Here is a 55,887-nt window from a genome sequence, read left to right as displayed (position 1 = left end):
CTCATCGCGTTCTTCCTTGAGTCGACGTTCCTGGGCCTGTGGATCTTCGGTTGGGACCGCCTCTCTAAGAAGGTGCACCTGACGGTGGTGTGGCTCTTCGCCATCGGCACCAACCTCTCCGCATACTTCATCCTCGCCGCCAACTCGTGGATGCAACACCCGGTTGGCACCGCCTTCAACCCCAAGACCGGCCGCGCGGAGATGAAGAACATCTGGGAGGTTCTCGGCAACAACACGACGCTGCTGGCCTTCCCCCACGTCATCACGACGGCATTCCTCGTCGCCGGAGGATTCGTTGCCGGCATCGGCGCCTTCTGGCTCGTCAAGAAGAACCGCGCCAACAAGGACGACGCGGACATCCCCCTGTATCGCACGGCGGTGCGCATGGGCGCGGTTGTGATGATCATCGCCGGGGTCGGCGTGATCTACACCGGAGACCTGCAGGCCAAGCTCATGTTCAAGCAGCAGCCCATCAAGATGGCCGCAGCCGAGGGTCTCATCAACACGGAGACGGGCGCCGACTTCTCGCTGTTGGCGATCGGAAACCTCGCGGGCGACAACCCCGCGTCGGTGAAGCACCTCATCGCAATCCCCGGCCTCACGTCTTACCTCGCCACGGGTGACTTCAACGCCACGGTCAAAGGCACGAACGCGTTGCAAGCCGAGTACGCGACGAAGTACCCGGGCTACAAGGCAACGCCTGATTACCTGCCGAACCTAGCGGTGACCTACTGGTCGTTCCGCCTCATGATCGGCTTCGCGGCCTTTGCGGCCGCTACCGCTCTCGCGGGACTCTGGCTGACGCGCAAGGGCAAGATCACCAACCAGACGTGGTTCTCCAAGTTGGCAGTGTGGTCGATCGGCGCGCCGTTCATCGGCGCCTCTTTCGGGTGGATCTTCACCGAAATGGGCCGCCAACCCTTCGTAGTGGCGCCCAATCCGTCAGCCTTCGTCGACGGCGTTGATTCCGTCTTCCTGCTGACCCAACACGGCGTCTCCAAGGCCGTGAGCGCGTTCGAGGTGGGCCTCTCAATGGTCGTTTTCACGCTCATCTACGCCATCCTCGGCGTCTTCTGGTTCCGCCTGATCAGGCGTTATGCCCAGGAGGGCGCCCCGGAGTTCGCCGAACCGATCGTCAACGACGACGACGACCACCCCCTGTCGTTCGGCTACTAGGCCCGAAAGGATCACATCATGGATCTCGCAGTCTTCTGGTTCATCCTCATCGGTGTTCTCTGGACCGGTTACCTGGTTCTCGAGGGCTTCGACTTCGGCGTCGGCATGCTCATGCCCATCGTCGGAAAGACGCCCAAGGGCAAGCGCGTGCTTCTCAACTCCATCGGCCCCGTGTGGGACGGCAACGAGGTATGGCTCCTCACGGCGGGAGGCGCGATGTTCGCCGCCTTCCCCGAGTGGTACGCGACGCTGTTTTCGGGCTTCTACCTGCCGCTGTTCCTCATCCTGCTCGCGCTCATCGTGCGCGCAGTAGCGATCGAGTATCGCTCCAAGATCAATGACGAGACCTGGCGCAACCGCTGGGACCTCGCCATCACCATCTCGTCGTGGATCCCCTCGATCCTGTGGGGCGTCGCTTTCGCCAACATCGTGCGCGGCGTGCCGATCGACAGCACGGGCACCTACACGGGCGGATTCTTCAACCTGCTCAACCCGTTCGCGCTGGTGGGAGGGCTCACGACGCTTGCGATCTTCCTGAGCCACGGCTCGATCTTCCTGGCGCTCAAGACCAAGGGCGAGGTCATGGACCGCGCCGCGGCCTGGGCCAAGAAGTTCTCCATCGGCGCGGTTGTTGTAGGTGCGGTGTGGGCCCTGTGGCTCCAGCTCGCATACTCCAACAACGCCTGGACGTGGGGTGCACTCGTGGTCGCCGCGGCCGGGCTCATCGGCGCCGCATGGTTCAGCTGGACAGGCAAGTTTGGCTGGGCGTTCATCGCGAACGTCGTCGCGGTCATCGGCGCGGTGACGCTCATCTTCGGCGCCCTGTTCCCCAACGTGATGCCGTCCAGCACGGACCCCGCCTACAACCTCATCGTTCACGGCGCACCAGGACTCGTAGCCTCTTCGTCGCACACGACGCTCGTCGTCATGACATGGGTTGCCGGAATCTTCACGCCGATGGTCCTGGCCTACCAGGCGTGGTCGTACTGGGTGTTCAAGCGTCGTCTCTCGGAAGAACTGATCCCCGAGCACAACGAGCTCAAGTTCTTCACCAAGAGCGCCTAAGGACCCTATGAAACCGATCGACCCGCGCCTCTTGGCGCGGATCGGGCCAGCCCGCCGTTACGTCACCGTAACGGCGGTGCTTGGCTTTCTGACCGCTTTCACCATCCTGGTTCAGGCGCTGCTCGTGGCGCGCATGCTCGCCGTGGTGCTTGCCCCGTCGGCCCTGGCCAAGGATGGTTTGGGCCCGCTTGGCCGGATTGTGCCGGTCGATGCACGCGACCTGGCTAAGGGGCTTCCCTTGCTTGCGGCCGTCGTCTTGGCCCGCGTCGTGATCGTGTGGGTCCAGGAGCGGCTCGCGCACCGTGCGGGCACCAGGGTGATCTCTGAGCTGCGCGAGGCGGTCGTCGACCACGCCGCATCGATGGGGCCCAGGTGGCTCGCCACAGGCAAGGGCACCGAGGTGGTCACGACGGTCACGCGCGGCCTCGACGGCCTGCTCCCCTACTTCGTGCGCTACCTTCCGCAATTGATGCTCGCGGCGACGGTGACGCCGCTCATGCTCGTCGTCGTGCTCGGTCTTGACTGGATCTCCGCCCTCATTGCCGCGCTCACCCTGCCCCTCGTTCCGCTGTTCATGATCCTGGTGGGCCTGGTCACCAGGGATCACTCGCAGAAGCACCTGGAGGCCATGGAACGGCTCGGCGCGCGCACCCTCGACCTCATCTCGGGCGTGCCAACGCTGCGCGCCTTGGGCCGGGAGCGCGGCCCCGCAACCCGGGTTCGCGACCTTGGCAACGCGGCGCGCAAGGCGACCATGGGGTCCCTCCGCATCGCCTTCATGTCCGGATTTGTGCTCGAGCTGCTCACCACGCTGTCGGTCGCCATCGTCGCCGTGACTCTCGGCTTCCGCCTGATCGACGGGAACGTGTCGATCGAGACCGCGCTCGCGGTCCTCATCCTCGCCCCGGAGGTCTACTTGCCGCTGCGGAACGTGGGCACCCACTTCCACGCCTCGGCCGATGGTATGGCGGCGGCCGATGGCGCCTTGAGCCTCCTCGAACAGGAACCTGTCCGCGTGGGCACTCCCGGAGGGCTTTCCGTATCCCTCGAGGCGCTCCCCTTGGTCGTCGATTCCATGTCGGTTGCTACCCCCGACGGCTCGCGCCTTGCACCTTCCGGCCTGACGTTCACGGCGGCACCAGGATCACTCACTGTGCTGCGTGGGCCCAATGGCGAGGGCAAGTCCACGGCCCTGCTCGCCATTGCCGGACTCCTCCCTCCGGACTCGGGGAGCGTGCTCGCGGGTCACGGTGACACCGCCCGCGATCTCGCCGATGCGGACGCCGACGCTTGGACAGCTCAGTGTGCCTGGGTGCCCCAACGCCCGGAACTGGGTATCGAGGGGCGGTCACTCAGCCTCGGCCAACGTCAGCTGCTTGCCTATGACCACGCGCTCACCTCGGGGCGTTCCGTGTTCCTGCTCGATGAACCCACCGCACACCTCGACGGCGCCGCACGCGAGCGGCTCATCGCCCGCCTCGCGACAGCGGCCCGCGCGGGCGTCACCGTCATCGCGGCCACTCATGATCCGCTCCTGATCGCGGCCGCCGACCTCGTCGTCGATGTTCGCGCCACACGCACCGCCGTCGCGCCGGGAGCATCGTCATGAACACGGCCCCACACGCGGCCCGCGGCGCCAAGCGAGACGGGTCCGCAGCATCGACCGCAGTGCCGACCGCAGCGTCGGCCGCACCGCCTCGGCTGAACGTCAGGAGCCTGCTGCGCGAGGCAGAGGTCCGACCGCTACGGATCGCAACGTCGGTCGGCGCCGGAACGATGGCGCTCGGCTCGGCAATCGGATTGGCTGCCGTGGCGGCGTGGCTCATCGCCGAGGCGGCCCAGATGCCCTCCCCCGCCGCGCTGGCTGTCGCGGCCGTCTCGGTGCGCTTCTTCGGCATCGCGAGGGGCGTGTTCCGCTACCTTGAGCGCCTCGCCAGCCATGAGACGGCGCTGAGCGGAGTCGTCGCGCTCAGGACGCGCACCTACGACAGGGTCGCGCAATCCGACGCCTCACGCGTTCTGAGCCTCAAACGCGGCGACATCGTGGCGCGCATGGGCGGCGACATCGACGCGATGGGCGATGCGGTGGTGCGCTCAATCGTCCCCTTGGGGGTGGCGGCAACGGTCAGCCTGATCGCCGTGGCGATCACGACCGCGTGCCTCCCCCTCGCGGGCCTCGCGCTCGCCTTGTGTCTAGCCGCCGCCGCGGTGCTCGGCGGTGCGCTCACGTGGCGCTCGGCGAAGCTTGCGGCCGAGGCCGGCACGGTGGCCGCCGCTCGAGTCTCCACAGCGACGCTGGAGGCTATCGAAGGCGCGATCGAAAACAGGGTGTGGGGCAGACGCGACGACGCCCTTGCCGAGCTCCGCGCGGCGGACCGCGATGCCGAAGACGCCTCCGAGCTCGCGGCACGACCCGCCGCATGGGCCGCGGCCGTCATCCAGGCGTCCCAAGGTGTTGCGCTCGTTGTCGCACTGTGGCTCGCGGTCACCGCCGCGCACCACGCGGGCCTGCCGCCTACCACCGCAGCCATTGTTGCGCTCTTGCCCCTGAGTGCGTTCGAGGCGGTCAGCGCGGTGCCAGGGGCTGTGGTTCAAGCGTTCCGCTCGGCCGCCGCCGCGCGCAGGGTGCTTGCGATCACGCCCGAGGGCGAGAGCGGCCAAGTCAATGGTGACGAGGGCAAGAGCGCCGACGACGGCGAGCACGCCCGCGAAGAGGCCGCGTCAGCGCCCGCAATGGCCGCCCCTGCGACCGATGACCTCACCCTTGCCCTCAACGGTCTCAGCGCGGCATGGCCCGCAATGAGGCCCACGAGGCCGGTGACGACAACCCTGCGGCCCGGGGGCGCGCTAGGAATCGTCGGTCGCTCGGGCATCGGCAAGACGACGTTGTTGCTGACCATCGCCGGGGTGCTGCGCCCCGCGGCGGGTTCTGTAACGGTCGGCGGTGCACCCGTCACGGCAGCGACACTGGGACACACGATCGCGATCACCCCCGAGGACGCGCACGTCTTCGGCACCACCATCCTGGAAAACCTGCGTGTCGCCCGGGGCGACGTCACGCCGGAACAGGCCGCCGATGCTCTCCGTGCGGTGGGGTTGGAACCATGGCTCGCGTCTCAGCCACCAGGTCTCGACACGATCCTCGGCGCGGGAGCGCTCACCGTGTCTGGCGGGGAACGGCGTCGACTTCTGCTTGCTCGGGCGCTTCTCAGCCCCGCGCCCTTGCACCTCATCGATGAGCCCGCCGAGCATCTCGACGCCGATGGGATCGACGCTTTGCGTTCCCTCGTTCTGGCCATGAAGGCCGCAGGAAGGTCCGTCGTGATCGTCACTCATGACCTCGGGATTCTTGACGTCGTTGATGAGGTGGTTAGTCTCGATGTCGACTAGACCTCTCGGCGGAAGGGATGGACCCATGTCCGACAAAGTGACAGAGGCGATCCTCGCTCTCAATCGCCAGCTCGACCTGCCGTCGGTGATCAACAAGATGCTCGACGCCGCCATGGAGACCACCGGTGCGCCCATGGCGGCGATCAATGTGCTCGACGACAACGGCATTTCGATCGACTTCCACTACCGAGGCGTCGACCCGGCCATCATGAAGATGCTGGGGAGGGGACCCAACGCCGTGGGAACCCTCTCGCAGATCCCCTTCGAGGGCGCGCTGGTAATCGATGAGCTCACCGAGCACCCCGCCTTCAGCGGGCTGCCAAAGGGGCACCCGAAAATGGGGTCGTTCCTGGGCTGTGCTCTCCGCGCGCGCGGCGCGGCGTTTGGCAACCTGTACCTTGCGTCCAAGCCGGGCGGCTTCACCAAGGTTGACGAGGAAACCGTGGCCGCCCTCGCCGCCGCCGTATCCGTAGCCATCGACAACGCGCAGCTCTTCGAGGAGTCTCTCGAACGCGAGAATTGGTTGGCCGCGTCCCAGGCGATCACCACCGCCCTGCTCGCCAATCCAGGAGATGAGACCGCCATCGCCCGCATCGTCGCGTCGGCTCGGGATCTTTCCGGTGCCGCCGCCGCGGCGCTCGTCCTCCCCGGTCTCGGCGACGAATGGATCATGGAGTTCACCGACGGCACCAACGCGGAGGAACTACTGGGCCTCGTCCTGCCTTCCGACGGGTTCGCGATGTCGGTCATCAGGGCTGGCACGGGAACCATCTCGAATCAGCCTCCAGGGACCACCATCCTGGAGCCCGTGCGCGGATTCGGCCCGACGCTTTATGCGCCGTTGCTCGCGGGCGCGCGCACCCTTGGCCTGCTGATGCTGTGGAGGGAAAAGGCGAATCGCAACTTTGACGACCACGACCTCGCGACGGCCCAGCGCTTTTCGAACCAGGCCGCGCTGGCTCTGCAATTCGCGGAGCTCGCGCACGTGCGCAACGTGTCCAACCTGCTTGAGGAGCGCGAACGCATCGCCGACGACCTTCATGACTTCGTGTCTCAAGAGCTGTTTGCGACCGCGATGCAAATCGAGACGATCTCCGATGACGTTCCTCCGGCGGAACGCGACCGCCTGCTCGCCACCCTCGAACACGTCAAGCGCGCTCAACGCGAGGTGCGCGGCGTGATGGGTCAGCTCCAGGGAGATCGGACGTCCGAACCGCTGGGCGAGAGGGTGCGGCGCGAACTCGTGCTCGCTCAAGAGTCGCTCGGGTTTGTCGCATCGCTCACGGTGGACGACTGGGCGGCGGCATCCGCCGCAGTGGAACAGGACCCGACGCTCTCGGACGACATCATCGCGGTCGTGAGGGAGTCGCTGTCAAACACCGCGCGTCACGCGGACGCGACGTCGGCCTCGCTGTCTATCTCTGCCAAGGACGGCAGGCTCTCTGTCACGATCATGGACGACGGCATCGGCCCTTCGGGCGCGTTCTCGCGTCACTCCGGAACGTCGAACCTCGCCAATAGGGCGCTCCGGCGAAGGGGATCCTTCTCGCTCGAGCCCATCAACGAGGACGCGGAACGGCCAGGTACCCGCGCGGTATGGAACGTGGCCGCAGCGACCTAGCCGCGGAAGGATGCCGCGTGGCGGCGGGTGGCCCATGCGACGACCTGCGTGCGGCGCTGGAGTCCCATCTTGGACAGAACACTCGTGACGTGGTTCTTGACGGTCTTTTCGGCGATGCCGAGCTCGTCGCCGATCTCACGGTTGGCAAGGCCCTGGCCGACGAGTTCGACGACGCGGCGCTCCATGGGAGTCAGCCTGCCAAGGACTTCGTCGTCACGCACGCGAATGTGCTGACCGTGTTCCTTGCCGGTCGCGGCCAAACGAACGGCCTCGACGACCTGCTGGGAGCCGGCGGTCTTGGGAAGGAACATGTCGGCGCCCGCGGTGCGAGCGGCGGAGCGTGCCTCGTCGTCGTCGTAGCTCGTAAGCACGACGATGTGGGCATCGGGCAGCGTCCGGCGCACGTGAGCGATGAGCTCGAGTCCGGTGCCGTCGGGGAGGCGAAGGTCGGAGAGAACGACGTCGGGGCGCACGGCATCGGCGCGACGCACTGCCTGCGCGACGGTGCCTGCCTCGGCGACAACCTCGATGCCATCGGCACGGTCAAGGATGTCGCAGATGCCGCGGCGTACTACCTCGTGGTCATCCAGCACCAAAACTCTGACGTTATTCATGGCAATAGGCTAACCCGAGGTCCCGGCCTTGCTCAGGGCCAAGGTCCCGGGTCCCATGACGTGTTGCGCGGGTTAGCGGGCCTTCTGGAGTTGACGAGTAGGTCGCACGTCCGGTGGTCCTAGTCCCGGTCCGGCCCGGGATTTTCGACCCACTGACACCGCGGGCACCAATGGCTCGAGCGACCGCCAATCGTGGCCTTGATGATCAGCGTTCCGCACCGCGAGCACGGCTCCCCGCCACGGCCGTACGCGGCGAGATCCCTCGAAAAGTAGCCGGACTCGCCATTGACATTGACGTAGAGCGCATCGAAGCTCGTGCCGCCTTGAGCGAGCGCCCGCGACATCACCTCCCGCGCCGACGCGAGGAGGCGCGAGGCCTCCGCACGAGTGAGAGATTCTGCCGTGCGCAACGGATGGATGGCCGCCAGCCACAACGCCTCATCCGCGTAGATATTGCCGATGCCGCTGACGGCCCGCTGGTCGAGAAGGACGTTCTTGATCGCTCGAGTGCCCTTGCGCAGGGCGGCCTCGGCGAGCGCGTCGTCCGCGACCGGATCGAGGGCATCCCGCGCGATGTGCGCCACGCTGCGCGGGAGCAAGGGCGCCGGGCTTCCCTGACCTCCTGGTAGGCCGTCGGCGGTGGGCACCAGGGGCTCGACGTGGAGGTACCCAAAAGTGCGTTGATCGAGAAAGTCGAGCGTCAGTGGGCCGCGCGGTGTGGAGAGCGTCAGGCGCGCCCTGCAGTGCGAATGCGGAGCGGGCGGTTCGCCCTCGAAGGAGCGGAATTGCCCCGACATCCCCAGATGGGCGCTGAGGGCGTTCACGGGGGGACCCTCGCAATCATCGAGCAACAGCCACAGGAACTTCCCTCGTCTCACCACGGCCTCCACACGTGCGTCGGCGAGTGCCAACGAGAACTCGGGCGCTCCTCCGCCGTGAAGGCGCACACACGAGTCCCTGTAGACGGTCACGGCTTGGATCATGGCGCCGGTCACGAGGGGCTCAAGGCCAGCTCGCACCGTCTCTACCTCGGGAAGTTCAGGCAATGGCCCGTTCCGTTGCTAGGGCGCCGCGAGTGCGGAGAGTGCCGCGTGCGCCGCCTCGGCGGCCTCTTGCTCGGCCACCTTCTTGGCCGAGCCCGTTCCGATGCCGCGCGCGATGCCATCCACCACGACGGTCGCGGTGAAGACGCGCGCGTGGTCGGGGCCGATGCCGTCCACCTCGTAGACGGGCGGCGAGAAGCCAAGGGACGAGCACACCTCTTGAAGCGACGTCTTCCAGTCGAGCGCGTCGCCGAGAGTCGCGGAGCGTACGAGCGAGGGGCCCACGAGCTTGAGGATGACCTCGGTCGCCACGTCGACGCCGTGGGCGAGGTAGATCGCGCCGAAGAGGGCCTCGAGAGTGTCGCAAAGGATCGAGTCCTTGTCGGAGCCTCCCGTCGAGATCTCGCCCTTGCCAAGCAAGACGTACGCGCCAAGGCCCAGGTCCCGAGCAACGATCGCGAGAGCGCGCTGCGAGACGCAAGACGCTCGCATCTTGGCGAGGTCGCCCTCGGCGAGATCGGGATGGTCGCGATAGAGACGATCCGTGACCACGATCCCAAGAACGGAGTCGCCAAGAAACTCGAGGCGCTCGTTCGTTGGCAGCCCACCGTTTTCGTACGCGAAAGAGCGGTGAGTGAGCGCAAGCACCAGCATTTCTGGGTCGACTGCAACACCAAGGCGGCCCGTAAGGACCGCAACGGCGTCGATGCCCGGCGCGCTCACGAGGTGCGGCTCACAAGAGGCGAGAAGGCCGCTTAGGCCTCGCGCTCGGTGCGCACCGCTGCCGCGAACTGACGGCCGTTGTAGGCACCACAGGTCGGGCATGCCACGTGCTGCAACTTGTCAGCCTTGCAGGTGGGGCACGTCGTGAGGTCGGCAGCGGTCGTCTTCCACTGCGAACGACGCGAGCGGGTGTTGCTGCGCGACATCTTGCGCTTAGGAACGGCCACGGCTAACTCTCTTCCTTGTCGGACGGCACGAGGTCGTCCTTCACACTTGCTAGTAACGACCAACGAGGGTCGAGTATCTCATGCGCGTGACCCGCATTGTCTGCAAGCCTCACGCCACATTGATCGCACAGTCCCGGACAATCCGGATCGCACAAAGGAGTGAACGGGAGCGTGGTCACCACCGCGTCCGTCACAACACCTTCGAGATCGAGGCTATCGCCATCGAAATCGTAGACGTCTTCCTGCACGTCACCCGCACTGTAGCCCGCATCGGGGTAGAGGAACAGTCCCTGCAAAGGCACCTCAACATCAAGCGAGATGTCCTCCAAACAGCGACCGCACTCCCCCTCCGCAACCGCGGTGAAGGTGCCGTTGACCCAGATCCCATCGGTGACCACCTCGCACTGCACGTGCAACGAGGCGTTCGAACCCTGTGGAACCCCAATCAATTCAGTGCCGAGGCGCTCCGGAATCGCAAAGTCATGGTCGTACTCGCGATGAGTACCAGGACGACGCACGATGTCCCGCAGAGAAATGCGGAACGGCGATGCGTTGAACGGAGTGTGTGCCACACGCTCCTCCATGTCTTGACGGTCCGGGGACCTCGGCCCAGTTTTGATCGGCGGGCCAGCGGACCATCCTACGGGATAAACCGCGGTGAACTCAAGCCGTGGCGCTGTTGTCGGCCGCCGATGCGCAAGGCATCGTGCCGTCTGGCCCCCAGCCAGCCTACTTCCGCACGCGCAGCGCCGCGAGAACCGCGCTCTCGACCCCTGGCGGAACGTATGCGGACACGTCGCCACCGTGACGGGCGACGTCGCGCACAAGGGACGACGCGATGTGGGAAAGGGCGCTGTCTCCCGTAATGAAGACGGTCTCGATGCCGGTGAGGGAACGGTTCATGAGCGCCATCGGTCGCTCGACGTCGTAGTCGGCTCCTCCCCGAAGCCCCTTGACGATCGCGACCGCTCCGCGCGCCTCACAGAAGTCGACGAGCAGGCCATCCACGACCGCAACCTCGATGCCCTCGACGTGGCCGATGGCCGATTGCGCGAGCTCCACCCGCACCCCAAGGTCGAGCAGCGGCGCCTTCTGCGAGTTGTGGGCGACGGCGATGATCACCGTGTCGAAGAGCTGACGCGCCCGCACGGCGATATCGACATGACCCAGGGTGAATGGATCGAAGGAACCCGGAAAGACAACGGTGGCCATAAACCGCAACCTAGCGCACTCGCTCGGCGAAGTGCACCGTCGTCTCGCCGTATGCCTTGGACTGCATCAGCTGCAGGCCCCGCGGCCATTCGGGCAGGCGCTTGCGGGTCGAGACCTCGAGAACGACGGGAACGCCCGGGTCGAGTCGCGGAGCGAGGGCCGCCAAGGCGGCAACTAGGTCGCCGTCCGCGATGTCATACGGCGGATCGAGGAACGCGAGGGTAAACGTCTTGGTGGTGCGCTCAAGGAACGGCAGCACGTGCTCTCGCACCACCGCGGCGCGCGTCCCCAGGCCGAGTTCCTTGATGTTGCCCTCCACGATGCGCACGGCGGGTGTCGCGGACTCGACGAACGTCGCCTCGGCCGCACCCCTGCTGAGCGACTCGAGGCCCAAGGCGCCAGAACCCGCATACAGGTCGAGCACATGAGAGCCGCGAAGCGCGTCGGCGTGGTCGAGCCTCGAGAAGATTGCCTCCCTCACCCTGTCGGTGGTCGGCCGCGTGCCGACCTTGGGCACGGCAAGCTTTCGCCCCCCGAACTCTCCAGCGATGATGCGCGTCATAGCGCTAAGCGTAGAGCCCGGGTGCGCGCTGACCCGCTGCCGCGGGTTGGCGGCCCGCGCGGCGCGGTCGCGTCATGCGAGCGTGCGCCTGGTCCAATCGACGCCTGCCGCCGCAGCGGGCCTGCCAAGGTAGTAACCCTGACCGATGTCGCACCCAAGGTCACGCAATGCCCGCAATTGTCCGGGCCGCTCAACTCCCTCGGCGATGGTCGCGGCTCCGAGCGACGAGGCCATGCTCACGATCGCGCTCACGATCGCGTGGGCCGTCTCGTCGACATCCACTGCGGCCACGAATGAAAGGTCGATCTTGACAATGTCGATGGGAAAACCCCCGAGATACGCGAGCGACGATTCGCCGGTACCAAAGTCGTCGAGCGCGACGAGGACGCCCATCTCGCGTGCCGCGCTGAGCACCAGGAGGGCCTCGTCGGTGCGAGCGATGATCGCCGTCTCTGTCACTTCGATGCAGAGCCGATAGCCACTCTCGGCGGCGCCAGCGGCCAGTCGGGTGAGGTCGACGAGGAACGCGGGCTTGCACAGCTCGACGGCCGAGACGTTGATGCTCATCGTGAGCCCCGCGCCGTGCTGGGTCGCCCACTCGCCGAACTGCGCAGCGGACTGCCGGAAGACAGCGCGGCTCACGGCCGCGATGGCGCCGGTGTGTTCGGCCGCGGGGATAAAGACGTCGGGAGCCATGGGTCTTCCGCGGAGGCTCTTCCAGCGACACAGCGCCTCGACCCCAAGAACCCGACCGTCAGTCAGGTCAATGAACGGTTGGTAGTGCACGCGGATGCGACGTTGCCTGACCGCCGCCCTGAGCGCCTGCCCCAACCAGGCGTCGCGCGCAATCACGGCGAACGGCCTCGAAATTTGGCTCGCGAGCCATGCCGTCACAAACCCCACTAGGACGAACACGAGGAGGCGCAAACCCCAATCTCGGAACCCCTGGTGGCCAGACGGCGCGTTCGACGAGGGCATCCACGGGCCCACGGCCAGTCCCGCAACCACGGCCATGACGAGGGCCCCAAGGCGGCCGTGCCTCACCGCGACATACAGGATGGGGACGTAGAGGAGCTGAGTGAGAGGGTTCGGCGCCCCACCCGCAGCCGCCACGGCTGCGGTCACCAGGCCCGTTGCAACGAGGACGAGGATGACGCTCGCCGCGAATCCAGCCCGTGCCCAACTGCGGCCCGCGTCGGTCGCTTCCGTCCCGTCAAGCCACGCGCCCGGTGCTGACCCGCGGGCGCGAACGAGCCTGCGGAGCACGGTCACGATGGGCCCGTAAGGTGCCTGGTGGCTCGCGCCAGACACGTTCTTGCCCCCGGCGTGTGGAGAGCGACTTTGGGCTCTATGTGCCGGTTCGGCCACGGTGTGAGGCTATCCATGATGTGCCGATCGAAGGGTGCTGGAGATCTGTAGTCGAAGCGACACGCGTGGCGCGGGGCCCCCTTGAGCAAAAACGGCCCCCGAAGGGGTCTCCCTATGTTGTGGAGTCTTGGACTAACAAAATCCCATTTGTTATCGAACAGGGCCAATTCCCTGAGCAATAGCCAATCCACTCATAGTGACTCGCGTTTCATACCATGTCAATATGTTGCGGAGTGGCAACAAACCCCGAGTCGCCGTCGACCGCCTCGCCCACACGTTCTGGTGCATCAACCCGAACTCTGGCGACACGGGCGACACGGGCGGCGCGCGGCACCAGCAGGGTCATGCCAAGGTGCGGACAGCCCAATTGACGTCGGCGGCCTCGGCCGGGCGACCGAGGAAGTAGCCCTGGCCGATGTCACAACCGAGTTCCTTGAGCACGCGCAATTGGCTTGGCCTCTCGATGCCCTCGGCGATGGTCGTCGCGCCAAGCGCAGACGCGATGCGCACCACCGCGTTCACGAGCGCACGAGAAGTCGGGTCGGTGTCGACGGTGGCGACGAATGACTGGTCGATCTTGATGATGTCGATGGGAAGACCCGCCAGATATGCCAAGGACGAGTGGCCTGTGCCGAAGTCGTCCAGAGCGATCAGCGCTCCCATTTCTCGCAGGGCGCTCAGCGTCACCAGGGCCCCATGTGGATCCGAAATGATCGCGGTTTCCGTGATCTCAACACACAAGGTGTAGCGACGTAGCTTGGCTTCACCCACGAGGGCCTTCAGACCGTCGAGAAAGTCCGGGTGGCTCAGTTCCAAGGGCGAAACATTGACGCTCATCGTCATGCCGTCGCCGTGGTCGTTCGCCCACTGCTCGGACTGCTCGGTCGCGATGCGCAGCACCTCGCGGCCCACCATCGAGATGGCGCCGGTGCGTTCGGCGGCCGGAATGAAAACGTCCGGAGCCACGGGCCGTTGGCGGCTATCGTTCCAGCGACACAGCGCCTCGACGCCGATGACGCGGCCGTCGGCAAGGTCGACCAACGGTTGATAGTGGACTCGAAGCCGCCGATGCCTTACAGCCGCCCTCAGTCCCCGACCGAGCACCATGTCACGAATGAGCAGTTCCAGAGGCTGGGGACGCTGGTGTGCCAGCCACGAGGCGACCAAGGCAACCACCACAAAGAGCGCAAGGCGCACACCCCAGTCGAGGACGTTCTCATTTCCCGTCGCGGTCTTGGGCGCGGGCATCCAAACTCCGACAACCAGGCCCGACGCGATCGCTGCCGACAGGCCGCCCTTCCAACCGTGACGCGCGGCTGCGTAGAGAATCGGAATGTAGTACAGGTGCGCCAACGGGTTGGGCACCCCCCCAGTGACGAGGACGGCCAAGCTCGCGAGAGCGATGAGCACCAGGATGATTCCGCAACTCACCGCCAGTCCAAAGCGGGCGCCCTTGTTGCCCATCCGTGCAAGGTCGACTCCCCTGCGAGACGCGCCTGGTAGCGCCGCCACGGCAAGGAGGTTCCTTCGCAGGGCCGTCAAAGCGATCCCTTGCGTTCCTGAGTGACACGCAAGAGTGCGGGAAGGACCTCGTGTGGGGCAAGCGCAGCCATGCTGCACCGAGCCCCGCTAAGCACGCCGCGGCAACCGTCCATACTGTTTCTATCGAACGGCACTTGAGCGTTGTGAGTAAGTACGACAAGCGTTTCGGCCGGTCGACGCGAGATGTGGCGCGCTTTCTGCCGAGGCGGATTACGTTCTCTCGAGGAATTCCTCGCGCTCGCCGAGCCACATCGCGATGGCGTCCGCGAGCGCGGGCGAGGAGGCCAAGGTGGGGTCGGAATCGATCAGCGACCGCGCATCGTCTCGGGCCACCGCGAGGAGGTCCGCATCGCGCACCACGCGCAGCAGCCTCAGCGAGTTGCGCCCTCCCGATTGGGCGGCACCGAGCACGTCGCCCTCGCGACGCAACTCCAGGTCCTTCTCGGCAAGGGCGAAGCCATCGCTCGTTTCGGCCACCGCGGTGAGCCTCTCGTAAGACAGGGTTCCGTCCTCGGCGTGGCTCACGAGCAGGCACAAGCCAGGCTTGGTGCTGCGCCCCACGCGTCCCCTGAGTTGGTGCAGTTGCGACAATCCAAAGTGCTCGGCATCGAGGACCACCATGACGGTCGCCTCGGGCACGTCGACACCCACCTCGATCACGGTGGTGGATACGAGCACCGGCGTGCGGCCGTGAGCGAAGGCCTCCATCGCGGCATCCTTTTCGTCCCCGCTCAGCCTGCCGTGCATCACGCCGACGGCAATTCCGGCGAGCGCGGGCAGGCCACGAAGGCGCTCGGCGACCTCGGAGACGGCCTCCAGTGGGCGCTTGGTCGGCTTTGCACCCAGGGTGTCCGCCACGTCGGGAGCGGGCTCCTCGCCCGACGCAGGGTCGTCGCTGGCAGGGTCGTCGCTGGCAGGGTCGTCGCCCGCGTCGTCCTCGGGAACGTCGCCGTCGATGCGCGGGCACACGACGTACGCCCGCCCCCCTGCGTCAACCTCCTCGCGGACCCTGTCCCAGATCCGCGTCATCCACGCCGCGTTGTCGGCGGGCACCACGTGGGTGACCGTGTCGGCCCTTCCCGCGGGCCTCTCGGTGAGTTGGGACGTCTCGAGGTCCCCAAAGACGGTCATCGCGACCGTGCGGGGAATCGGCGTCGCGGTCATCACGAGGGTGTGCGGCACCCGCTCACCGCGAGTCCTCAGGGCATCGCGCTGCTCCACACCAAAGCGGTGCTGCTCGTCGACTACGACGAGCCCCAGCTCGGCAAACTGGACGGTCTCGCTCAGCAGCGCGTGGGTGCCGACGACGATTCCGGCACCGCCCGATGCGGCCTCGCCGAGCGCCTTCCTGCGTGCAAGCGACCCCTGCGAGCCGGTGAGCAGCGTGACCCTCGTCGCGACATCGGCGCCACCCAGCATCCCGCCTTGTGCGAGCGGGCCAAGGAGGTCCCGCAGCGTGCGCTCGTGCTGTGCGGCAAGCACCTCCGTGGGCGCGAGGAGCGCGGCCTGGCCGCCAGCGTCGACCACCCTGAGCATCGCCCTGAGCGCCACGATCGTCTTTCCAGCGCCCACATCACCCTGGAGCAACCGCAACATCGGGGTCTCGCGAGCGAGGTCGACGGCGATCTCCTCCCCCACTCGCAACTGGCCCGCGGTGAGGGGGAAGGGCAGTCGCGTGTCGAAGGCATCGAGCAGCCGTCCGGCCACCCCCACCCGCGATGTCGCCGCATGGGACTGCCTGTCCGCCCTGCGACGAGCAAGGGCGGTCTGCAGCACGAGCGCCTCTTCGTAGCGAAGGCGATGCGTTGCGGCGTCAATCGCGGCTTGGTCGGTGGGAACGTGAACGCCCCTCAGCGCCTCAAGAAGCGTGGGCAACCCGTGAGCCAGCCGCAGGGATTCCGGGATCGGATCTGGAACGTCGGCCTCGGTGAGCGGGTCGAGCACGGTGCGGACGGAGCGCCCGATGCGCCACGTGGGAACCGCTGCAGCCGCGGGGTAGATCGGAATGGGGCGCGAGGCCTCGATCGTCGCCTCGTCGGCGTCTGCGGCATCGACTCCCACGATCAGGTAGTCGGGGTGCACCAGCTGACGCTTGCCCTTGTAAGAACCGACGGTCCCCGTGAACAGGCCCACCCTGCCGGGGCGGAGCTTGTCCTCGTGCATGCGGAGCACCCCGGCGCGCTTTGCGAAAAACGTCAGGGAGAGGCTTTGGCGGCCGTCGGTCACGAGGACCTCGAGCATCGCGCCTCCCCGGGAGCGCATTTGCCGAATCGTTGCGGTGCGGACCTCGGCCATGACCGTGACATGCTCGCCGTCCCGCAACGCGGCCATGTCCGTCAACTCGCCCGGAGCCGAGTGGCGACGCGGATAGTGCCTCACGAGGTCCTCGACGGTCTCGAGTCCCAACTTGTGAAGGGCGCCCGAGGTGCGGGTCCCTAGAACTTTGGCCAGCGACTGACCAAGCGCACCAGTCATGACCTCTCGACGCCGATCAGGACGTCAGGACTTCCATGTCCCCCCTGGTAAATAGCGATATCCGCCGAGGGGCACACGGTCGCTGCGCGTCGCCTGACAACGTCGAGAACCCCGGGAGGGGCATCGTTGCCAAGAACGAGGGTGATCACCTCGACATCGGCGCGCAGGAGCCGGGCAACGTCATCGACAAGCGTGGCGGATGTTGACGACGCGACGTCGCATCGCGCCACGGCAGATCTCATCACCGCCTCGAGTGGCTCTCCAGGCGTCACGGTCGCGCCGGCCGCGACGGCCGCAATCACTTGAGCCTCGTGCTCGGCGGGCAACACCGTCACTCCCACCCCCGACCGATGATTGGCGAGTCCGACTGCGGCGGCACGAAGTTGCGGGTTCCCCGCCGCGATCACGACACCCCTTCCGGTCGCGTCGCGCACGGCCCTACGCAATTCTCGCCTCTTGAGGCGTGCCGGATCGGGGACCACCAGCACGATCGCTCCAGCGTCCGCGAGCGGGGCCGCAAGACCCGGGCTCGATGTGAGCGCGACGACGCCCGTCGCGGCCCTGTCGTGGTCGCGCGAGCCTTCACGGGCATCGCCCAACGAGAGGGAGCTGACCAGGATTTGCCTGGCGTTCCGCTCGATGCCCGCCGTGACGGCGTCGTCTGGCCGGTTCGTGTGAACGTGGGCGTTAACCAGTCCGTGGGCCCCAGTGACGGCGACCGAGTCGCCCAAGTCGGCCAGAGCGGCCGTGAGTTCAGTGAGTGCGCTGCCGCGCGGTGAGCCCTTGACTGGCCGCCTCTGCTCATCCTTAGCGCCGGGGGAACGATCCTCAAGCCTCGCTACGAACATCACTTCATACGCGCCGCCGACGTCCAACTGCTCGTGGTGGACGGGAACGGCGACCACGCCAGCCCCTGTCGAGGCGAGTTCCCACTCGACATAGGCGATCCCCGCGAGCGCGCCTGAGCCGGCAAGCGTCTCGGCCAGCATCTCGAGCTGTAACACCAGACCGGCCGCCCCCGCATCGACCACTCCCGCCTTGCGAGCCGCGGGAAGGTCATCGAGCGTGGCGCGCAGTGCCGAACGAGCGGCGACGACCGCCGCCACGATCACGTCGTTGCGTCCGCCCTTGGCCGCAGCCGCGTCCGCCGCACCGAGCGACGCCGCTTGGGCCACGGACAGCATCGTGCCCTCGACGGGAGCACCGACGGCGGCGTAGGCGGCGTCGGCGGCACTTTGAAGCGCCGACGCGATGGCCGCCGGCTTGGCATCGGTCAGGCCTCCAGCGCTATCGATGGCGGTGAGAAAGGCACTCAGGTATTGCGACACGATGACCCCGGAATTGCCGCGCGCTCCCACCAAAGCCCCACGAGCGAAGGCAGCCACGACCTCACGGTGACTTGCCGTCTGCGGCAACTTGGCCACCGCCCTGTTGCCCTCTTGGAGCGTGAGGTACATATTGGTACCGGTGTCAGCATCGGGCACCGGGAAGACGTTGATCGCGTCGAGCCGCTTCCTCGCACGTTTCACGGCCTGAGCGCCGGAAGCGAGCCAGCGCCGCAGGTCTCGCGATTCGGCGTCGGCCATGAGTCTCCTGTGTTCGCGGCGTACACCCGTGCGGCGCTCGCCTGATTGGCATTCTTGGTTCTAGTCAGATACCCTAATGCGGTTGTCCGGACGCGGACAGGAATCGTGGCGCGACCCCTCAAGGTAACGCGCGCATCAACTCAAGGAGATCTATCGTGGCAGCCAACTGCGACGTTTGCGGCAAGCACCCGTCTTTCGGTAACTCAATCTCGCACTCGCACCGCCGCACGTCGCGACGCTGGAACCCGAACATCCAGCGCGTCCGCGCGGTGGTTGCCGGCACTCCCAAGCGCCTCAACGTGTGCACCTCGTGCCTCAAGGCCGGCAAGGTCACCAGGCACGCGTAAGTCTTTCGGACTCGGCATCGACCGAGTCCCCCGCCTCACGGGCGTCTTCCTTCGGGAGGGCGTCCGTTTGTGCTTTCGAGGGCCGATGCTGGGCGGGCTCGGGAACAGCCCTAGCGCCCCTCCCACCGCGTCCCGTACCGTCCCGGCGCGTACGAGTCCCATCGTGTGGCCCGGCAGTCAGCCGTTGGTTCTGCGCTGCTTCGTCGCCGTGCCAAGCGCGGCCGGTTGTCGGGCAATCTCCGCCGCAAGATGCGCCTCCAACGCAGCAGCCCACCGACTGACCCTCGCCAGAGCGTCGAGCGCCTCCATCAGGTCGCTATCCGACAATTCCGACGGATCCAGGCGCGCAAGATCACTCACCAGGGCACTCGCCCTCGCAATATCCGCGGCTGCGATTTCCATGTCACGAGTCAATCAGGACGTTTCGAAGTCCACCGAGCAGGAACAACACCCTGTGGATAGCCCGCAACGACCCGACCAGAGGACGACACGGGCCGGGACCCGCACCATCAACGCGGCCGAGACGGCGTCAACCGGTACGGATTGAGCCACCACAGACCCAAACCCGGCGAAATCCGGTACGGATTGAGCCACTACGGCTAGAGAACGAGTGGCTCTCCAGCTTCCCAGGCATCGAACGCGCGAACGGCACGGTCCCGACCCACCTCGATCAGGTCCTTGGCGCGGTGGAAGTCGAGCGTTCCGCACGAGTCGAGCGGCACGTTGACGAGCACATCCGGGGGGTAGCCAGCGAGCCGGTATCGCCTGATCGCCTCTTGCATGAGATTGAGCGAGCGGTCGACGACGTCAAGGGTGTTCATCCGGAGCTCATGATGCTCATCCGGCTTGCCGTCTTCACCGCGACCGAAGGCGGGCACCAAGGCTCGCAACGCCGGCTCGATCACCTGCGGGAAGCTGGGGAACTTGATCTTGGGAAACTTGATCCCCGTGAAGACCTCTTCGCGCCCATGGGCGGTCGTCACCGAAGGGCCCGACAAGTTGACGGCGATCAAGGCATCCGCGTGGACGGAGGCGAGCGGCGCGACGGGAACCGGGTTGAGGAGCCCGCCGTCCGCGAGCACCATGCCGTCCTTGGCCAGCGGAGTGAAGACGGTGGGAATCGCGATCGATGCGCGCATCGCGTCGATCATCGGGCCAGACGTGAACCACACCTCACGCTGAGCCACCAGGTCCACCGCCACGGCCGTATAGGGCATGCGCGCGTCCTCGATCGCCATGTCGCCCAGGTGTTCCTTGACCTTCGACATCACCCTTGACGCACGCAACACGCCCGCGCCGCCCAGGCCCGGATCCATGAGGCGCATCACGTCGCGCCTGCCGAGTCCCACCGCCCAGTCTCGATAACTCTCCATCGCGCCGCCCACATAGAGGCCGCCGACGACAGCGCCCATCGACGTTCCGGACACACCGACTATTTCCCAGCCGCGCGCCTGAATCTCCTCGATGACACCGATGTGCGCGTAGCCTCGCGCGCCTCCCGATCCAAGAGCGAGGGCGATGGTCTTGGGCTTGCCCCTGAGGTTGTTGCTCACGCTTCTTCTTCCATGGGGGTCATCTGCATCCGCCAGCCAACGCTCTGGAAACGGCGCCACTCGACAACGGCCGACGTCGGGGCTGGGGCGTCGCGAAGCCACACCGTCTCATCGGGACCCCATCCCGCGATTGCCGACGCCCGGCCGTCCGACACGTCGATGCGCGTCGTCGCCGCCGCGAGGTAACCGGCGATCGTCAGGTGCACGGCGTCCCAATCCGCGGCCATCGCCTGCCAATCGGGAATCACCCATACGTCACTGTGGCCCACCGAGTGATTCCACAAGACTTCCCTGGTAGCGGTGACGTCGAGCGGATACTCCCTGCACAATCGCGCCCAAGCCACGGCGCCGGTGATCTCGTAGGTCTTCTCAGGAGGCGCGCCAACCGGGGTCGCGTCCGCCGCCATCGGCCCGAACGAGTCCTCTTCGAGGTAGAGCCCCACTGGCCCAAACTCCCTCCACGCAGAGGTCGAGTGCGTGAGATACCCGGGCGGATTCGACCACCATGGGCCTCCATACGATTGGCCCTTCTCGCGACGCTTCACCGCCGCGCGTTCCTCGGCCTCGACCGCCTCTCGCCACGCCGCAAGGGCAGCGGCGGGTGCGGGTATCGGTTCCGACCCCAGGCGGTCGTCCTTCCTGTCGAGTACCCACTGTTCTGGCTGGGCGGGCGCCGCCCAAGCTCTCGCGAACGCCGTCTCCGCGACCCGTTCAGCCAGCGCCGTGAGCGCCGCGCGCACCTCTGCGGATGCGAGGACGGCCTCGTTCCCGTCGGAAGGTTGCCACGGCTTTGCATCGTCGACCGTGCGCCCGAGCGCCTCGACCAACGCTGCCGGGCTGACGCTGGGAAGCGGCGCCGCAACAATCGCCTGGGCCATCTCCGCGGGGACAACCGGCCGACGCATCTCACGCTCGGCGTGAACTCTGTGGCGACCGGTACGCACGCGATCGACGAGCCCTCTCACGCCCGGGGTGACGGACGCACTCATGTAGAGCATCGACGATGCCCCCAAGCCCGCGGCTGAGTCGGCACGCATCCTGAGGGTGCGTATTGCGACATCGTCGAACAGGTGCACCAACAGCCCGCGGCCTCGCGGTCCAGCAAGCAGTACGTCGGGATCGAGGGTCACGATTTCGATCCTACGCTCGCCGCGTCACGCCCCGAAGTGATCCCAGCCGAGCGCCTCAGGAACCGCGCCGTCGACCCGAATTCCCTGGTATCCATCCACAACGTCGCCAACAACGGTCCAGCCGTCCGGCAAGAGGGTCCCCGAGGGGAACGTCGCCAACAGGCAGTGGTCCTCTCCCCCGGTCAGCGCCCACGGCAGGGGGTCAACGCCCAAGGCATCGGCCGCCTCTTGAGCGGCGGGGTGCACAGGCACGGCGGCGCTCTCGATCTCGATCCCGACGTCAGAGGCTCGCGCGATGCGCGAGGCGTCACGCAGCAGACCGTCGGACACGTCCATCATCGCCGTGGCTCCGCGCAGCGCGGCCTCAAGGCCCGCCCCAATGACGGGCCGAGGGCGCCGGAACAGGTCAACAGCATCGAGGTCCAATCCCACACCCGCCGTCAGCAGTGCGAACCCGGCAACGGCCGCACCCAGCGGGCCCGACACGGCCACGACATCCCCGGGAGCGGCGGCGCCGCGAGTGACCACCTCAAGCCCGTGTGTCTCGCCCAAGACCGTCACGGAGATGGCGATCTCCGATGCGCCCGACAGATCGCCGCCCACCACTCCCACTCCGTGGGGCTCGCACGCCTCGCGCAGCCCGTCGGCGAAGCCGAGCACCCAGTCGACCTCGGTGTCGCTTGGTGCCGCGAGCGTCACCTGCAGCGCGGTCGGCACGGCACCCATCGCGTCGATATCGACCAGGTTCTGCATTGCCGCCCGCCAGCCAATGTCGGCGGCGGTCGACCAGTCGGTACGGAAGTGCCTGCCCTCGATGAGGACGTCGGAGGAGACCACCAGGTCGCCGTCGATGGACAGCACCGCGGCGTCATCGCCTGGCCCGAGGAGGGTCGCGTCAGACTCGGGAAGCCTGGGGACGAAGAGGGCGAGAATCGCGTCTTCTCCCAACTCACCGATCGTGGTCACGGGCAAAGCCTACGGGGACTGGAGACCTCTGATCGCGCCGCGCGCGTCACCCACCTCACGAGCCGCAACCCTAGGCTGTTGTCATGCCCTCTCTCGGCCGTACGGCGCGCAGCCTGTCTACCGCCGTGCTCTTCTCTGGCGTCGTACTCGTCAGCGTGTCGGCATGCACCGCGCCCGTCGTGATCAACCCTGCGCCCTACGCGGCCGATCCGCAATGCGCATCCGTCATGCTCGGCATCCCCGAGGTGGTCGGTGGACTGTCGCTCAGGCCCACCTCATCTCAAGCGACGGCCGCCTACGGCACGACCGCGATGATCACCGTGCGCTGCGGGGTCGAGCCTCCCGGTCCCTCTACAGATCGCTGCGTGGCAATCGATACCCCTTCGGCGTCTCAAGACTGGCTCGTGACCGAGACCGACACGTCGTGGATCGCGGTGGCGTTTGGCCGCTCCCCCGCCACCGAGGTCGTCATCCCCAAGATCAGGGCCGACAAGGCGGTGAGCGAGGTGCTGGCGCAACTCAGCCCTGCCGCCTCTCTGGCGAAGCCGAATGGGCTGCAGTGCCTCTAGACGCCTCCCGGCGCTAGCGAAGCCCCAGGGGCCTGTGCAGGGCCGCTTGAAGCAACTCGTCAACCAGGTCGGGGTACGTCAGGCCCGCGGAGGCCCACATGCGCGGGTACATGCTCGTGGGCGTGAAGCCGGGCATGGTGTTGATCTCGTTCACGGTGATGGTGCCGTCTTCCGCATAGAACACGTCGACGCGGGCGATTCCCTCGGCCGACACCGCCGCGAAGGCACGCGCCGCGAGGTCCCTGATGCGCGAGGCATCGGCGACCGGGATCTGCGCGGGGCAATCGAGCCGGACGGCGCCGGCGTCAAAGTATTTCGCCTCAAAGTCGTAGAAGTCGTGGTCTCCGCCGGTGACAATCTCGCCAGGAGGCGAGGTGCGCACGCCGTCGCGCGCACCGAGGACCGCGGTCTCGATCTCGCGTCCCACGATTGCGGACTCGATGAGCACCTTGGGATCGTGCTTCACGGCATCCGCTAGCGCGGCATCCAGCTCGTCCCATGATTCGACGCGGGAGATGCCCATGCTTGAGCCCGCGCGCGCCGGCTTGACGAAAACCGGTAGCCCGAGCGCCTCGATCTGCGCGCGGCGCGACTCGGCGGTCTCGCCGGGGCCAAGCACGACGTCGGGCGCCACGGGAAGCCCCGCGGCCCTGAACGCGGCCTTCATGAATTGCTTATCCATGCCCACGGCCGACGCGAGAACTCCCGCGCCCACATAGCGGACGTCGAGCAGCTCAAGGGCGCCCTGAATGGTTCCGTCCTCGCCCCACGGACCGTGGAGCACAGGGAAGGCCACATCTACGAGGGCCAACGGAGTGACGGTGCCGCCCGTCTCGACGCTCCACTGGCGGTCCCCCGCGACCGCGGGAAGCAAGACGCGCCTCTCCGTGGGCTCGACGTGACGCATCTGACCGTCGCTCAGCGCCCATTCCGCAGGGTTGTCACTCTGGACAGTCCACGAACCATCGCGGCCGATGCCCACGGCAAGGACGTCCCAGCGGTCGCGATCGATCGCGCCAAGCACTCCTCCCGCGGTGGTGCACGAGACCTCATGCTCCGACGACCTGCCACCAAAGAGCACCGCGACGGTGCCGCGCGTCGTCATTCGCCCTCCGCCTTGCGTGGCCTCGCCAAAAGCGCGCCGAGAACCGCCTCTTTGGGCTCACCCGCGTGAAGCATCGCCACGACCGCATCGCAAATGGGAACGTCGACGCCGTGCGCCCTGGCAAGCTCCTGGATTGATTGAGAGGTAGTGACGCCCTCGGCCGTTCCACCCGTGGTCGCAATGGCGTCGACGAGGGAGGAGCCACGACCAATGTGGGCGCCAAGGGTGTGGTTGCGGGATAGCGGAGACGCGCACGTCGCGATCAGATCGCCCATGCCCGCCAGCCCCGAGAAGGTGTCCGGCTTCGCGTCGAGGGCGAGACCGAGTCGAGTAATTTCGGCAAGACCCCTCGTCATGACCGTCGCCGTCGTGTTGTGCCCAAAACCCATTCCGTCTGCGATTCCAACGGCCACGGCGATGATGTTCTTGTACGCACCGCTCAACTCGACGCCCATGACGTCGGTGTTCGTGTAGGGGCGGAAGTAACCGGAAGCCGTGGCGCGGGCGACGACCTCGGCCGTGGCCTCGAACTCGGAAGCGACAACCGTGGCGGTGGGCTGCTTGCGCGCGATTTCTTTGGCCAGGTTGGGCCCGGACACCACGGCGATGCGCGCGGTGTCCACGAGCCACGCCTCGCCAAGAACCTGGCTCATGCGCTGGTGGCTCCCACGCTCGATGCCCTTCATGAGGGACACCACGACCGCATCGGGCGCCAGCGCGCCTGCAAATGGCGACACGATCGAGCGCACGTACTGAGAGGGCAGCGCGACCGCGACGAGTTGCGCGCCGTCGAGCGCCGATGCCGCGTCCACCGTCGCCCGCACGGAGTCGGGGAGGCTGATGCCGGGCAGGAAGCGGGAATTCTGACCCGTCCCGTTGACCTCTTCCGCAACGCCCTCGTCACGCCCCCACAGCGACACCTCGCAACCGGCATCGGCAAGCACTGCCGCGAATGTCGTTCCCCACGCTCCCGAACCGAAGACCGCCGCGCGCATCAGGCCTTGTGCTTTCGCATGTCGTAGCGCTCGGCGGGAGCCTGCTCGCCGCGCATCTCCTCGACCATCACGGTGAGGGTGTCCATGATGCGCTTGCTGGCCTCGCGCAACTTTTCGTTGTCGAGCGGCTTCTCGCGCAGGTCATCGAGGTAGATCGCGGGACCCGCCTTGATCGTCACCATCTTGCGAGGAAAGGGGTGCACGCGCTTGCTGTAGTGGCCGAGCAGTTTGTGGGCGCCCCACTGCGCCACGGGGACCACGGGAACTCCCGTTTCCAGCGCCATGCGCGCGGCGCCCGTGCGTGCCATCATCGGCCACAGGTCGGGGTCCCTCGTCAGCGTCCCCTCAGGGAAGATCGCGATGACGTCGCCCGCGCGCAGCACCTTCATGCCCGTGTCGACCGCGTCCTTCGCCCGCACCGTGCCGCGGTGCACGGGGATCTGGTCCGTCTTGGTCAAAATCCAGCCGATGACCGGCAACGAAAACAGGGGGGACTTGCCCAAGAAGTGCGGGGGGTAGCCGGAGTTGTATAGGAAGTGCGCGAGAGTGAGCGGGTCCGCATACGTCACGTGGTTCGATACGGCGATGAATCCGCCCTCGGCCGGCATGTCGTCCTGCCCGTGCCAGTCCTTGCGAGTGACGCACCATAAGACGCCGCGAATGAGGCCCGCAACGGCGCGGTAGATCAGTGAGCTCGTCGAGCGTAAAGGAATGCGACGCGCCACGATTACGAGCCCTCGACGCGCGCGCCGAGCGCGGTCAGCTTGTTTCGGAAGCCCTCGTAGCCACGATCGATGATGCCGATTCCGGAGACCGTGGAGGTTCCCTCCGCCGTCAGCGCGGCAATAAGGTGCGAGAAGCCGCCGCGCAGGTCGGGGACATCGATGTCGGCGGCCTGCAGTGGGGTCGGCCCGCTGATGACGGCAGAGTGCTTGAAGTTGCGCTGACCAAACCGGCACTTCTTGTCGCCCAGGCACTCCCTGTAGAGCTGGACGTTGGCACCCATCTTGACGAGGGCATCGGTAAAGCCAAAGCGGTTCTCGTACACCGTCTCATGAACGATGCTGAGGCCCTTGGCCTGCGTGAGCGCCACGACGAGAGGCTGCTGCCAGTCCGTCATGAAGCCGGGGTGCACGTCCGTCTGCAGCGCGATCGACCTGAGGTCCTTGCCAGGGTGGAAGAAGCGAATGCCATCGTTCACCACCTCAAACTCGCCGCCGACCTTGCGAAACACGTTGAGGAACATGCCCATGTGACGCTGCTGGGCGCCGTGGACAAAGATGTCGCCCTTCGTCGCGAGCGCGGCGGCCGCCCATGAACCCACCTCGATGCGGTCGGTCAGCGAGCGGTGGTCGTAACCGCGCAGCTCCTTGACGCCCTCGATTGTCAGGGAACGATCGGTGTCCACCGAGATGATCGCGCCCATCTTTTGGAGCGTATCGATGAGGTCCTTGATCTCTGGCTCGACTGCGGCATTGTGAAGGGTGGTCACTCCCTCCGCGAGGACGGCGGTGAGAAGCAACTGCTCGGTGGCGCCCACCGAGGGGTACGGCAACTCGTATTTGATGCCCTTGAGCCCGTTCTTGGCGGTGAGGTACAGGCCGTCGGGCCCCTCGGAAACCGTCGCTCCGAACTTGGTTAGGATGTCGAGGTGGAAATCGATGGGCCTGTCGCCGATGCGGCAACCACCCAGGTCGGGGATGACCGCCTCGCCGAGTCGGTGCAGCAACGGGCCGCACAGGAGGATCGGGATGCGAGAGGAGCCCGCGTGCTCGGCGATCTGGACGGCATCGGCCGACGTCAGGGTGCTCGTGTCCATCGCCAGATCGCCGGACTCGACGTTGTAATCGACCGCGACGCCGTGCAGGCGCAATAGTGCAGACACGACATTGACGTCACGAATCTCAGGAACATTGCGCAGAGTCGAGGGAGTGGAGCCGAGAAGTGCGGCCACCATGGCCTTTGACACGAAGTTCTTGGCGCCTCGAACGGCAATCTCGCCGGTGAGGGGCTTCCCGCCCGTGATGCGGATGTTGTCGCTCATGGCTCTATCGTGCCCTATCCGGGCCCGCTAACCCGTCGCGGGCCTGCGGGAGCGGCGCCAGAACGTGATGCCATCTCTAAACTCACGCTATGACCCCACGCGCAGTGTTCGCAGGACTGGCAACGCTCGACATCGTCCAGCTCGTCGAACGGTTGCCGCACCCCGACGAGAAGGTGGCGGCGCTCGACTTCCTGGTCGCCGCGGGCGGGCCTGCGGCAAACGCCGCAGTGGCGTTCGCTCACTGCGGCGGCGAGGCCCTGCTCGTCACCGCGCTCCCGGCACACACGATGTCCCCGTTGATTGAGCAGGACCTGAACACCCACGGCGTCGACGTGTCGGTGGCGGCCGCCTACGACGGCGCCCCGATTACCGCGTCGATCATGGTGACCCGGGCGACGGGCGAGCGCGCCGTCGTGTCGCCGACGGGCACCGCCACGAACGCCAACCCCGGGCCGACTGCGCTGCCCGACCTCGACGGCGTCGGTGCAAGTCAAGTCGGTGCAAGTCAAGTCGGAGCGGTCATGCTCGACGGCTACTTTCGCGCAATCGGCCTGCCCCTGGCGAGTGCGGCCCGCGAGCGCGGGATCCCCGTGATTCTCGATGCCGGTAGCCACAAGCACTACACCGACGAGGTCGTGGCCGCCGTCGATGTCGCCGTCGTCTCCCAAGACTTTGCCCCGCCTGGCACTGACGGCGCCCCCGGTGCCGTCTTCACCTACCTACGCGGCCTCGGAGTCACGCACGCGGCCATCACCAGGGGCGGGCGCGAGATCCTCTACGTCACGCCGTCGGGCACCGGCTCGGTCCCCGTCGGTCGCGTCGAGGTCGTTGACACCCTGGGCGCGGGCGACTTCTTCCACGGAGCGCTCACGTATCGCATCGCGTCCTTGGGACTAGACGACGCGAGATTCGCCGAGGACCTCGCGTACGCCGCGCGCGTGGCGGGCGAGTCGCTGGGCTCCTTTGGTACGAGGGCTTGGCTCGCGGGCGGCAACCTCGACGACCGTAGCGGCGTCTAGGTCAGTCGCCACTGTCCGCCGGCGTCGCTGAGAAGCCCGTCCGCGCGGGCCGCCGTCTGCTCGATGAGGGCCGCATTAGCCGCGTCGACCCTGTCGGTCCATGCCTCGGCATCGGCCCTCGTCCTGCCGCCCGTCATGTGGCGGTCGACGAGGCGCGGCCGCACCGTGTCCCACGCCGCATCGATGAACCACAGCGCGTCGAGTTGTCCTCGCACGCGAAACCACTCGGGGCCGGGAAGGCCCAGGTAGTTGCCCTCCGTGACCACGACGGCACACGTGGCCGGCACCACGATGCGACCGGGGACTGCCTCGTGGAGCGACCGGTCGTATCCGGGGGCCTCGACCACACCCACACCCTCGCGAAGCCGCGCGAGCAGCGCCGTATAACCCACGGCATCGAAGGTCTCCGGGGCACCCTTGACCTCGGTCAGGCCGCGCCGGTCCAGCTCGGCGTTGCTCAGGTGGAATCCATCCATCGGGATGTACGCCGCGTCGATGGGCGAGGGACCGGAGCCGAGCTGCTCCACCAAGGCGTGGGCCAGCGTCGACTTTCCCGATCCGGGGAGCCCCGCCAGCCCCACGATCACCCGGCCTGGGGCGCGCATGCCGTGTGACGACCGGCTGCGCGCCGCCATGAGGCGAAGAACGCCAGCGGGATCGGACGGACGGTCGACGGAGGCGGGCACCCTCGCATCCTAGGAGGCGTGCGCCAACCACCGTCCGCGTCGCGTCAGGCTCGCGTACCGCCCAAGGTGCGCTCCGAACCCATTCTGGAGTCGAAACGCCGAATCTGTCCCCGCTGAGCATTCCTCAGCCGGCGCGTCTCGCCCCATTTTGGTTCGTAGCGTCGTGTGCGCGGGCTGCGGAGCGGCGGAAGGCGCAGGCGCGCCACCTACCCGTTATGAGGAGTGTGCCAACCACCGTCCGCGTCGCGTCAGGCTCGCGTACCGCCAACCCAGCGTCGCGGCCCTCGCCGCGTTCAGCGCGAGGAACGCGGCCCACAGCCACGCGTTCGCGAAGTGGCCCGTGACGATCGACAGGATCACGATCGGCGCAAAGACGCCGAGCACGCTCAAGGCCATCGACATCAGCATGTCGCGAGCGCGTCCCGTCCCCAGGAACACGCCGTCGAGCATCCATGCCGCGCCCGACACGAGGGGCAGCGCCGCGGCAGCCCACCACGTGTGGCGCGCGGCCTCGGTCACGCCCGGCAGGTTCGTGAGCGCGGCGAGGATCGGGTCTCGCCCCAGCCAGAACACCAGGGTCAGGAGGGTCGCGATCACGCCTCCCGCAATCGACGACGCGGCAAACGCGCGATGGAAGCCGGGCACGTCACTCGCGCCGATACGCTCGGCGCTCATCGACTCGGCCGCCGTCGCGTAACCATCGAGGGCGTAGGACGCGAGGTACATCATTTGCAGCAGTATCGCGTTCGCGGCGAGCACGTCATCGCCGAAGCGGGAGCCCATCGACGCCACGACTGTGATCGCTCCCACGAGCAGCGCGGAGCGGGCCACCAGGCTCGAGTTCATGACCAGGAGTGCGCGCCAACCCGTGCGCAGGTGCCGGCCGCGCCAGTGCAGCAACTGAGCCCAGCGCTCGGGTCCTAGCGCGCGCCGCAGGAGCAGGACCGCCAGGGCCGCGCCCAGCCATTCGGCGCCGAAGGTCGCCCACGCCGCTCCCCTGGCTCCCTCGCCAAGAACGCCGACGGCGACGAGGTCTCCCACCACATTCGCTCCCGCGACGGTCGCCGCGATGTACAACGGCGTGCGCGTGTCTTGGGCGCCGATGAAGTACCCGACGATCGCGAGCGTCACCAGCACGCCCGGAATCGACAGCCCCCGAATGAGCGCATAGTCGGCGGCAACCGGGCCAGCGGCGGCGCCGTGCGAGAGCACCCGCACGATCACGGGGATCAGCAGCCATTGGAGCGCAAGCCAGGCGGCGCCCATGGCCGCCGCCATCGCGAGGGCCCGCTGGAGGTGGCCCACGGCGTCGGTCGGCTTGTCCGCGCCCAGTGCCCTGCCCACTAGGGACGTCGTTCCAGGACGCAGGAATGCGAAGGCCCAGAACACCGTGGAGATCACGGCCGCGCCGAGCCCCACCGCGCCCAGGTTCACGGCATTGGAGAAGTGGCCGAGCATCGCCGTGTCGATGAGCCCGACGACGGGCACGGCGACGTTCGACGCGATAGCGGGCAGGGCGAGCGCGCGGGCACGACGATGCGGAAGTGCGGCCAGATGCTCGCGCGGTGACGAGCCCACCGAACTAGCTGACGGGACGGGCGGCGACGATCTCCTGCTTGGGCTCCGTCTTGGCGGGCAACGTCTTGGGGCGCCACGCCTCGCGCGTGCCCTCGAACGCCGTGATGTCTTCCTCGTGCTTGAGGGTCAGGCCGATGTCGTCGAGCCCCTCCATGAGGCGCCAGCGCACGTAGTCGTCGATCTCGAACGGCACGGTGACCTCGCCGCACATGACGGTCTTGTCCTCGAGCGACACCGTCACCTCGCGGCCGGGCTCGGACTCGAGCACCTTCCACAGGAGTTCGACGTTCTCTTGGGTGACGATGCCGGTGAGTAGGCCCTGCTTGCCCGAGTTGCCACGGAAGATGTCCGCAAAGCGCGAGGCGAGGATCACCTTGAAGCCGTAGTCCTTGAGCGCCCAGACGGCGTGCTCGCGCGAGGAACCGGTGCCGAAGTCGGGACCGGCCACCAGCACGGAACCGTGCGTGTACGCGTCCTGATTGAGGATGAACTCGGGGTCGCCACGCCACGCCGCGAAGAGCGCGTCCTCGAAGCCCGTGCGCGTCACGCGCTTGAGGTAGACGGCGGGGATGATCTGGTCAGTGTCGACGTTGGAGCGGCGCAGCGGGACGCCGACGCCGGTGTGGGTGGTGAACTTCTCCATGGCGTTTTCTCCTTACACCAACGCCGCGGGGGCGTTGTCGAGGTCGTCAAGACTGGACAGGGTCCCGCGGATCGCGGTCGCGGCGGCAACGAGGGGCGACACGAGGTGCGTGCGGCCACCCTTTCCTTGGCGACCCTCAAAGTTGCGGTTCGAGGTCGAGGCGCTGCGCTCTTGAGGCTTGAGCTGGTCTGGGTTCATACCGAGGCACATCGAGCATCCCGCGTTGCGCCACTCGGCGCCGAAGTCGAGAAAGACCTTGTCGAGGCCCTCGGCCTCTGCCTGCAGGCGAACGCGTGCGGAGCCGGGGACCACCAAGAATCTCGTGTTCGGCGCCTTGGTGCGGCCCTTGACGATCTCGGCCGCTGCGCGGAGGTCCTCGATGCGTCCGTTCGTGCACGAGCCAAGGAACACCGTGTCGATCGCGAGGTCACGCAGCGGCGTTCCTGGCGTCAGACCCATGTACACGAGGGCGTTGGCGGCCGCGGTCTTGTCCTGCTCGTCGGCGAAGTCATCGGGGCTGGGCACGTTCGCGCTGAGCGGCAGGCCCTGGCCGGGGTTGGTTCCCCACGTGACGAAGGGCTCGAGGTCGGAGGCGTTGAGTTCAACCTCGGTGTCGAACACGGCGTCATCGTCGGTCACGAGCGTCTTCCAGTACTCGACGGCCGCGTCCCAATCCGCGCCCTCGGGTGCGTGCGGGCGTCCCTTGACGTACGCGAACGTCGTCTCGTCGGGGGCGATCAAGCCGGCACGGGCGCCCGCCTCGATCGACATGTTGCAGATCGTCATGCGCGCTTCCATCGACAGCGCCTTGATCGCGTCGCCGCGGTATTCGAGCACATAGCCCTGGCCGCCGCCGGTGCCGATCTTGGCGATCACGGCAAGGATGATGTCCTTGGCCGTGCTGCCCCTGGGGAGCGTGCCGCCGACGTTGATGGCCATGGTCTTGAACTTGCCGAGCGGCAGCGTCTGCGTGGCGAGAACGTGCTCCACCTCGGAGGTGCCGATGCCGAAGGCGAGGGCACCGAAGGCGCCGTGCGTCGACGTGTGGGAATCGCCGCACACCACCGTCATGCCTGGCATGGTGAGGCCAAGCTGCGGGCCCACGACATGGACGACGCCCTGGTCGGCGTCGCCCAGCGAGTGGATGCGCACGCCGAACTCCTTGGCGTTGTCGCGCAGCGTCTGGATCTGGATCCGGCTCGTCTCGTCCGCGATCGGCAGATCGATGTCGAGCGTCGGCGTGTTGTGGTCCTCGGTCGCGATCGTGAGGTCCGGGCGGCGAACGCCGCGCCCCGCGATGCGGAGACCCTCGAACGCCTGGGCGCTCGTGACCTCGTGACACATGTGGAGGTCGATGTAGATGAGGTCGGGTGCTCCGTCCTGGCCTTCGGTGACCAGGTGGTCATTCCACAACTTCTCGGCGAGGGTTGTTCCCATGTGTTTCTCCTTCGCGGCGGTCTCGACATCTCACGATGCGAGACGGTAGTATCGCTCTATGGATAATCATAGCGGTGTTGGCGTCATTGACAAGGCCTCGGCCATCCTCGACGCGCTCGAACACGGCCCCGCCACGCTGGCCGAACTTGTCGAGACCACTCACCTCGCACGCCCGACGGTTCACCGTATCGCCGTTGCCCTCGAGTACCACCACCTCGTCGGCCGCGACCCCTCGGGCGCCTTCATACTCGGCCGCCGCTTCAGCCAACTTGCGGCCACCGTCGGCGAGGACCGCCTCGTCTCCGCCGCACAACCCGTACTCACCGTCTTGCGAGACCGCACCGGGGAGTCGAGCCAGCTCTACCGAAGGCACGGAGCCGTGCGCATCTGCATGGCGGCCGCGGACAGGCCCGTGGGCCTGCGCGACTCGATCCCCGTGGGCACCACGATGACGATGCAGGCCGGATCGGCCGCGCAGATCCTGATCGCGTGGGCCGAGCCGGACGTGATGCACGCGGCGCTCGCGGGGGCACGTTTCACCGCCGCGGACCTGGCAAAGGTACGCAAGCACGGCTACGCGGAGAGCGCCGGCGAAAGAGAGTCGGGGGTGAGCTCGGTATCGGCTCCCGTATGGGGAACCGCGGGCAGCGTGATCGCGGCGGTATCCATCTCGGGGCCCATCGAGCGGCTCACTCCTCATCCGGCGGCGGCGCATGCGCATGCCGTGGTCGAGGCCGCACAACAACTCTCCGAGGTGCTGCGCCGCTCCGAGCGTTAAAAAAGTGTCGGGGAGGCTCAGGCGCGCAACAATGAGGGGTCACGTCCGCACCACGCGGACTCCTCATACTCGGACGGGTCAATGAACGCTCTTGTCGTCTACGAATCCCTGTGGGGAAACACCGCAGCAATCGCTCATGCCATTGCGGAGGGCATCGGGCCCAATACGAGGGTCGCGCACACGGGCGAGATCGATCCTGCGGAGGCCGCAACGGTCGACCTCCTTGTCGTGGGCGCGCCCGTCCACGCATTCGGGCTGCCCACGAGCGGCACCAAGGCGTCGGTGGCCACGCGCCGCGTCGCGCCAGGCGACCTCGAGCCCGAGCTGGACCAGCCGCCGGTGCGCGATTGGCTCGCACGCATTCAATCGGGCACCGGAATCGCGGCGGCGTTCGACACGCGCGTTCGTGGACCCCTCGGCAGGGGCGGCGCGAGCAAGATCGAGAAGTTGCTGGAGTCAAAGGGCTTCAGAGTTGCTCACGTCTCGCAAGGGTTCCTCATCGCCAACGAGAAGAACCCCAAGTCGGCCGCAAGCATGTTGCGGGAGGGTGAAATCGAGCGCGCCCGCCAATGGGGCGCCGAACTCGCGGTGCTCGCCCTGTAGCCGCGTGCCCCCTGAACGCACACCTCAAGGTGTGCGAGTGCTTTGATATCAGGGTGGATTCCCTCGACTACCTGCGGCTACTTCCAAAGACCGAACTTCACTGCCACTTCGTGTCGACGATGTCGGCCGCACGCCTGATCGCTCTCGCCGAACGCGAGGGCGTCGCGCTGCCACCGACGTCCTCACCACCGGTGCGGACCTTGAGCGGGTCGCCTACGACGGGGTGAGGGCCGCAGTCGCCGATGGCGCCCTCAGATACCGCGAATACGCAATCAACCCCCAGTACTTCGCCCCCAAGGGATTCACCTATCGACAATTGCTCGACCCGATCATCTCCGGGCTGCGCGCGGCCGAGGCCGACCTGGGAGTGGGATTCCGCCTCATCATCGGCATCAATCGCCGTGATAGCGCCGCCGATGCCGTCGAATTGGTCCGCACGATGATCGCCAATCCGTACCCCGAGGTCGCGGCTCTCGGTCAAGACGACCTCACCCCAGAACTCACCGAAGACCCCGGACGATTTGCCGATGCCTACGCGCTCGCCCACCGGGCGGGCTTCAAGACGACGGCACACGCGGGCGAGCGCCCCGTCGACGGCGCGGGAAACGTCAGGGTGGCCATGGACGTGCTGAACGTCGACAGGATCGACCACGGCTACATGATTGTCGAGGACGCGGAACTCACGGCTCGCGCCAGGGACAACCAGATTCCATTCGCATGCACTCCCGTGTCGACGACGATCTGTTCGGGATGGCCCCTCGACCCCTCGCACCGGATCGCGCGCATGGTCCGCGAGGGCCTCAACGTCAGCTTCTCCACCGACGATGCCGTCTTCTTCCGGACCAGCCTGGCGCGCGAGTTCCAAGAGGCGCCGCCCGCACTCGGCCTCGGACTCGACGAGGCGCGCGCCATTGCGCTCGCGGGCGTCACCGGAGCCTTCTGCGACGACGACACAAAGGCGGCGCTTCGAGCCCGCTTCCTCGGCGAGATCACGGCGCTCGACGCGGCGCTTCGCGGCTGAGAGAAGGCGGCCACTGGACCTTGGTCCCGCGCCGATGCGGCACGCTCCGGCTACACCTTGGGTGTGGTCGCAATGGTGGTCTTCGAGTCTCTTTGGGGGAACACTGCCGCCGTGGCGAGAGCCATCGCAGAAAGCATCGGCCCTGGTACTAGGGTGGGAAGCACTCAAGAGATCACACCAGACGTTGCGGCATCCGCCACCCTTCTTGTCGTCGGCGCACCCGTGCATGCGATGACTCTGCCCACCGTGCGTTCACTCGATAGCGTGGGCGCACATCCCATCGGGCCGGGAGAGGTTCCTGCTGAGGTCGGCCATCCGCTCATGAGGGACTGGGTCGCCGAATTGCCATACAGCGACGCGCCGGCAGCCGCATTCGACACCCGAATTTCGGGACTGGTCGGCCGCGGTGGCGTGAGTGCCCTAGAGCGGCTTCTCAAGGCGCGCGGACGCCGGCTCATCGACCGGGGAGCCGGTTTCGTGGTCATCAATCGACGGGAAATCCACCAGACGGCGAGTCTGTTGCGCGAGGGAGAACTTGCCAGAGCGTCGGCGTGGGGCGCCCGCCTAGCGACACTGCGCTAGGGCTCGCCTAGCCTGTCCTGGTGAGCAACCCTTCCCCCATCGTCGTCTTCGATGGCGAGTGCGCCCTGTGCAATGGCTTCGTGGCGTGGCTCATCCGCCACGATGCCCGCGGCCATTTCCTCATTGCCGGTTCGGCGGGCGACGTGGGTGCCGCCGTTGTTGCCGCGGCCGGGCTTGACTCCCGGATCACCGCATCGACCCTGCTCGTGTGGGACGGGACCGCCCACGTGCGTTCGGGAGCGATCATTGCGGTGGCCAGGGGATTGCCGTGGCCGTGGCGCGTGGTCGCGGGCATTCGCGTTGTTCCCCGCTTCCTGCGCGATGCGGCCTATCGATATGTCGCCTCCCGACGCCCCAGAATGCGCGCGGAGGATCCCGCTTGCGGAGTTCCGCCCGCCGACCTCGTGGCGCTGTGGAGATCGCGTCTCGCGTCAATCGGGGACGTGCGAGCCTGACGTTCCCCTCGTGACGCGTCCCGGCCACAGTGGGGCGTCGGCATGCGTGCTGACCCTTGCGTTTCTTGGCAGGCACGAACCCCGCAGCCGACGCCAACCTCTTTGTGACGGGCCCGGCCGCGGGCTTCGTTGGCGCGGCGAAGCCGCGTCAGACACGACCGCGGTGAGTACCGCCTAGGGCTTCCTGCCGTGAGCCGATGCCGTCGGGTTCGCCTCGCTACCGGGCGCAGCAGCCGGGTTCGCCTCGCTACCGGGCGCAGCAGCCGGATTCGCCTCGCTACCGGGCGCAGCAGCCGGGTTCGCGTCGCTACCGAGCGCAGCAGTCGGGTTCGCGTCGCTACCGAGCGCAGCAGTCGGGTTCGCGTCGCTACCGGGCGCAGCAGTCGGGTTAGCGTCCACGTTGGCGTTGGCGTTCGCGCTGCTGTTCGCGCTGCCGTTCGCCTTGGCATTTGCTTTGCCGTTCGCCTTGGCATTCGCTGTGCCGTTCGCCTTCGCGTTCGCGGCGATCTCCTTCGCGTGTTGGCTCACCTGCGCCCCAAAGTCCGCGCCTCGCGTCTGCTGCGACATCCACGCCAGCATGCTGGACACCTGCGCACGAACGTCGTTGCCTGAAGACTGTGATTTCGCTGCAATCACCGCACGCTCGAGGGCCACCGCCGCCGCGTGTTGCCCGTCCGCGTTAAGCGCCTTGGTGCTTAGCGCGACCGCGCCTGCCACATCGCCTCGGCTGGCAAGAACTTTGGACTCCTGCAAACGCTCGCTCGTGCCGCCGTTCAGGATTCCCACCGATTCGAGCGCCTTGTCCACACCATAAAGGGCATCGCCAGGCGCGGCCTGGTTTGCAGCTGCGGCTCCCGCCACGCCAAAGACAGAGACAGCAGCCACCGCGACTGCCGCGACAGCCCGACGACGCCAAGGTGACCCGCGACGCACGTGAGGCGCAGAGGTGGGCGGGGGTACCGCAGCGGCAAACTGAGCGGCGTGTGCGGAAATGACTTCTGTGTTTGGCTCCATGATGAGGGCCTCCTTCATGTGCGAGAGCGCACGTTGAACCGCGACGAGTTCCGGGTCAACTGGAACTCGACCGCTGACTGCGGCATCCGCGTCGCGCTCTGCAAAGGGTGGGTTGTTTTCCATTTCACCCCTGTCATCGCCGTGCGGTCCGAATCCGTTACGCATCCTCGCCCACGACCTTTCTGAGCTCTCGCAACGCTCGGTTCTGGAGCGCCCGCACCGCGCCTTCGGACGTGTCGAGGATCCGCGCGGTCTGTGCGACCGACAGGTCCCCCACGACGCGGAGCAGAATGACGTCGCGTTGCGCCCTGGTGAGGTGGCCCATGAGAGCCTCCGCCTCCACCGCCGACATCGAGTTCATCGCCTCGTCCTCTACGTCACCTCGCCACTTGCGCTCAGCGCGATGCTGAGCATCCTCGCCATCCGCGATAGGCACTCGACGGCCCTGCGACCGCCACGCGTCTAGCATCCTTCGATGCGCGATAGTGAAGACCCAGGAACGGAATGCGGACTCGTCTCCGCAGAACGAGTGAATGTCCCTGGCGACGCTGAGGAACGTTTCGGACACGAGGTCCTCGACCTCCGGGGCGCCGCGTCCACGAAGATAGCCTCCCACCACACCCGCGAGATCTCGGTAGATGGATTCCCAAGCCCACGGCGCGCCAGTGCGCGCCGCAGCAAGCGTCGAAGCGAACTGTTCCTTGAGTGTCACGTCTACCTCGCGGTTAGGCCGATTGGGGCCTCACGTTGACCGTCATTGGGCGACTATCGCCGGTTGAGCACCTAAGAAACCCCTACCGGATGCGAACCCGCGCTACTCAAGTTGAAGGCACCGTGGCCTCGTCGGATACGACCAACGCGATTGTCGCCTAGGACTTCTTGCCGTCGGCGGGAGCGGGCGGGTTCGCCTTGCTACCAGGATCCGCAGGCGGATTGGCCTTGCTACCAGGATCCGCAGGCGGATTGGCCTTGCTACCAGGCTCAGCAGGCGGATTCGCCTTGCTACCAGGCTCAGCAGGCGGATTGGCCTTGCTACCAGGCTCAGCAGGCGGATTCGCCTTGCTACCAGGCTCAGCAGGCGGATTCGCCTTGCTACCAGGCTCAGCAGGCGGATTGGCCTTGCTACCAGGCTCAGCAGGCGGATTCGCCTTGGAGTGCGCGTTCGCGGAGGCAATTTCCTTGGCGTGTTCGCTGACTTGCGCCCCAAAGTCGGCGCCTCGCTTCTGCTGCGACATCCACGCGAGCATGCTCGACACCTGCGCACGAACGTCGCCGCCGGAAGACTGCGATTTCACCGCGACCACCGCACGCTCGAGTGCCACAGCCGCCTCATGTTGCCCGTCCGCGTCAAGCGCCTTCGCGGTGAGCGCGACCGCGCCGTTCACATCACCTCGGCTGGCAAGAACCTGGGACTCCTGCAACCGCTCACTCGTGCCGCCATCCAGGATTCCCACCGATTCAAGCGCCTTATCCACACCGTAGAGAGTGTCGCCAGGCGCGGCCTCGTTCGCCACTGCGGCACCGGCCACGCCGAACGCGGAAATTCCCACTGCGACGCCTATCGCGACAAGCCTCTTGCGCCACGAATTCGACGCCTTGGCCTTCGCCATGGGCGGAGCGTCAATCGCCGCTTGCGCTAGCACGGCAGCAAACGCAGAGACGTGGTCCGCAGGCGGATCGACGACGAGCGTCTCCCTCATGGACGAGAACAGTTCTTGAATCGCGACCAACTCTGGTTCGCGCATAGTCGATCCCGCGAACACCGCCTCGATGTCGCGATCAGTCAAGTGAGAAGTAGTCATGTCAATCCTGTAATCGCTCGCCGGCGCCAAAGTGTGACGGGTCGTCCAGGTTTTTTTTGCGGAGGTCCCGCACGGCGCGTGACTGAAGCGCGCGCACGGCCGCCTCCGACGTGTGGAGCACCTTCGCCGTCTCCGCCACCGAGAGGTCCCCCACCACCCGCAGGAGCACCACGTCACGCTGCGCAGCGGTGAGATGGTCAATCAGCACGTGCACCTCGAGGAGCGACATCGCGGTCATCGCATCGTGTTCGGCGTCGCCGAGCCAGTTGTTTTCTGCAAGCGTCTCCGCGTCCTCGCGGTCGAGCATCGGCACCTGCCTGCCCTTGGCCCGCCACGCGTCCTGCATCCGGCGATGGGCAATCGTGAACACCCAGCTGCGGAAGTCACCCTCTCCGCCTTTGAAGCGGTGAACGTCCTTGGCGACGCTCAGGAAGGTCTCCGACACGAGGTCCTCTACCTCCTCGGCGCCGCGACCCCGCAGATATCCCGCGACCGAGCCAGCGAGGTCTCGGTAGAGCACTTCCCATGCCCAGCCGGCGCCTGCGCGCGCAGCATCGAGAGTCGAGTCGAAGTACGGTTCCAACGTCACAACTGCATGCCTCCCAAGTTCCTTGTCGAACTTATCGGCCCGCCAACCGCAACGGATACCCTTCTCAGCAAAGGCCTCACAAACGACAAAGCCCCCGCCGAAGCAGGGGCTCAGATCGTAGCCCCGACCGGATTCGAACCGGCGCCGCCGCCGTGAGAGGGCGGTGTCCTAGGCCGCTAGACGACGGGGCCCTAGTAGCGGTTCTATCGAACGCGCCGGTTAAGAATAGCGGAAGTACGTCCCCCGAGCGAATCCCGTCCGTGCCGCGTGCGCCTCCATCGATTGCCGCGAGACGAGAAGGTCTTCGAGTGCTCACCACAGCCCCGCCATGGCGGCCATCTCTTGCCATCCTCCTCCCGACTACGTAAACTTGAGCGTGGGCGACTCAAGTTAAAAGTTGTGCCCGAGAGTAGGGAGGACCGTCATGAGTACCCAGATGCCCCAAGCCCCCGCCGAACAGGCGAGCGCCCTCAAGCAATTCGGCCAGGATTTCACCGCGCTTGCCGAGGCAGGGTCGCTCGACCCCGTCATCGGGCGCGACGAGGAGATTCGTCGAGTGATGCAGGTATTGACACGCCGCACCAAGAACAATGCGGTGCTGATCGGTGAACCCGGAGTGGGAAAGACCGCCATCGTCGAGGGCCTCGCCCAGCGCATCGTCACGGGCGACGTCCCCTCCTCCCTCAAGGACCGCAAGGTGATCGAAATCGCGATGAGTTCCGTGGTGGCAGGCGCGGCCTACCGAGGCCAATTCGAAGAGCGACTCAAGGCGATCCTGGCCGAGGTGGAAGCCTCTGAGGGCCGGATCATTCTCTTCATAGACGAGCTCCACACGATCGTTGGCGCTGGCAAGGCAGAGGGTTCTGTCGACGCGGGCAACATCCTCAAGCCGATGCTTGCGCGAGGCAAGCTACGCATGATCGGAGCGACAACGCTCAACGAATATCGCCAACATATCGAAACGGATTCCGCACTGGAGAGACGCTTCCAGCCCGTACTCGTCGGCGAGCCCTCACTCGACGACACCGTGGCGATTCTCCGCGGACTCCAAGAAAAGTACGAGGTCCACCACGGCGTCAAGATCACGGACGAGGCGATCGTCGCCGCAGCGACCCTTTCCGACCGCTACATCTCGGATCGGTTCCTGCCCGACAAGGCGGTGGACCTCATTGACGAGGCGACAAGCGGACTCAAGATGCAACTTGACTCCATGCCGATCGAACTCGACCGGTCGCGCAGGCGCATCATGCAACTCGAAATCGAACGCACTCAGGTAGCCAAGGACAAGTCTCCGCACGCCAAGGTGCGCCGCGACGAAATCGACGAGGACATCGCCGCCCTGAAGGCGGAGTCCGAGGCCCTCAACATGCGTTGGGCGCGAGAGAAGGACCTCATTGTGCGGGTATCCACGGCCACCGAGACCGTCGAGTCGCTCAGGGGCGCGTTGGAGCGCGCCGAGCGCCTTGGCGAATTGGAGAAGGCCGGCCGCATTCGATACGGCGAGATCCCCCAGGCGGAGCGAGACATCGCCGACGCGAGGGCCGAACTGGACGCCATCCCCACCGAGGAGCGCATGCTCCGCGAGGAGGTCACGGGCGAGGACATCGCGGGCGTGGTCGCCAAGTGGACCGGCGTGCCTGTCGAAAAACTCCTCACCGAAGAGTCCGAGAAACTGGGGCACCTGGAGCAACGGCTACATGCGCGCGTCATCGGCCAGGATCGTGCCATTACTGCGGTGGCCGACGCGATCCGCCGTGCCCGCGCTGGTCTTGCAGACGCAAACCGGCCCATCGGTTCATTCCTGTTTCTTGGCCCAACGGGTGTGGGCAAGACGGAACTTGCCCGCGCGCTTGCGGAACAACTCTTCGACGACGAGCGGTCCATGATCCGCATCGACATGTCCGAGTACATGGAGTCACACGCGGTGAGCCGGCTCATAGGCTCTCCCCCAGGCTATGTCGGCTACGACCAGGGCGGCCAACTCACCGAGGCCGTGCGGCGCCGACCGTACAGCATCGTCCTGTTTGACGAGGTAGAGAAGGCCCACCCTGACGTGTGGAACGTGCTTCTGCAGGTGCTTGACGACGGACGCCTCACCGACGGCCACGGCCGCACCGTCAACTTCACCAACACGATCATCGTGATGACGTCCAACCTGGGAAGCGACCTGGTGCTCGCGTGGGATGGCGTGGACCACGACACCCTCGAGACCAACCTCATGGCTGTGCTCAAGCGCGCATTCCGACCCGAGTTTCTCAACAGGCTCGACGACGTGGTGGTGTTCGACCGCATCAGCCCTGCGGCCATGGAAGGCATCGTAGACACGGAGATCGCCAAGACAGTGGCACGCCTGCGGGACGCGAAGGGAATCGAATTGCACATCGACAAGTCGTTGCGCGAGGCACTGGCCCGCGATGGCTTCGATCCTCAGTTTGGCGCGCGCCCGCTGAAGCGCCTCATCCAGACCCGCGTGCTCAACGAGTTGGCCAAGGAGATCGTCGATGGCAGGCTCGCGGAGGGCGACCAGGTGACCGTCGGATGGGATGGCGAGCGGATCACGCTATACCGCGAGTAACGCGGAGTTGTCGCGCGCAGCGATCAACGTAGCCAAGTCGAAGCTTCCCACGTTGCTCGTGGTCGCATTCATGCTCGCGCCCGCCTAACGGTTCCGCGCCTCACGATAGGCATCGATCAGCGCCTGCTCTTTGTCGCTGGGGGTACGGCAACCGCATTCGTCGACGTGCGCCGCATGCCACTCACCCCGCTGATCGCGGGTCGGGTTCTTGGGCATGCGATGCGCCTCATGCCAGTCCCTGTTGATAGCCATGGTGCCTCCTTGACACCATGAAACACCTTGCAGGAACCACCCCAGGTACGACAAAAGGCCCGCTTCCGCGGGCCTTTTGTCACTGCTGGGCTACAAGGATTCGAACCTCAACTAACTGGACCAGAACCAGTCGTGCTGCCAGTTACACCATAGCCCAATGGGTTCAAGCGAACCGAGGAACTACTGTACCCGAGCCGCGCCCGTCTCCCAAACCGTGGGCGCCCAAGGGCCGGCACAAGACAGGCCACAGCGCGCGACCGATGCGGTGAGGATTGGTCGCGCGCTGTGGAACTCAGGGTGCGGCCCAGAAGGCCGACACGGGTCTAGTCGTCGCTGGGCTCGGACGCTTGGTCGCCACTCTTCTGGCTATCGCTGCTCACAGCGGAGCTATCGCTGGTCTTCGCGGAGTCTTCGCTGGTCTTCGCGGAGTCTTCGCTGGTCGTCGCGGAGTGTTCGCTGCTCTCAGCGGAGTCGTCGCTACCCTCAGCGCCGTCGTCACCGCGAACACCGGCGGGGACACCGCCGAGGCTGGTGTTTGCGAGATCCAGTGAGGACGACGGAGACGGTGCCACCGGGGTGGTCGCCGACGGAGACGCCGCCACAGATGCGCTTGCCGACGGAGACGCGGACGCACTTGCCGACGACGACACGGAACTACTCGCTGCCGGCGCAACCGCCGGTCCCGACGTCAGCACGCTTGCGAGCGCCGGGCCGCCAAAGGCGAGGCTCGCGGCCGAGCCGACAACCGCGGCGCCCACTCCAGTGGTCCAGACCATACGACCTCGCCTGGCCTTGCCCACCAGCCGAGCGGTGTCGTCGGGGGCGTTCATCGCGAAGTCCTCGCCCACCGCGTTTGCAAGGTTCCGCATTTGCATTGATACGTCCATCAGATCCTGCTTTCAGTCAGAGTCACCGGAACGGTACGCCGTTCCGAGTTGTTCACCGCATCGTCTCCGAGTTGCTCGCGCAGCTTCACAGCCGCGTTAGCGAGGTACCGCTTCACCGTTCCGTCATTCAGCTTGAGGACCGCCGCAATCGAGGCGATCGTGAGGTCGTCAACGTACTTCAGGACCGTGACGGCGCGCTCACGCGGGCTCAAGGTATCGAGCGCGGCCTCAAGGTCTGTGCTTGCGTTGACTCGCGCCGCGTGGCCGGGAACCATCGCCGGCTCCGCGACCTTCGCGCGGTTTTCCCGAACGACCAAACCATGCCTGGCTCGATTGACGGCCTCGTTGGCGATGGCGCGCTTCACGTACGCCTCGGCCTCTCGCACCGACGTCTTGGCGCGTCCCCGCGCAAACGTGCGGACAATCGCGTCTTGGACGAGATCCTCGGCTTCGCTCCGCGAACCGGTGAGGAGGTAGGCGTAGCCCACGAGCGCTGGTCGACGCTGACGCACCAAGGTCTCCATGACCTGTGCCCATGCACTCATCCATTGCTCCTCTATGTCGCCTTCACTCACTAAGACACGCGAGCGACCTTAAAGGTTGTAGCGATCTGAGACTTTCTCAGCACGTGAGGTGGAGCGTCTCTGGAATCTGGGCAAGCGACTCGACCCGAACCACACCGTCGGCGACCTCTCCAGGTTGCGGGTGCCCACCTGGCCTGTCAAGCCAGATGCCCAGAGCGAGCCCCGCATCCACTGCGGCGGCCGCGTCGATGTCCTTCTCGTCCCCCACGTAGGCGACCATCGCGGGGTCGAGCCCGAGGAGCCGCGCACCTTCGAGAAAGACCCGGCTATCGGGCTTGCCCACCCCAAAGCGATCGACGCCGACGAGCATCCTGACCCGCTTAAGGCCCACACGAGACAGCTTCATCTCTTGGTAGCCGGAATCCGCATTGGACACCGCGCCGTACTCGATTCCGCACCGGTCGAGAGTGTCAAGGAACTCGTGTGCATCCGGGTGGGCACGCCAGCCCTCCTTGAAACCCGCCTCAAAGACTTCGTCCCACGCCGCATAAGCGGGCTCGTCGAGGACCGGACCGCCAAATGCCTGGTGGAGCTCATTCGCACGGAGCTTGCGCTGCTCCCTGTGCGTGAGCTCGCCCCTTGCGTGGGCGCGGTACCAACCGGAAACGTCGGCTCGCCAGTGGGAGGTCATCTGCTCAACGTCGTAGCCAGAGGGAAGGTAGCGCTCGGCTACCACTCCAAGCGCGTGCCGAAAGGCGCCGCGAGTGTCGACCAGGGTGTCGTCAATGTCCAGCAAGACGCCAACAATGGACTTCGCGCTACCGCGCAACGACGTGGGCAGCGTACTCGTCGTCGAGTAAACCATTGCCACTTCCCTCGGTTGCCGTCCCCCTCGATGTCACAAACTCGAGGTGAGTCTAACGCAGGTGTGACCTATGCCACGGCGGGGTACCAGGGACGAGTGGTCTAGGCCAATCGGCCCCGCAAGGCGCGCAACCTCACGAGTGAGTGGTCCTGGCCCAGGATGTCCATGGATTCAAACAAGGGAGGCGACACGAGGCGCCCAGTGATGGCCACTCGCAAGGGACCGAACGCAAAGCGCGGCTTGATGCCCATCTGGTCGACCAGCACCGAAGTGAGGGAGGCCTGCTGGGATTCGGCCGAAAAGTCCTCGAGGCCCTCGAGCACCGTGATCGCGGCATCGAGAACCTCGGCCGCGTTTTCCGGAAGCTTTGCCAATGCCTCTTCCTCGACCATGAGCGCACCATCGGGGACAAAGAAGAAACCGAGCATCCCCGGTGCGTCGCCAAGAAGTGTCATGCGCGTTTGAACCAAGGGTGCCGCGAGCGCGAGCGTCGCCTCCTCGTGTGGGGTGAGGTCGCGCACCTCGGCACCGGACACGAGGCCCGCGGCGTGCAGGTAGGGAACCACTCGCGCCGCGAAGTCGCCCAGGGGCAGCATGCGCATGTGCGCCGCGTTGATCGCCTCGGCCTTTTTCAGGTCAAACCTCGAAGGGTTGGGGTTGACGTCCGCGATGTCGAAAGCGGCAACGAGCTCCTTGACGGTGAAGACGTCGCGATCGGGCCCGATGCTCCAACCGAGGAGCGACAAGTAGTTGAGCAGCCCCTCGGGGAGGAAACCCCTGTCGCGGTGGTGGAACAGGTTGGATTCGGGATCGCGCTTCGAGAGCTTCTTGGTGCCCTCTCCAAGAACCATCGGCATGTGCGCGTAGCGCGGCTCGGCGTCGGCGATGCCCAATTCGACCATGGCGCGCCACAAGACAATCTGCCGCGGGGTCGAACTGAGAAGGTCCTCGCCGCGCAGCACGTGAGTGATCTTCTGCAGCGCATCGTCAACCGGATTCACGAGCGTGTAGAGAGGAATGCCGTTGCCACGCACGATGACGTAGTCGGGCACCGAGCCTGCGGGGAAGGTCACCTCGCCCCGGATCATGTCGTCGACCGTGATGTCCTCATCGGGCATGCGCATGCGAATCACGGGCTCGCGACCCTCCGCGCGATACGCCGCCTTGGCCTCCACGCTCAGCGCCCTGTCGAAGCCGTCGTAACCGAGCTTGGGGTCGCGTCCCGCGGCCAAATGCCGCGCCTCGACCTCTGCGGGGGTCGAGAAGGACTCGTACGCATAGCCGCCGTCGAGCAGTTGTCGTACGACGCCTGCGTGCAGGTCGTGACGCTCGCTTTGCCGGTATGGGGCGTAGGGGCCGCCGATGTCGGGGCCCTCGTCGTAGTCGATACCAAGCCAGTGCAACGCGTCGAGAAGCTGCAGGTAGCTCTCCTCGCTGTCGCGTTCCGCATCGGTGTCCTCGATGCGGAATACCAGCTTCCCGCCCGTGTGCCGCGCGTACGCCCAGTTGAACAGCGCGGTGCGAACCATGCCCACGTGCGGCATCCCAGTGGGCGACGGACAGAAGCGAACGCGAACGTTACTCATGACTACTTTCTTGGCGACGTTTTTCTGTTGACGCCTGGTTTCTTGACGGCCTAGCGCCGCACCACGGGATTGCGGAGCACCCCGATGTCTTCGATCTCGATCTCGACGACGTCGCCATGGTGAAGAGTGGTCACCCCTGCGGGCGTCCCCGTGAGGATGACGTCCCCCGGCAACAGCGTGACGACCTCGGAGACCATGGACACCGCGTGAGCCACGCCCACGATCATGTCGCGCGTGAAGCCGCTCTGCGTGGCCTTGCCGTTTATGCGCGAGGTGATCTCCACGTCATCGTGAGCAAGCTCCGTTTCGATCCAGGGGCCTAGGGGCAGCGAGGTATCGAATGCCTTGGCACGGAACCACTGGTCTTCCTGGCGCTGCACGTCGCGTGCGGTGACGTCGTTCGCGCACGTGTAGCCAAAGATGTAGTCCTCGGCCGCCTCGGGGCTCACGTCCTTGCAAACCTTGCCGATGACGACGGCGAGCTCCGCCTCGAGTTGGACGTCTTGTGAATACGCCGGAAGGATGATCGGGTCATCGGGGCCAATCACGGCGGTGTTGGGCTTGAGGAAGAGGATCGGCACTTGCGCCGCGGGTCCACGGGCCGGAATCTCCCTGGCGTGGGCCTCGTAGTTCTTGCCCAGGCAGACGACCTTAGACCGGGGAATGACGGGAGCGAGCAGTCGAACATCGTCGCTGAGCGGAACCCTCTCCCCCGTGGGCTTACCCGTGATGTAGAGGGGGTCGCCACTGAGGACGATCAACTCCTCGTGACCGGGCTCTCCGTCGACGATGGCGTACCTGGGCTCGTCTCCAGTGGTAAATCGGGCGATGCGCATGGGCTCTAGCGTAGCCGCCAGGCAGGATCGACCGAGCGCGCCTAGCATGAGTAGATGAGCGCCATGGGACACGAACGGATCGCCTCCGCCGCGACGGACGGCCTCTCCAAGTTGCTTGCCGTCACCGATGCGCATCCGGGCGAGGGCCTCGGGGACGCCTACCTAGGCCGCACCACCACGGACGTTCTCGCGCATGTTCACGCGTGGCACGCCCTCTTCGAGGGATGGATTGCGGCCCACCAGGAGGGCGGGTCCGTGCCGTATCCGGCCGAAGGGTACTCGTGGAAGGAGCTGGACTCTCTCAACGAGGCCCTCTACAAGGCCCATGCCGGTCGCTCCTACGAGTCCGTCAAGGATGCGCTGCTCGAGTCGCATCAGATGGTGATGTCGCTCGTCGCACAGATCCCCGAATCCGAACTGGTCGAGGTCTCGCGGTACGAGTGGCTCGGCGACGAATCCCTCGGTGACATCGCTCACGAGTGCCTCGGGGCCCACTACGAGTGGGCGCTCGGCATTCTCGAGGCCGCGGGTCTCACCTGACGCCGGTGCCCCAACCCTCCTCTCCACCCGTCGTCGCCGGGCCATTCACTCGCTCCGCACGATGGACGGGGCGCATCGCGGGACTCGACCTCGCTCGCGCCATCGCACTGATCGCGAAGTGGCGGCGTCTGGGGTGGTAGAACGCTTCGATCCACTCGAATATCGCGTTGGCCAGCTCGACTCGGGTTGCCCAGGCGCGGCGGTCGAGGAGATCGATCTGCATCGAGCAGGGGTGTCAGATGTTCTGCCAAGGGCGGGTCTCCGATCTGAAGGAGATTGGCCATGGGTATGACGATCGGTACTGAGGTCGGAGACGTGGGAGCGGACCAGCTGCGGGACCGTAACGCCTCCTTCGGTTCCACCTTGGTGCCTAAGGGTGCACGCCGTTTGGGTGGACTGGAGGACATGATCGTCAGCCTCTATGCGGGCGGGATGACCATCCGTGACATCCAGCACCACCTTGCCGCTCTCGCAGTGGTCGCTGTGGTCATCCCGGCCGGTCTGCTCGGAGGCGCTTTCGCCGCTCCGGTCGCCGGCCCGCCCGATGCCGGCACGCTCCGCTAGCCGGGTGTCCTCCCATCGAGAATCGTCTACTACGATGCATAGTATGGCGAACCGGATCCGACCAGCAAACCCAGTAACCACCACCCGACCAAGCCGCTCCACATTGACCAAGGTCGGGGTTCCGCTCGCGGTACTCGTGCTCGTGGCCGTGCTCGCGGCACTGACCCTGAGCTCGCGGGCCCACACGTCGGGCGGGCAGGCCCAGGCGGCACCGTCCGCCGGCTCCAGCCAGGCGCCATTCCCCGACGAGGCAAGGCGCAAACCCGGCGACCCCTACGCCCAAGGACGCGTCGACGCACCGGTGGTCATGGTGATGTGGTCAGAGTTCCAGTGCCCCTTCTGTGGCCGGTTCGCCCGCGAGAGCGAGCCCACGTTGGTCAAGCAGTTCGTGGACACAGGAGTCCTGCGGATCGAGTGGCGCGACTTCCCCTATCTTGGACCCGACTCGCAGACCGCAGCGATCGCCGGCCGCGCTGCCGCCGCGCAGGACAAGTTCTGGGCGTTCCACGATGCGGTGTACGCCACGGAGCACCGGGTGAACCAGGGTGACCTGGACGCCGCTCACCTGCGCGACTACGCGGTGAAAGCGGGGCTGGACATGGGCGCGTATGACGCGGACATGCAGGCGAAGAAGGGTGCGGCCCAGGTGCAGACCGACTTGTCCCAGGGCGAGGCGCTGGGAGTCACCGGCACACCGGCCTTCCTGATCAACGGCCAGCCGGTGCTCGGCGCCCAGCCGACGCAGGTGTTCGTCTCGATGATCGAGCAGGCCGCGGCATCAGCCAAGGCGGGTTCGTGACCGTCGGGTACGTCGTCGCCTTCCTGGGCGGGGTCCTCACCCTCGCCAGCCCTTGCAGCGCGTTCTTGCTGCCCTCATTCTTCGCCTACGCCTTCCCCTCGGCGGGGCGTCTGCTCTCACGCACCCTGGCGTTCTATTTCGGCCTCGCGCTGGCGCTGGTTCCCCTCGGCCTGGGCAGCGGTGCGGTCAGCCAGCTGGTCTACGGCCATCGCCAGGTGCTGTTTGCCACGGCTGGCGGCTTCCTGGTCGCGCTCGGGATCGCCCAGGCTCTCGGGCTGGGCGTCCGGATCCCGGGCCTCGAGCGCCTGCGCAACCACGCCGGCGGTACCTCGACGGCCTCGGTCGTCGTACTCGGAGCCGCATCTGGCCTGACGGGCTTCTGCACCGGGCCGATCCTCGGCGCCGTCCTGACCGTCGCGGCCACCAGCGGCAGCCCGCTGCGTGGTGGCTCTCTGCTGGCGGTGTACGCCGCGGGGATGACCGCGCCGCTGTTCGTCCTGGCCCTGCTCTGGCAACGGCTGCGGCTGAGCGAGCGCCGGCTGCTGCGCGGGCGCCCGGTGCAGCTCGGCAGGCTCACGCTGCATTCGACCTCGCTGATCGGTGGGGTCCTGGTCGCTGCGGTCGGCGCCCTGTTCGTCGTCGACCGCGGGGGGGCGCTCACCGGGGGCGGCTTCCTCAGCGTCGACACCGAGGCCCGCCTGCAGGACACCGTCGCCAGGCTCGGCGCGAGCAGCGACCTGATCGTGCTCACCCTGATCGCCCTGACCGCCCTCGCCGTGCTCGTGCTCAGGCTGCGCGCATCCCGTCCCGCCACAGAGCCCGCCGACCGCTGAGCGCTGGCGGGCCGGATCAATCGGCCAAGCGGGCAACGCGTGATTTGACGCTTTGCGGTCCTACGGGCGCAGGTACGCCCAACCCTGTCGCTGCCTGGCGACGAGGTGTCCGACCCCGGACGGGGCGGAAACGGCGCCATGGACGAGGTCCGCATCCGTCAGGTCCTGCTGCCGCATGGAGTTGCGGCACACCACCAGGATGATCCCGGCGTCCAAGGCCTCGGCGAGGGCGTCCGCAGTGGCCTGGCCCGGCAACGCCAGGCAGATTGCTTCGCTGTGCACCACCAGCTCGATTGGGGTGCCAGGCTCGACCTCCGGCACCAGGTTCAGCGCGTTGCGCAGCACTGCGCGGTGCTTATCCACGGAGGCTTCGGTGAGGTGCAGGACTACTCCGGTCATGGTCAACACGTTCCTGTCAGGGCGAGGGTTGCATAGGGCGTTCCGATCAGCGCGATCGCTGCGGTCATTGCCGCCAGGTAGCTGGCAGTCAGTGCCACGCCCCACCTCGACGCCGGAGGCGGCGCCGCGGCGAGGCGAAGCGCGCGCCAACGGGTGCCCGTCGCGTCGGCGTGCAGCGCGAGTGCCGGCGCGCCAAGGACGGGCGAGGGCCCGGGACCGTGAAGCGCGAGCAAGGCCCCTGCCAGGGCGCGGGTGCTGCTCGCTCGGCGGGCGTCGTCGTCGGCGGCCATCTCGGCGTAGGTCGCGACCGCTGGGGCCGCGGCTGCGATCAACGGCACCCAGCCGAGGACGCCCTTCAGGCTGTGCAGTGCCCACAGCAGTGCGTGATGTCGCTGCTCGATGTGCGCCCGTTCATGGGAGAGAACTGCGGCGAGCTCATCACTGCTGAGCGCATCGAGCGCACCCTGGGAGATGACGATGCGCGCGCGGCGCGTGGGGAGGCTGTAGACGCTCCTGTCTGGGGTCGGCACCACCCAAACCAGGGTTCCGTGCAGACACCGCTGTTCGGCCACCGCGTCTAGCGCATGGAGATGGGTCCGCAGATGTTCACGTGAGCGAACATGACGCACGGTTGCGCTGGTGATCAGCCACGCGGCCAGGGACAACGGGACAAGCAGCATCGTGAACACGGGCACATCGGTGGTCCACATCGACGACCGGGCCAAGAAGGGGTTCGCCGCTGCCAGGCACCGCTGACAGATCGCACCGACCCGGCCGGGCAGCCCCGGGCCGGTGAAGACCCAGGTCAAGAGCGGACCCAGCGCGAGGAATGCGAGCGTCCACACGGCCGCTGAGGCCGTCCAAATCGCGATCCCCAGCCGTGGGCGCGCACTGAAGGTCGGGGTGGGTCCGCCGAGGACGCGGGGCCCAGCAGTTGCCCCCGCAACGAGGAGCACCAAGAGCGTCAGCGGCAGCGCCATCGGGGTCATGTGGCCCGCCGAGCCGTGGGGCCGGGAGGCTCCCGTCCGGGCTCGTGGGCGGGGTCGGTGAGGACCTCGCGCAGCAGGGCTGCATCCTCCTCGGACATCGCCTCCATGAAGTGCAGGAACGACGACGCCGGGTCCCCGCTGACGGTCAGTGCCTGGGCCATGAGCCCCGCTGCGTACTGGCTTCGCGTTTGCAGCGGTCGGTGGGCCCAGGTGCGACCGGCACTGATCCGCTCGACCATCCCCTTCTTTACCAGGTTGGTCAGCACCGTCGCCACGGTCGTGTACGCGAGCCTATGTGATGTCAGCTGTTGCAGGACCTCGCGGGCGCAGAGCCGCTCGGGACAGTCCCACAGGATGTCCATGACCTCTTGCTCGAGCGCGCCCAGGCGTGGAACTGCGGCGCGTGGTTCAGACACTGGCCAACACCGAGGGTTTCGTCGCGCACAGGACCTGCCCACGCAGCCGCGTCATCGGGGCGCCCGCGGTCGTCACGAGGGCGGTGGCCGCCAGGCATGGCCGCATCGGGGCGAAACCGACGCTGAAGCCAACAACTGCCAAGTGCTGCCGAACCGCCCGGCTAGGCAAGGCAAGAACGCTGGCCTCCGGCGTGCGCCGAGGCCCGGTGGATGTGGATCTGTCCGGGAGCATGCCTCTACTATGCCGCATAGAGAGCTAAGAGGTTGCGTAGCAGGAAGTGGTCCGCCAGAAATCTTCCCACCCCAAGGACCGGGAGGGTTCTCTCCCGCTCACTCGATGTCGATGTCGGCGGCGTCGACGCAAAGCGCTTGCGCCCCACGGCGCACGAATGCCGGCCGGGCCCACAGCCCGGCCGGCATTCGCCAGCGATCGTCAGGAAGACTTCTCTTAAGAAGTCACGCTAGCGATCGACCACCCTTCCTGCCGGAGCCAGCGTCACGACCGTGGCCGCTGTCCTCCTTGCCGGCATCCGAGCCGCGACCGTGGTCGTTGTCTCCCTTGCCGGAGATCGATGCCACTGTGCCGTCTTGCGGGTTGAGCATGACCGTCGGAGCCGTGCGACCGTGGAAGTTGAACATGTTCACGATGGACCCCGCACCAGCGTCGGTCGACCCGTCGCCGATCCTGCCCGTGCCCCAGTTGTCCTCGATGAATTGCGTCACCGAGCTCTGGTCGGTCTGGGTGTGATCCACGAAGTTCGTCTTCGCGTACGGCGAGATGACGAGGAACGGCTGACGGGTGCCCGGGCCGCAGCGGTCCTGGTAACCGCCCAGGATCGACACGCCGGCGCTGGCCGCGTCGGTGCATAGTGCCGCGTCGTCCACGCTGTTGGATGCGTTCGTCAAGTTCGCCATCGTGTGGTCGTACCAGCCGTCCGAGTCGTCGTACAGGACGATGATCGCCGTGTCCTTCCAGTTCGGCGACGCCTGGATCTGGTTGATCGTGTCGACGAGGAAGTGCTGCTCGTCAATGGGATCGGAGTAGGCCGCGTGGCCGTCCTGGTAGCCGGGAGCCTTGAGGAACGAGACCGCCGGCATGTTCTTGCCGTCGACCACCTTGGAGAAGTCCGTCATGTCGTACTGGTGGTTGGCCTGATCGGTCTTGCCAATCATGGCCGTGGAGCTAGGCGGCAAGTGGTGCGGGTTCGCCGTGCTCGCGTAGTACTGGAACGGCTCGTGGTGCGGGATGTAGTCGGACGACGTCAGTCCGCCGACGTTCGTGTTGACGGAGCCACACACGGCTCGTCCGTTTGACGCGTCGGCGGCGCTCGTCGTGGGGCGGAATCCGCCTTCGAACCAACCCCACGTCGTGCCGTTCGCATTGAGCAGGTCACCGATGTTGGTGCCGTCCATGCCCGCGACGGGGTGTGCCGTCGACGAGCAGTCGTCCCACACCGGGTCGGGATCGTTAATGACGGTGCCGACGCCGTTCGCGTCGGGAATGCGCACCGTGTACGGGTCCGGGGCGGTGGTGAGCTGCCGAGTGACTGGGTCGTATGAGCGCACCCCGTGTGTCTGTCCCGCCACGAGGTTGAGGGCACCAGGGGTCGACGGCCCGAACGTCGTCGAGTACGAGTTGTCGCTCATCGCATACTGCTGCGCGTAGTTCCACAGGCCCATGACGGTGTTGCCGTCGTAGTAGCCCATGACGAGGCCGGGCGCGCCGTACAAACCGCTGCAGGAGTCCCTCGTGGTGTTCTCGACGAACTTGTCCATCAGGCCGCCGTTGTACGCCTTCTGCTCGTCCTGGTAGTGGTGGTCCTGGTCGCACGTCACGGCCTGCGCGGGCGTGAGTCGGAAAGGCTGGACGCTGTTGGGGTTGTTCGGGGCAAGCAGACCTGCCGACCCAAGCGTGTCGATCGCGGTAGGCGTGGTGGCCGACGCGGTGAAGGCGGGTGCCGCGACGCCGGTGCCCTGCAGGGTCTCGCCGGCAACGTTGGCCGCGACGGGGTACGTCGCGAAGTAGTGATCGAAGGACACATTCTCCTGGAAGATCACGACCAGGTGCTTGATAGGCGTGCGGGTGTCGCGACTGGGACCGTCGCTTGACTTCGCGACGGCCGGTGCGCCGGAGGCCGCGACCGCGAGCAAGGAAAGCGCCGTAACGCCGAGCGCGATGGCCGATGGGGACTTGGCAAGATGCCACATGTGATGAATCTCCTGTCGTTGGATGCCACGAACGGCCGACATCGGCCCCGTGGCGAAACTGACATTACGGACGAATACGGCGCTGCGACCGAGTGGCAACCGAACCGTCACCAAAGGTTCATCCGCGCGGGCTCTTGTGCCCTGTCGCGTGTCACCGGCCGCCCTTCTTCGGCTCGCGATCGTCGGTGCTCGGTCCTCGGTAAGAGGACCCGCCCGATCCCGCACCTGACAGAATTGGATCGTGACCCTCTCGACCTATCAAGTGACTCGCGTGCTTGCGCGCGAGGAGTGGGAGCCGCTCGCCCGCGCGCACGCCGCGCGCGCCGATGCCGCGACGGCCGGCCACCGCGAGCGGGCGCCGCGTCACGAGAGGCACCCCGTCGAGGACTTCGTTTACGAGTACTACAACACCCGGCCGATGCGTCTGCGCCGGTGGCACCCAGGCATCGGGCTGGCGCTCGAGGACGCGGCCGAACACGCCCAGTGGCGCCACTACACGACGCGCGACGGGGCGACGTTCGCGGACGCCGCAGCATTTTGGGAGGCGCGTGGCCGCACCGTCGACTACGTCGACGCGCTACTGCGGGCCACCGCTTCCCGCCCGGCACGGCTTGGATGCTTTGGGCTCCACGAGTGGGCGATGGTGTACCGGGCAGACGACGATCGCCGCCACCCACTCCCGCTACGCCTGGGACGGGCTGGGACCGATGGCGTCGTCGAGGAGCACAAGATCGTGTGCACGCACGTCGACGCATTCCGCTTCTTCACACCCGAGGCGGCACCGCTCAACGCGACGCAACTCACGCGCGAAACGCAGGTGGCGAGTGAACAGCCAGGCTGCCTGCACGCGAACATGGACCTCTACAAGTGGGCTTCCAAACTCGTGCCCGCGGTATCGAGCGAGCTCATCATGGACGCCTTCGAACTCGCCATGGAGATCCGAAGCGTGGACATGCAGGCTTCGCCGTACGACGTGCGGCAGCTGGGGCTCACCCCCATCGCCATCGAAACGGTCGAGGGAAAGCGCGAGTACACGGAACACCAGGCGGAGTTCGCCGTGATAGCGGCCGCGCTACGGGAGCGCCTCATCGACGCTTGCGCCGCAATACGCGAGGCCGCCGAGCAGGTCAGGGCCTAGAGACCAGCACGCACCTGATCCACGCCCTTGTTCGCGAGCTCATCGGCCCGCTCGTTGCCGGGATCCCCCGCGTGCCCCTTGACCCACACCCACGTGACGTCGTGGCGGGCCACCTGAGCGTCGAGTGCCTGCCACAACTCCTGGTTCTTGACCGGCTTCTTGTCCGAGGTGCGCCATCCGTTGCGCTTCCAGCCCGCCATCCACGACTTGACGCCCTGCATCACGTAGGTGGAGTCGACGTGGAGTGTGACATCGCAGCGCTGGGTGAGCGCCTTGAGTCCCTCGATGACGGCGGTGAGTTCCATCTTGTTGTTCGTGGTCAGGAGGTCGCCGCCGCACAACTCGCGCTCGTGACCGTTCGAGCGCATCCACGCGCCCCATCCGCCCACGCCGGGGTTGCCCTTGCACGCACCGTCTGTCCACATGTCGACTTGGGGCTTCGCTTCTTCGGTCACGCCGACACCTTACGACAGCGGGCTTGCTCGGAGACCGCGCCATGCCGCCACCCCTGCTTCGGCCAGCCATCGCGGGCCCAACTCCCCGCGCGAACTGTCGCGTGAGCACCACAAATCGACAGTCGCCACCGCCTCCCCGCACGTCCGAGCAAACGAAAGTGGATATGTGGTGCTCACCCGACGTTTCACCACCGGACGTGGCCCGGCGCGGCACAATGGAACCATGTCCAAGCACGCCGCCAAGCATGAGCACGCGTCGACGCCTGCCGTTGCCGTCCTGGTAGAGGCGGGCATCGACCACACCCTTCACCACTACGAGCACGACCCGGCGAGCGACCTCGGCTATGGCCTCGAGGCCGCTGCGGCGATCGGCGTCAACCCTGAGCAGGTCTTCAAGACCCTGTGCGCGTACGTCGACGGGCACCTGTCAGTAGGAATCGTGCCCGTGAGCGGGATGCTCGACCTCAAGGCTCTCGCTCACGCGTTGGGCGGCAAGAAGGC

General features: G+C 66.6%; 58 protein-coding genes, 2 tRNA genes and 2 pseudogenes (2 of these 62 running past the window's edge). 21 read left to right on the top strand and 41 right to left on the bottom strand.

The features are described 5' to 3' along the window. The 5 genes in view from BKA03_RS05290 to BKA03_RS05270 are tightly spaced (at most 25 nt apart) and all read left to right on the top strand, a layout consistent with a single transcriptional unit that may run on beyond the window. Positions 1–1,176: the 3' portion of a cytochrome ubiquinol oxidase subunit I gene (locus BKA03_RS05290; RefSeq protein WP_062075920.1), read on the top strand. Its footprint begins 297 nt before the window's first position; 1,176 of the gene's 1,473 nt are visible here — the last part of the coding sequence; its start codon lies off the left edge, out of view; the stop codon is at positions 1,174–1,176. An 18-nt stretch (positions 1,177–1,194) separates the two neighbouring features. Next, entirely contained in the window at positions 1,195–2,241 is a 1,047-nt protein-coding gene (gene cydB, locus BKA03_RS05285) for a cytochrome d ubiquinol oxidase subunit II (RefSeq protein WP_062075919.1), read from the top strand. Between the two features lie 7 nt (positions 2,242–2,248). Next, positions 2,249–3,850: an ABC transporter ATP-binding protein/permease gene (locus tag BKA03_RS05280; RefSeq protein ID WP_062075918.1), complete on the top strand. Its 1,602-nt coding sequence runs from the start codon at positions 2,249–2,251 to the stop codon at positions 3,848–3,850. Beyond that, complete coding sequence (gene cydC / locus BKA03_RS05275) at positions 3,847–5,631, top strand: thiol reductant ABC exporter subunit CydC (protein WP_083971969.1); 1,785 nt, start codon at positions 3,847–3,849, stop codon at positions 5,629–5,631. Before BKA03_RS05280 ends, cydC begins: the two co-directional genes overlap by 4 nt. A 25-nt stretch (positions 5,632–5,656) precedes the next feature. Next, the gene (locus BKA03_RS05270) at positions 5,657–7,252 is read left to right on the top strand and encodes a GAF domain-containing sensor histidine kinase (RefSeq protein WP_062075917.1); all 1,596 of its coding nucleotides are present in this window, start codon (positions 5,657–5,659) and stop codon (positions 7,250–7,252) included. Here the strand turns inward: BKA03_RS05270 and BKA03_RS05265 are convergent. The 11 genes from BKA03_RS05265 to BKA03_RS05215 form a co-directional block, all read right to left on the bottom strand. Then, entirely contained in the window at positions 7,249–7,866 is a 618-nt protein-coding gene (locus BKA03_RS05265; protein ID WP_062075916.1) for a response regulator, read from the bottom strand. The genes BKA03_RS05270 and BKA03_RS05265 overlap by 4 nt on opposite strands. A 119-nt stretch (positions 7,867–7,985) precedes the next feature. Beyond that, positions 7,986–8,912: a bifunctional DNA-formamidopyrimidine glycosylase/DNA-(apurinic or apyrimidinic site) lyase gene (gene mutM / locus BKA03_RS05260; RefSeq protein WP_062075915.1), complete on the bottom strand. Its 927-nt coding sequence runs from the start codon at positions 8,910–8,912 to the stop codon at positions 7,986–7,988. Positions 8,913–8,927: 15 nt separating this feature from the next. Next, positions 8,928–9,563, bottom strand: a complete 636-nt coding sequence (rnc, locus tag BKA03_RS05255; RefSeq protein ID WP_238579469.1) for a ribonuclease III — start codon at positions 9,561–9,563, stop codon at positions 8,928–8,930. A 101-nt stretch (positions 9,564–9,664) separates the two neighbouring features. Beyond that, positions 9,665–9,859: a 50S ribosomal protein L32 gene (rpmF, locus tag BKA03_RS05250; RefSeq protein WP_062075914.1), complete on the bottom strand. Its 195-nt coding sequence runs from the start codon at positions 9,857–9,859 to the stop codon at positions 9,665–9,667. A 2-nt stretch (positions 9,860–9,861) separates the two neighbouring features. Further along, positions 9,862–10,443, bottom strand: a complete 582-nt coding sequence (locus tag BKA03_RS05245; RefSeq protein ID WP_083971962.1) for a YceD family protein — start codon at positions 10,441–10,443, stop codon at positions 9,862–9,864. A 145-nt stretch (positions 10,444–10,588) separates the two neighbouring features. Further along, positions 10,589–11,071, bottom strand: coding sequence for a pantetheine-phosphate adenylyltransferase (coaD, locus tag BKA03_RS05240; protein WP_062075912.1), 483 nt, complete (start codon positions 11,069–11,071; stop codon positions 10,589–10,591). 10 nt (positions 11,072–11,081) lie between these two features. Further along, positions 11,082–11,633 carry a 16S rRNA (guanine(966)-N(2))-methyltransferase RsmD gene (gene rsmD / locus BKA03_RS05235; RefSeq protein ID WP_062075911.1) on the bottom strand — a complete coding sequence of 184 codons (552 nt, stop codon included), beginning with the start codon at positions 11,631–11,633 and terminating at the stop codon, positions 11,082–11,084. 72 nt (positions 11,634–11,705) lie between these two features. Next, a complete protein-coding gene (locus BKA03_RS05230) occupies positions 11,706–13,001 on the bottom strand; it encodes an EAL domain-containing protein (protein ID WP_179397710.1) in 1,296 nt (431 codons plus the stop codon). Positions 13,002–13,343: 342 nt separating this feature from the next. Continuing rightward, the gene (locus tag BKA03_RS05225) at positions 13,344–14,513 is read right to left on the bottom strand and encodes an EAL domain-containing protein (protein ID WP_062075909.1); all 1,170 of its coding nucleotides are present in this window, start codon (positions 14,511–14,513) and stop codon (positions 13,344–13,346) included. Positions 14,514–14,753: 240 nt separating this feature from the next. Then, a complete protein-coding gene (locus BKA03_RS05220) occupies positions 14,754–17,018 on the bottom strand; it encodes an ATP-dependent DNA helicase RecG (protein WP_062075908.1) in 2,265 nt (754 codons plus the stop codon). Then, positions 17,015–18,604, bottom strand: a complete 1,590-nt coding sequence (locus tag BKA03_RS05215; RefSeq protein ID WP_062075907.1) for a DAK2 domain-containing protein — start codon at positions 18,602–18,604, stop codon at positions 17,015–17,017. Before BKA03_RS05215 ends, BKA03_RS05220 begins: the two co-directional genes overlap by 4 nt. Positions 18,605–18,759: 155 nt before the next feature. Here BKA03_RS05215 and rpmB point away from each other — a divergent pair, with 155 nt between their 5' ends. Next, on the top strand, positions 18,760–18,951 hold the full coding sequence (gene rpmB, locus BKA03_RS05210) for a 50S ribosomal protein L28 (RefSeq protein ID WP_062075906.1): 192 nt from the start codon (positions 18,760–18,762) through the stop codon (positions 18,949–18,951). 177 nt (positions 18,952–19,128) lie between these two features. Here the strand turns inward: rpmB and BKA03_RS05205 are convergent, their stop codons facing one another. From BKA03_RS05205 to BKA03_RS05190, 4 genes are all read right to left on the bottom strand, one after another. Continuing rightward, positions 19,129–19,353 carry a hypothetical protein gene (locus tag BKA03_RS05205; RefSeq protein WP_062075905.1) on the bottom strand — a complete coding sequence of 75 codons (225 nt, stop codon included), beginning with the start codon at positions 19,351–19,353 and terminating at the stop codon, positions 19,129–19,131. 197 nt (positions 19,354–19,550) lie between these two features. After that, positions 19,551–20,504: a patatin-like phospholipase family protein gene (locus tag BKA03_RS05200; RefSeq protein WP_062075904.1), complete on the bottom strand. Its 954-nt coding sequence runs from the start codon at positions 20,502–20,504 to the stop codon at positions 19,551–19,553. After that, complete coding sequence (locus BKA03_RS05195) at positions 20,501–21,634, bottom strand: hypothetical protein (protein WP_062075903.1); 1,134 nt, start codon at positions 21,632–21,634, stop codon at positions 20,501–20,503. Before BKA03_RS05195 ends, BKA03_RS05200 begins: the two co-directional genes overlap by 4 nt. Positions 21,635–21,658: 24 nt before the next feature. Then, on the bottom strand, positions 21,659–22,600 hold the full coding sequence (locus BKA03_RS05190) for a thiamine-phosphate kinase (RefSeq protein WP_083971955.1): 942 nt from the start codon (positions 22,598–22,600) through the stop codon (positions 21,659–21,661). Positions 22,601–22,683: 83 nt separating this feature from the next. On the opposite strand from BKA03_RS05190, the gene BKA03_RS05185 reads away from it, so the two are divergent. Next, positions 22,684–23,169 (top strand): DUF3515 family protein, encoded by a 486-nt coding sequence (locus BKA03_RS05185; RefSeq protein WP_062075902.1) that lies wholly within the window; start codon positions 22,684–22,686, stop codon positions 23,167–23,169. A gap of 13 nt (positions 23,170–23,182) precedes the next feature. Here BKA03_RS05185 and BKA03_RS05180 read toward each other — a convergent pair whose 3' ends face one another. The 4 genes from BKA03_RS05180 to murA are packed head-to-tail and all read right to left on the bottom strand — an operon-like array spanning position 23,183 to position 27,313. Continuing rightward, positions 23,183–24,274, bottom strand: a complete 1,092-nt coding sequence (locus BKA03_RS05180; RefSeq protein WP_062075901.1) for a D-alanine--D-alanine ligase family protein — start codon at positions 24,272–24,274, stop codon at positions 23,183–23,185. Further along, a complete protein-coding gene (locus BKA03_RS05175; RefSeq protein ID WP_062075900.1) occupies positions 24,271–25,269 on the bottom strand; it encodes an NAD(P)H-dependent glycerol-3-phosphate dehydrogenase in 999 nt (332 codons plus the stop codon). Before BKA03_RS05175 ends, BKA03_RS05180 begins: the two co-directional genes overlap by 4 nt. After that, positions 25,269–25,994, bottom strand: a complete 726-nt coding sequence (locus BKA03_RS05170) for a lysophospholipid acyltransferase family protein (RefSeq protein ID WP_238579463.1) — start codon at positions 25,992–25,994, stop codon at positions 25,269–25,271. Before BKA03_RS05170 ends, BKA03_RS05175 begins: the two co-directional genes overlap by 1 nt. A gap of 2 nt (positions 25,995–25,996) precedes the next feature. Next, complete coding sequence (gene murA, locus BKA03_RS05165) at positions 25,997–27,313, bottom strand: UDP-N-acetylglucosamine 1-carboxyvinyltransferase (protein WP_062075899.1); 1,317 nt, start codon at positions 27,311–27,313, stop codon at positions 25,997–25,999. A gap of 89 nt (positions 27,314–27,402) precedes the next feature. Here murA and BKA03_RS05160 point away from each other — a divergent pair, with 89 nt between their 5' ends. After that, positions 27,403–28,332: a PfkB family carbohydrate kinase gene (locus BKA03_RS05160; RefSeq protein ID WP_062075898.1), complete on the top strand. Its 930-nt coding sequence runs from the start codon at positions 27,403–27,405 to the stop codon at positions 28,330–28,332. On the opposite strand, the gene BKA03_RS05155 is transcribed toward BKA03_RS05160, so the two are convergent. From BKA03_RS05155 to leuC, 4 genes are all read right to left on the bottom strand, one after another. Further along, positions 28,329–29,018 carry a nucleoside/nucleotide kinase family protein gene (locus tag BKA03_RS05155; RefSeq protein ID WP_238579462.1) on the bottom strand — a complete coding sequence of 230 codons (690 nt, stop codon included), beginning with the start codon at positions 29,016–29,018 and terminating at the stop codon, positions 28,329–28,331. The two genes, BKA03_RS05160 and BKA03_RS05155, sit on opposite strands and share 4 nt — an antisense overlap. A gap of 213 nt (positions 29,019–29,231) precedes the next feature. After that, on the bottom strand, positions 29,232–30,596 hold the full coding sequence (locus BKA03_RS05150; RefSeq protein ID WP_062075897.1) for an MATE family efflux transporter: 1,365 nt from the start codon (positions 30,594–30,596) through the stop codon (positions 29,232–29,234). 4 nt (positions 30,597–30,600) lie between these two features. Then, entirely contained in the window at positions 30,601–31,239 is a 639-nt protein-coding gene (gene leuD, locus BKA03_RS05145) for a 3-isopropylmalate dehydratase small subunit (protein WP_062075896.1), read from the bottom strand. Between the two features lie 12 nt (positions 31,240–31,251). After that, on the bottom strand, positions 31,252–32,676 hold the full coding sequence (gene leuC / locus BKA03_RS05140; RefSeq protein ID WP_062075895.1) for a 3-isopropylmalate dehydratase large subunit: 1,425 nt from the start codon (positions 32,674–32,676) through the stop codon (positions 31,252–31,254). A 58-nt stretch (positions 32,677–32,734) separates the two neighbouring features. Between leuC and BKA03_RS05135 the strand changes: the two genes are divergently transcribed. The 6 genes from BKA03_RS05135 (at position 32,735) to BKA03_RS05115 (ending at position 36,115) form a co-directional block, all read left to right on the top strand. After that, positions 32,735–33,454 (top strand): IclR family transcriptional regulator, encoded by a 720-nt coding sequence (locus tag BKA03_RS05135; RefSeq protein WP_062075894.1) that lies wholly within the window; start codon positions 32,735–32,737, stop codon positions 33,452–33,454. Between the two features lie 81 nt (positions 33,455–33,535). Then, positions 33,536–34,057 (top strand): flavodoxin family protein, encoded by a 522-nt coding sequence (locus BKA03_RS05130; protein WP_062075893.1) that lies wholly within the window; start codon positions 33,536–33,538, stop codon positions 34,055–34,057. Positions 34,058–34,110: 53 nt separating this feature from the next. Next, positions 34,111–34,284, top strand: a complete 174-nt coding sequence (locus BKA03_RS15695) for a hypothetical protein (protein WP_238579461.1) — start codon at positions 34,111–34,113, stop codon at positions 34,282–34,284. Then, entirely contained in the window at positions 34,281–35,078 is a 798-nt protein-coding gene (locus BKA03_RS05125) for an adenosine deaminase family protein (RefSeq protein WP_062075892.1), read from the top strand. Before BKA03_RS15695 ends, BKA03_RS05125 begins: the two co-directional genes overlap by 4 nt. Before the next feature lie 111 nt (positions 35,079–35,189). Then, positions 35,190–35,660, top strand: a complete 471-nt coding sequence (locus tag BKA03_RS05120; RefSeq protein ID WP_152649618.1) for a hypothetical protein — start codon at positions 35,190–35,192, stop codon at positions 35,658–35,660. A 20-nt stretch (positions 35,661–35,680) separates the two neighbouring features. Continuing rightward, positions 35,681–36,115 (top strand): thiol-disulfide oxidoreductase DCC family protein, encoded by a 435-nt coding sequence (locus BKA03_RS05115; RefSeq protein ID WP_062075890.1) that lies wholly within the window; start codon positions 35,681–35,683, stop codon positions 36,113–36,115. Positions 36,116–36,289: 174 nt separating this feature from the next. Here the strand turns inward: BKA03_RS05115 and BKA03_RS05110 are convergent, their stop codons facing one another. From BKA03_RS05110 to BKA03_RS05090, 5 genes are all read right to left on the bottom strand, one after another. After that, complete coding sequence (locus tag BKA03_RS05110; RefSeq protein ID WP_062075889.1) at positions 36,290–37,252, bottom strand: hypothetical protein; 963 nt, start codon at positions 37,250–37,252, stop codon at positions 36,290–36,292. Positions 37,253–37,286: 34 nt separating this feature from the next. Further along, complete coding sequence (locus BKA03_RS05105; protein ID WP_062075888.1) at positions 37,287–37,841, bottom strand: RNA polymerase sigma factor; 555 nt, start codon at positions 37,839–37,841, stop codon at positions 37,287–37,289. A 157-nt stretch (positions 37,842–37,998) separates the two neighbouring features. After that, entirely contained in the window at positions 37,999–38,931 is a 933-nt protein-coding gene (locus BKA03_RS05100; RefSeq protein WP_062075887.1) for a hypothetical protein, read from the bottom strand. 1 nt (position 38,932) lies between these two features. Continuing rightward, positions 38,933–39,520: an RNA polymerase sigma factor gene (locus BKA03_RS05095; protein WP_062075886.1), complete on the bottom strand. Its 588-nt coding sequence runs from the start codon at positions 39,518–39,520 to the stop codon at positions 38,933–38,935. Between the two features lie 118 nt (positions 39,521–39,638). Beyond that, a tRNA-Glu gene (locus tag BKA03_RS05090) sits at positions 39,639–39,711 on the bottom strand. 233 nt (positions 39,712–39,944) lie between these two features. On the opposite strand from BKA03_RS05090, the gene BKA03_RS05085 reads away from it, so the two are divergent. Next, positions 39,945–42,095, top strand: a complete 2,151-nt coding sequence (locus BKA03_RS05085) for an ATP-dependent Clp protease ATP-binding subunit (protein WP_083971945.1) — start codon at positions 39,945–39,947, stop codon at positions 42,093–42,095. An 84-nt stretch (positions 42,096–42,179) separates the two neighbouring features. On the opposite strand, the gene BKA03_RS05080 is transcribed toward BKA03_RS05085, so the two are convergent. The 7 genes from BKA03_RS05080 to BKA03_RS05050 all read right to left on the bottom strand — a co-directional run bounded on the left by BKA03_RS05080 (position 42,180) and on the right by BKA03_RS05050 (position 47,045). Further along, positions 42,180–42,347, bottom strand: coding sequence for a hypothetical protein (locus BKA03_RS05080; RefSeq protein WP_179397709.1), 168 nt, complete (start codon positions 42,345–42,347; stop codon positions 42,180–42,182). Positions 42,348–42,432: 85 nt separating this feature from the next. Beyond that, positions 42,433–42,504, bottom strand: a tRNA-Gln gene (locus BKA03_RS05075). Between the two features lie 166 nt (positions 42,505–42,670). Further along, on the bottom strand, positions 42,671–43,216 hold the full coding sequence (locus BKA03_RS05070) for a hypothetical protein (RefSeq protein WP_179397708.1): 546 nt from the start codon (positions 43,214–43,216) through the stop codon (positions 42,671–42,673). Positions 43,217–43,233: 17 nt separating this feature from the next. Then, positions 43,234–43,779 (bottom strand): RNA polymerase sigma factor, encoded by a 546-nt coding sequence (locus BKA03_RS05065; protein WP_062075883.1) that lies wholly within the window; start codon positions 43,777–43,779, stop codon positions 43,234–43,236. Between the two features lie 76 nt (positions 43,780–43,855). Further along, positions 43,856–44,623, bottom strand: coding sequence for an HAD family hydrolase (locus BKA03_RS05060; RefSeq protein WP_062075882.1), 768 nt, complete (start codon positions 44,621–44,623; stop codon positions 43,856–43,858). A 101-nt stretch (positions 44,624–44,724) separates the two neighbouring features. Further along, a complete protein-coding gene (gltX, locus tag BKA03_RS05055) occupies positions 44,725–46,209 on the bottom strand; it encodes a glutamate--tRNA ligase (protein WP_062075881.1) in 1,485 nt (494 codons plus the stop codon). A gap of 50 nt (positions 46,210–46,259) precedes the next feature. Then, a complete protein-coding gene (locus BKA03_RS05050; protein WP_062075880.1) occupies positions 46,260–47,045 on the bottom strand; it encodes a fumarylacetoacetate hydrolase family protein in 786 nt (261 codons plus the stop codon). A gap of 54 nt (positions 47,046–47,099) precedes the next feature. On the opposite strand from BKA03_RS05050, the gene BKA03_RS05045 reads away from it, so the two are divergent. Beyond that, positions 47,100–47,585 carry a ClbS/DfsB family four-helix bundle protein gene (locus tag BKA03_RS05045; RefSeq protein WP_062075879.1) on the top strand — a complete coding sequence of 162 codons (486 nt, stop codon included), beginning with the start codon at positions 47,100–47,102 and terminating at the stop codon, positions 47,583–47,585. 109 nt (positions 47,586–47,694) lie between these two features. Here the strand turns inward: BKA03_RS05045 and BKA03_RS15220 are convergent. Continuing rightward, positions 47,695–47,811: pseudogene (locus tag BKA03_RS15220) on the bottom strand (IS3-like element ISAar24 family transposase); the annotation flags it as partial. A 65-nt stretch (positions 47,812–47,876) separates the two neighbouring features. Here BKA03_RS15220 and BKA03_RS15805 point away from each other — a divergent pair. The 3 genes and pseudogenes from BKA03_RS15805 to BKA03_RS05025 form a co-directional block, all read left to right on the top strand. Then, positions 47,877–48,149, top strand: a pseudogene (locus tag BKA03_RS15805) (transposase); the annotation flags it as partial. Positions 48,150–48,192: 43 nt separating this feature from the next. Beyond that, complete coding sequence (locus tag BKA03_RS05030) at positions 48,193–48,948, top strand: DsbA family protein (protein ID WP_083971940.1); 756 nt, start codon at positions 48,193–48,195, stop codon at positions 48,946–48,948. Further along, the gene (locus tag BKA03_RS05025; protein WP_062075877.1) at positions 48,945–49,781 is read left to right on the top strand and encodes a cytochrome c biogenesis CcdA family protein; all 837 of its coding nucleotides are present in this window, start codon (positions 48,945–48,947) and stop codon (positions 49,779–49,781) included. The genes BKA03_RS05030 and BKA03_RS05025 overlap by 4 nt, the downstream gene beginning before the upstream one ends. A gap of 60 nt (positions 49,782–49,841) precedes the next feature. On the opposite strand, the gene BKA03_RS05020 is transcribed toward BKA03_RS05025, so the two are convergent. The 4 genes from BKA03_RS05020 to BKA03_RS05005 all read right to left on the bottom strand — a co-directional run bounded on the left by BKA03_RS05020 (position 49,842) and on the right by BKA03_RS05005 (position 53,793). After that, the gene (locus BKA03_RS05020) at positions 49,842–50,180 is read right to left on the bottom strand and encodes a DsrE family protein (RefSeq protein WP_062075876.1); all 339 of its coding nucleotides are present in this window, start codon (positions 50,178–50,180) and stop codon (positions 49,842–49,844) included. A 2-nt stretch (positions 50,181–50,182) separates the two neighbouring features. After that, positions 50,183–51,169: a M56 family metallopeptidase gene (locus BKA03_RS05015; RefSeq protein ID WP_083971938.1), complete on the bottom strand. Its 987-nt coding sequence runs from the start codon at positions 51,167–51,169 to the stop codon at positions 50,183–50,185. Further along, positions 51,166–51,585: a BlaI/MecI/CopY family transcriptional regulator gene (locus tag BKA03_RS05010; protein ID WP_238579460.1), complete on the bottom strand. Its 420-nt coding sequence runs from the start codon at positions 51,583–51,585 to the stop codon at positions 51,166–51,168. Before BKA03_RS05010 ends, BKA03_RS05015 begins: the two co-directional genes overlap by 4 nt. Positions 51,586–52,041: 456 nt before the next feature. Beyond that, the gene (locus BKA03_RS05005; RefSeq protein WP_062075873.1) at positions 52,042–53,793 is read right to left on the bottom strand and encodes a phospholipase C; all 1,752 of its coding nucleotides are present in this window, start codon (positions 53,791–53,793) and stop codon (positions 52,042–52,044) included. Between the two features lie 241 nt (positions 53,794–54,034). On the opposite strand from BKA03_RS05005, the gene BKA03_RS05000 reads away from it, so the two are divergent. Beyond that, entirely contained in the window at positions 54,035–54,931 is an 897-nt protein-coding gene (locus BKA03_RS05000) for a 3-methyladenine DNA glycosylase (protein ID WP_218855986.1), read from the top strand. Here BKA03_RS05000 and rnhA read toward each other — a convergent pair. Beyond that, complete coding sequence (gene rnhA, locus BKA03_RS04995; RefSeq protein ID WP_062075953.1) at positions 54,928–55,356, bottom strand: ribonuclease HI; 429 nt, start codon at positions 55,354–55,356, stop codon at positions 54,928–54,930. The two genes, BKA03_RS05000 and rnhA, sit on opposite strands and share 4 nt — an antisense overlap. A gap of 253 nt (positions 55,357–55,609) precedes the next feature. Here rnhA and ybaK point away from each other — a divergent pair, with 253 nt between their 5' ends. After that, positions 55,610–55,887, top strand: partial view of a Cys-tRNA(Pro) deacylase gene (ybaK, locus tag BKA03_RS04990; protein WP_062075872.1) — the 5' portion only. It continues 229 nt past the right edge of the window; only the first 278 of its 507 coding nucleotides appear in the window; its start codon is at positions 55,610–55,612; the stop codon falls past the right edge of the window.

It is taken from the genome of Demequina lutea, assembly GCF_013409005.1.
Taxonomy (GTDB): domain Bacteria; phylum Actinomycetota; class Actinomycetes; order Actinomycetales; family Demequinaceae; genus Demequina; species Demequina lutea.
The sequence above is the reverse complement of the archived record's forward strand: the minus strand, read 5'-3'. Positions and strand labels throughout refer to the sequence as shown.

Bases quoted from the DNA above. Each gene is read 5' to 3' on its own strand.
- cydB (WP_062075919.1), top strand. From the start codon at position 1,195: ATGGATCTCGCAGTCTTCTGGTTCATCCTCATCGGTGTTCTCTGGACC.
- BKA03_RS05100 (WP_062075887.1), bottom strand. From the start codon at position 38,931: ATGACTACTTCTCACTTGACTGATCGCGACATCGAGGCGGTGTTCGCG.
- BKA03_RS05030 (WP_083971940.1), top strand. From the start codon at position 48,193: ATGGCGAACCGGATCCGACCAGCAAACCCAGTAACCACCACCCGACCA.
- BKA03_RS05280 (WP_062075918.1), top strand. From the start codon at position 2,249: ATGAAACCGATCGACCCGCGCCTCTTGGCGCGGATCGGGCCAGCCCGC.
- coaD (WP_062075912.1), bottom strand. From the start codon at position 11,071: ATGGCCACCGTTGTCTTTCCGGGTTCCTTCGATCCATTCACCCTGGGT.
- cydC (WP_083971969.1), top strand. From the start codon at position 3,847: ATGAACACGGCCCCACACGCGGCCCGCGGCGCCAAGCGAGACGGGTCC.
- BKA03_RS05050 (WP_062075880.1), bottom strand. From the start codon at position 47,045: ATGCGCATCGCCCGATTTACCACTGGAGACGAGCCCAGGTACGCCATC.
- BKA03_RS05015 (WP_083971938.1), bottom strand. From the start codon at position 51,169: ATGACCCCGATGGCGCTGCCGCTGACGCTCTTGGTGCTCCTCGTTGCG.
- BKA03_RS05110 (WP_062075889.1), bottom strand. From the start codon at position 37,252: ATGGAAAACAACCCACCCTTTGCAGAGCGCGACGCGGATGCCGCAGTC.
- rnc (WP_238579469.1), bottom strand. From the start codon at position 9,563: ATGCTGGTGCTTGCGCTCACTCACCGCTCTTTCGCGTACGAAAACGGT.
- BKA03_RS05065 (WP_062075883.1), bottom strand. From the start codon at position 43,779: ATGAGTGCATGGGCACAGGTCATGGAGACCTTGGTGCGTCAGCGTCGA.
- BKA03_RS05215 (WP_062075907.1), bottom strand. From the start codon at position 18,604: ATGGCCGACGCCGAATCGCGAGACCTGCGGCGCTGGCTCGCTTCCGGC.
- gltX (WP_062075881.1), bottom strand. From the start codon at position 46,209: ATGAGTAACGTTCGCGTTCGCTTCTGTCCGTCGCCCACTGGGATGCCG.
- BKA03_RS05265 (WP_062075916.1), bottom strand. From the start codon at position 7,866: ATGAATAACGTCAGAGTTTTGGTGCTGGATGACCACGAGGTAGTACGC.
- murA (WP_062075899.1), bottom strand. From the start codon at position 27,313: ATGAGCGACAACATCCGCATCACGGGCGGGAAGCCCCTCACCGGCGAG.
- rsmD (WP_062075911.1), bottom strand. From the start codon at position 11,633: ATGACGCGCATCATCGCTGGAGAGTTCGGGGGGCGAAAGCTTGCCGTG.
- BKA03_RS05160 (WP_062075898.1), top strand. From the start codon at position 27,403: ATGACCCCACGCGCAGTGTTCGCAGGACTGGCAACGCTCGACATCGTC.
- BKA03_RS05130 (WP_062075893.1), top strand. From the start codon at position 33,536: ATGAACGCTCTTGTCGTCTACGAATCCCTGTGGGGAAACACCGCAGCA.
- BKA03_RS05180 (WP_062075901.1), bottom strand. From the start codon at position 24,274: ATGACGACGCGCGGCACCGTCGCGGTGCTCTTTGGTGGCAGGTCGTCG.
- BKA03_RS05070 (WP_179397708.1), bottom strand. From the start codon at position 43,216: ATGCGGAACCTTGCAAACGCGGTGGGCGAGGACTTCGCGATGAACGCC.
- BKA03_RS05220 (WP_062075908.1), bottom strand. From the start codon at position 17,018: ATGACTGGTGCGCTTGGTCAGTCGCTGGCCAAAGTTCTAGGGACCCGC.
- BKA03_RS05085 (WP_083971945.1), top strand. From the start codon at position 39,945: ATGAGTACCCAGATGCCCCAAGCCCCCGCCGAACAGGCGAGCGCCCTC.
- BKA03_RS05045 (WP_062075879.1), top strand. From the start codon at position 47,100: ATGAGCGCCATGGGACACGAACGGATCGCCTCCGCCGCGACGGACGGC.
- BKA03_RS05185 (WP_062075902.1), top strand. From the start codon at position 22,684: ATGCCCTCTCTCGGCCGTACGGCGCGCAGCCTGTCTACCGCCGTGCTC.
- BKA03_RS05175 (WP_062075900.1), bottom strand. From the start codon at position 25,269: ATGCGCGCGGCGGTCTTCGGTTCGGGAGCGTGGGGAACGACATTCGCG.
- BKA03_RS05005 (WP_062075873.1), bottom strand. From the start codon at position 53,793: ATGTGGCATCTTGCCAAGTCCCCATCGGCCATCGCGCTCGGCGTTACG.
- BKA03_RS05245 (WP_083971962.1), bottom strand. From the start codon at position 10,443: ATGGAGGAGCGTGTGGCACACACTCCGTTCAACGCATCGCCGTTCCGC.
- BKA03_RS05080 (WP_179397709.1), bottom strand. From the start codon at position 42,347: ATGGCTATCAACAGGGACTGGCATGAGGCGCATCGCATGCCCAAGAAC.
- leuD (WP_062075896.1), bottom strand. From the start codon at position 31,239: ATGGAGAAGTTCACCACCCACACCGGCGTCGGCGTCCCGCTGCGCCGC.
- BKA03_RS05020 (WP_062075876.1), bottom strand. From the start codon at position 50,180: ATGACCGGAGTAGTCCTGCACCTCACCGAAGCCTCCGTGGATAAGCAC.
- leuC (WP_062075895.1), bottom strand. From the start codon at position 32,676: ATGGGAACAACCCTCGCCGAGAAGTTGTGGAATGACCACCTGGTCACC.
- BKA03_RS05060 (WP_062075882.1), bottom strand. From the start codon at position 44,623: ATGGTTTACTCGACGACGAGTACGCTGCCCACGTCGTTGCGCGGTAGC.
- BKA03_RS05205 (WP_062075905.1), bottom strand. From the start codon at position 19,353: ATGGAAATCGCAGCCGCGGATATTGCGAGGGCGAGTGCCCTGGTGAGT.
- rnhA (WP_062075953.1), bottom strand. From the start codon at position 55,356: ATGTGGACAGACGGTGCGTGCAAGGGCAACCCCGGCGTGGGCGGATGG.
- BKA03_RS05135 (WP_062075894.1), top strand. From the start codon at position 32,735: ATGGATAATCATAGCGGTGTTGGCGTCATTGACAAGGCCTCGGCCATC.
- BKA03_RS05270 (WP_062075917.1), top strand. From the start codon at position 5,657: ATGTCCGACAAAGTGACAGAGGCGATCCTCGCTCTCAATCGCCAGCTC.